We start from the raw sequence: 56,735 nt of genomic DNA on the forward strand, positions 1-56,735 counted from the left end.
CCTCCTCGTACGCGTTGTCCATGTCCTCGCGAACGGCGGTGTGAATGTCCTGGGGCACCGGCTCCATGGGGCGCGCCTACCCGTTGCGCGGCGGGCAACACACCGGGGTCGTCGCCCCACAGCTGCCTCTCCATCGGTACGGACACGGTGCCGCCGTCGGAGAGCTTCTCCCAGTACCCCCGCAGCGCTGCCGCCTCGGTGGTGTCGCCGCTCACGCTGATGGCGACGTTGTTGCCCGGTTTGTACTCAGAGCCGGGTGGTCGGCGCCCATGCCTGTCGCGCGTTGCCATGGAAGCTGACGTATGGGTTGAGACGGGATGTCACGTTATGCCCCACGGGCTCGTCCTCGCAGATGGACGGCACAACGCAACGGAACCCGCCCCTCCCCTACCGGCTGAGCCACCCGCGCAGGAGGCGGCTCACGGCCGGCATCGCCGCGTACGTCATGAGGATGTTGAAGACGCAGGCGATCACGGCGCTGCCGACGACCGGGTGCAGGTCTGTCAGGTGCGGCACCAGGAAGTAGCTGCCCAGCAGGGAGATCGGATAGATGGCCAGGGTGGCGCTGATCGCCATCTTCCACCGCGGGGGTACGGGCGGTGTCGTTCCCGGCTTGGCGAACCAGGTCTCCATGCCCGTCAGCTGCCGCCGCGCCACCTCGGTGTGATGGTGGCCTTCACAGTTGGCGAACCAGGCCGCCCTTTCCGGCGATTCCTGCCATTCCCGACATGCCTCGGCGTCCCGGAAACGGTGGACGAGGAACCATGGGGCCCCGTCCGCGGACGGCCGGAACAAGCCGTGGCCGAGGTGCCCGGGGAACTGGGCCGCGCTGGCGAGAATGCCCCGCGCCCATCGCTCGAACGCCGCCTCGTATCCGGGCTCGACCTGCCGGGCGATCAACAGGGTCACCTCGCCCCTGTCGGCGGGCACGGTCGTGTGCTCAAGGCTCACCGCAGTCACTTGCTCTCCTGATGCTCGCGCCGCGCCCGGACAGCACTGTACGTTGCCGCGCCCCGGGCGGGTGGCCGCCCCCGGTCGGGAGGCTGTCCGGAGCCCCTTGTGCCCCGCCGTGCGAGAAGCAAGGGATTCCCCTCTTCCTCGGCGGTTCGCGTGTCTGACATCTTGCGTTCGCCCCCTACACATTCGGCCCGGCCGCCCGACCAGCGCGCCGGGATTCGGAGGACGCGTTGATACGTCACATATCCCATTGGCGCCCCGCGACAGCGATCACGGCCGCCGCGGCCGCACTCGGCGTCACTCTCGCCCTCGGGACCCCTGCCATGGCCGTCGGCACGGCACCGCAGGCGCCCGCCCCCGGCTCCGCCCCCACCGCTGCCGCCCCCACCGCCGTCTGGGCCGCCGGTACCCGCGCCCATCTCGTCATCACCGCACCGGGCGACACATCCGCCGTACGGGCGGCCATCACCGGCAACGGCGGCACGGTCTTCGCCTCCTACGACGCGATCGGCGTGATCGTCGCGCACTCCGCCTCGTCCGGTTTCGCCACCGCCATGCGCGGCGTCCCCGGCGTCCAGCAGGTCGGGGCGACGCGTACGTCGGACGTGCCGGCCGACGCGTACAACCCGGCCCTGCCTGCTCACCCCTCCCAGTCCCCGACCACGCTGACGGAGAGCCTGACCCGCTGGGACATGACCCAGATCAAGGCCGACCAGGCCTGGGCCGTCACCACCGGCTCGGCGGCGGTCAAGGTCGGTGTGCTGGACACGGGCGTGGACGACCAGCACCAGGACATCGCCCCGAACTTCAACGCGGCGGACTCCGTCTCCTGCGCGTACGGCAAGGCGGACACCCGCGCGGGCTCCTGGCGGGACGTCGGCACGCACGGTACGCACGTCGCCGGCACGATCGCGGCCGCCAAGAACGGCAAGGGCGTCGTCGGTGTGGCGCCCGGGGTGAAGATCTCCTCGGTCCGCATCGCCGAGCCCGGCAGCAGCCTGTTCTTCGCGGAGAACACCATCTGCGGCTTCATGTGGGCCGGCGACCACGGCTTCAAGGTCACCAACAACAGCTACTACACCGACCCCTGGCAGTTCAACTGCCCGGACAACGCCGACCAGGCCGCCATCATCGAGGGCGTCAGGCGCGCCCAGGAGTACGCCGAGAACAAGGGCTCCCTCCAGATCGCGGCCGCCGGGAACTCCAACCTCGACCTCGCGAACAAGACGGTCGACACGGAGAGCCCCAACGACTCCACGCCGGTCACCCGCACCATCACCAACGCGTGCCTGGACATTCCCACCGAGCTGCCGGGCGTGGTGACGGTCGCCGCGATGGGCAAGGGCAACGTCAAGGCGTCGTACTCCAATTACGGCAACGGCGTCATCGACATCGCCGCCCCGGGCGGTGACGGAACGTCCGGCGTCTACTCCACGCTGCCGGGCGGCAAGTACGGCAACATGAACGGTACGTCGATGGCCTCGCCGCACGTCGCGGGCGTCGCCGCTCTGATGGCGAGCGCCGACCCGGCCGCCACCCCGGCCGACATCCGCTCCCGGCTCGGTGTCCAGGCCACGGACGTGGCCTGCCCCTCGGACAGCCGGTGCACCGGTACGACGCTCAAGAACGGCTTCTTCGGCGAGGGCCAGACCGACGCCCTGAAGGCGGTCAGCGGCGCGACACCGCCCCCGGGCTCGTACTTCGAGACGACGACGGACGTCGCGATCACCGACAACGCGACCGTCGACAGCCCCCTCACCGTCTCGGGAGTGAGCGGCAACGCCCCGGCCACCCTCAAGGTGGGCGTGGCCATCACGCACACCTACCGCGGTGACCTGGTCGTCTCCCTCGTGGCACCGGACGGCGCGGTGTACCTGCTGGAAGACTTCGCCAACAACGACGGAACGGACAATGTGGGCAAGACCTACACGGTCAACGCCTCCGCCGAGTCCGCGAACGGCACGTGGAAGCTCCGCGTCCGTGACGGCGCGTCCCAGGACACCGGCACGATCGACGCCTGGAACCTGACCTTCTGAGCACCGTCGGACCACGGCCGTGCCGTTGCGTGCCCCTCGTCAGCCGCGGGGCACGCAACGCTGCCGTGCGCGGGGGCTCACACCCGGCGCCACACCGCCATCGCGAACGAGAACAGCCCGTACAGGGCGAGTCCCACCGCCAGCGCCACGAGCAGCCACGGGCCGGCCGGGGTCTCGGCGAAGGAGCGGATCGTGTCGTCGAGGCCCTTGGCCTCGCTCGGCCGGTAGGTGATCGCCGCACGCAGCGCGAACCCGCCCGCCACCATGAACACCAGCCCACGGGCCACTCCCCCGGCCACCCCCGTCACGTCGACGGCGTCGCGGACCCGGGGGCTCATCTCGCCCAGCCGCAGGTGCTTGCGGTAGGTGCGCCGGACCGCCTGTACGGCACCGACGACGCCGGTGACCGCGATGGCGATGCCGGCCGCCGCGACGAGCCACTGCCCGGCCGGCAGTTCCAGCACGCGTGCCGTCATGTCGTGGGACTGCCGGTCGCTCTCCCCACCACCACCGCTGTGGTCGCCACTGGCGAAGACGAGCACCGACCAGGCCACCACGGCATAGAACAGGGTGCGTCCGGCCGACAACAGCCGATGTGTCGTCTTGTTTCCCCACAGTGCTTCGGTGAGCTGCCACAGTGCCATCCCCACCAGGCCGATACCCAGCAGCCACAGGAGTACCGACCCCAGCGGTTTCGCGGCGACCTCGGTGAGGGCGCCCCCTTTGTCGGCCTGTTCGGCGTTGTGACCGAAGGCGATCCGCAGGGCGAGGACACCGACGAGCAGGAAGATCACGCCCCGTGCGGCGAATCCCCACCGCCCCGCGACCTCGACCGCGGTTCTGCCGCTCTTGCCCCTTGCCTTGCTCCGTACGTTCACTCGGCACCTCCCCCTCCCCGTTGCCCCGCGAAGGGGACGGGAAACAATGGGGCGGCCCGGGGGTGGGTCCCCTGGGAAGTGAGCGCTCGGGGTTCTCCACGTTTTCGTTGTTCTTCGTTGTTCTTCGTTGTTCTTCGTTGTTCTTCGTTGTTTCCGTTATCGCCGGCCCGCGGGCCGGTCTCCCAGGTGTCGGGCGGATCGCCGCCCGGGGGAGAAAGGAGCCGAGAGGTGAGCCAGACAGACGAGGTACGGCTGGTCAGGGCGGCGCAGTCCGGGGACCAGCGGGCGCAGGACGTGCTGGTCTCGGCGTACCTGCCGCTCGTCTACAACATCGTCGGGCGGGCGCTGAGCGGGCACGCGGATGTGGACGACGTCGTCCAGGAGACGATGATCCGGGCGCTCGGTGGTCTTGGTTCGCTGCGGGACCCGCAGCGGTTCCGGTCGTGGCTCGTGGCGATCACCATGAACCGGATACGCGACCACCGGTTCGACCCGGCGCTCGCCTCCGCCCTGCCCGAGGGGTCGGAGCTCGCCGACCCGGGCGCGGACTTCGTGGACCTGACCATCATGCGGCTCGGCCTGTCCGGGCAGCGGCGGGAGGTCGCCGAGGCGACCCGGTGGCTGGACGACGGTGACCGGGAGCTGCTGCCGCTCTGGTGGCTGGAGGCCGCGGGCGAGCTCAGCCGCACCGAGGTCGCCGATGCCATGGAGCTGACGCCGCAGCACACCGCCGTACGCGTGCAGCGGATGAAGGCGCAGCTGGAGACGGCCCGGATCGTCGTGCGGGCGCTGGCGGCGGTCCCGCGCTGTGTGCTGCTGGACGACGCGCTGGCCGGGTGGGACGGGCTGCCGTCCGCGCTCTGGCGCAAGCGGATCGCCCGGCACGCGCGCGGGTGCACGGTCTGCTCCGGTCACGGTGCCGGGCTGGTCCCCGCCGAGGGGCTGCTGGTCGGCCTGGGCCTGGTGCCGGTGGCTGCCGCGCTCGCCGGGGGCGGTACGGGCGACGCGCTCGTCCACACGGGAGCCGGGGGCCCGGGCGGGTCCGGTGCGGGGGGCCGGCGGCAGGAGCGGCAGGCCCGGCGCCGGCGGCAGCGCCGGGGGGCCGTGGCCGCGGTGGCGCTGCTGGTGGCCGGCGGCGGGGTGGCCGGGCTGGAGCTCCTGGGGCTCGACGAGGGTGGGCGGGAGGTACGTACGCAGAACGCGACCGAGCCGTCCCGCACGCCGCTCGCGTCCTCGGCCGCCCCCGCCCGGTCGGGCGCGAGCCCGTCGGCCTCGGCGTCACCGTCCGCCTCCGCGAGCCCGTCGCCCTCGGCGTCGGCGTCCAGGAAGCCGGCGCCCAGGCCCACGCCCAGCCGGACGGCGCCCAAGCCGCCTCCGGAGCCGTCCCCGTCCCGCACCCGTTCCGCTCCGCGGCCCGAGCGGCCGGAGGCTCCATCCGGCTCGTTCGCCGAGCAGGTGACCCAACTGGTCAATTCGGAACGCGCGAAGAACGGTTGTGGTCCGGTGAGCCAGAACGGTCTCCTGGACACGGCGGCGCGGCGCCATTCCGACGACATGGCCGCGCGTGACTACTTCGACCACACGAACCCCGATGGCGAGGGTCCGGGCGAGCGGATCACGGCGGCGGGCTACTCATGGTCGACGTACGGCGAGAACATAGCCCGGGGCCAGCAGACCCCCGCCTCGGTCATGGACTCCTGGATGAACAGCCCGGGTCACCGTGCCAACATCCTCAACTGCTCGTTCAAGGAAATCGGCGTGGGCATCCACGAGGGCCAGGGCGGACCGTGGTGGACCCAGGTGTTCGGCGCCCGCGGCTGACTCACGGTCGCCGACGGGGTGACCATGTGGGCACCAGTGTCCACGCCGTCCGTGGGTGATTGCGCGCGCGCCGAGCGGGAAGCAGATGATCATGGAGGACATGGCTGAGTGGCATGAGTGGCAGGAAGCGGATCGGCGCCTCACCCGTCGCGTGGCCGGTTGGAGAGCGCCGTTGGCGCGCCGGGTGCTGCCGGCGGTGCGATCGGCGGCGGAGCACACCAAGCTGTGGTGGGCCGCGGCAGCCGTCATGGCCGCTGCCGGCGGCCTGCGGGGCCGGACGGCCGCGGCGGCGGGCCTCGTCGGGATGGGTGCGGCGGAGCTCGTCTCCAATGCCGTGTGCAAGCCGCTGTACGAACGACGCCGTCCGCCCGAGGACCTCATCCCCCACGGTGATGTGCACGAGCGGCCGGACAGCTCCTCCTTCCCTTCCGGGCACACCGCGGCCGCCGTCGGCTTCACCGTCGCGGCGGCGGGCGCGTGGCCGGGGGCGGCTGCGGCCTGTGCGGTCCCGGCCGTGATCGTGGGGGTGGAGCGGGTGCACTCCGGCGCCCACTACCCCAGCGACGTCGCCGCCGGTGCCGCCGTCGGCCTGGCGGCGGGGTTGCTGGTGCGTCGAACACCGCGCCTCCTGCTGCGCCACGCCGCGCGGACGGCTCAGCGCTGGTAGAGCCCCACCAGGGTGCCGTCGGCCAGCCGGCGCTCGTCCACGGCCGCGTGCACATCGGCCGCCGTCGCGCCGTCGGGCAGGGAGACCGGTCCGGGGAGCGCGTAGAGCCGGAAGAAGTACCGGTGCGCCCGGTCGCCGGCGGGCGGGTTGGGACCGCCCCAGCCGGAGCCCCCGTAACCGTTGCGCCGCTCCTGGCCACCGGGGGGTGTCTGCCCGGCCGCCACGCCGTCGCTCGTGGGGTCGATGCCGGTGACCAGCCAGTGTACGAAGGTCCCCGACGGGGCGTCCGGGTCCTCGCACAGGAGCACCAGCTCGGCGGCGGCGTCGGGCACGCCCGACCAGGTCAGTTCGGGGGAGACGTCCTCGCCCTCCTTCGCGTACCGCCGCGGGATGAAGGAGCCGTCGTTGAAGGCACTGCTCTTGAGCTCGATTCCAGCCATGCCGACGTCATACCCGGCACGCGTACCGCCGTACGGAACGGTTCGGCAGATGCACGCGTCTGGCGCAGCAACGGCGAGGCCCGCGTACGTCCGATCGCTGCTCAGGTGTCGAGGGCCGGCCGCACCTCGAATCCGCCGTCGCGGTGGCGCGACATCTTCGACGCGACCGCCTCCCGCCGCCGGCGCTTCCTCCGGCACCCGGGCATCACTGCAGACTGGCACCCTGGGAGCGGAGTTGCCGCTGGACCGCGCTCGCCGGGATGTCCTGGGGGCGCTTCCCCTGGGCTGCCGCGAGGGCCGCGCAGACACCCGCCGCCTGCCCGGTGGCCATCGAGATCGGCATGACGCGGTACGAGGAGTGGGCCACGTGGTCGCCGGAGATGCAGCGGCCGGCGACCAGGACCCGGTCCACGTCACGCGGGAAGAGGCAGCGCAGGGGGATGTCGTAGGACTGGCCGCGCGGGAGTCGTTTGAGCGTGGTGCCGCGACCGCTCGGGTTGTGGATGTCCACCGGGTAGGCGCCGCGGGCGACGACGTCGTCGAACTTGCGGGCCGTCAGCACATCCTCGCCGGTCAGCTGGTACTCGCCCGTGATCCGGCGCGTCTCCCGGACCCCCACCTGGACGCCGCTCTGGACGACGTACGAGTCGGCGAAGCCCGGCACGCGGTCCCGCAGGAAGCGGGCGATCTGCGCCATCTGGCGGTGGGCGGTGAACTCGGCGCGGGTGAGGTCCCAGACGCTGGTGCCGAGCACTTCGGTGACGCGGGTGGAGTTGACCGCGACCTCGCCGGTGTTGGGAGTGGCGAAGAAGAGCATGTCCTCACGCGGCAGGTCCAGTTCCCCGGCGTCGGTGGCGGCGCGGACCAGGTCCCACAGCCCGTGCACGCCCTTCCACTGGTCCGGGTTGGCGCGGGCGTACGCGGAGAATTCCTCGTGGTCGAAGCGGACCATGCGGAACATCAGCGTCATGGGCTGTGTCCAGCCGTCCTCCGGCCGGCCGATGTCGTACGCGGCCCCGGCCGCCGCGGCGATGTCGCCGTCGCCGGTGCAGTCGATGATCACGTCGGCGTCGATGACGACCGGCCCCGACTTGGTCTCGAACACCGCCCGTGCCCGGTCGGGCAGGTTGAGGACGTCGGAGGCGAAGGCGTGCAGCAGCGTACGGACCTCATGGGTCTCCAGCAGCTCGTACACCACCAGTTTGAACAGTTCCGCGTCGAACGGCACCGTGTAGCCGGTCTCGAGCGAGGGGCGGATCGCCGCTCCCGCGCGCACCAGCTGTTCGAGCAGCACCCACAGCACGCCGCCGACGACGGGCTCGCCCTCGCCGTGATCGGGCGGCAGGAGGCGTGCCGAGTCGCCGGTGACGGCCTGCTTGACCTCGTTGTGGAAGCTCATCAACGGCATGACCAGCGCCGCGGTGGCGTTGCCGCCGAGGAATCCGTACCGCTCGACGAGGACCACCTCGGCGCCCGCGTTCGCGGCGCCGAGGGCCGCTCCGATACCGGCCGGTCCGCCGCCGATCACCAGCACCTGGGTGGAACCCGCGTGAAGGGCCTGCCGCGGGGGGAGCTCCACGCTGCGGGGGACGCGGGGCGGCATCAGGTACGACACGGTTCCTCCCTGGGGATCGTGGCCGGCGGCGGCTCAGCCGGTCGCGGACGCGGCCGTCGGCACGGTGCTGTCGATGAGGGGGCGGGGCGCGGTGCGGTCCAGGTAGCCGAGGAGCCGGTCGGCGGTCTGGGCGGCCCGCAGCCGCATCGACGCCGTCCGGGCCGCCGTGTGCGCCGCGCGGGCGGGCCGCTCGTCCCACAGGCGGTCCACTTCGGCCAGGAGCAGTCCCGCGGTCTCCCTGACCACACCGCGCAAGGCGGGCGCGCCGATCTGCTGGGCGAAGTCGAAGACCTTTCCCGCGTAGGGCAGCGGCAGCAGGGGGATCCCCGCGAGCGCGGCGAAGATCAGGAAGTGCAGCCGCATGCCGATGGCCAGGTCCAGTTCCTTGACGATGTCGAGGACCTGCTGGGGGCGGTAGTTGCCGTGCAGCACCGTACAGCGGTCCGCGTCGGCCATCCGGGACACCACCGCGTGCGCGTGCCGCATGTCGTCGCGCTCCATCGGTACGAAGACGACATGGGCGTCCAGCCGGTGGACGAGGAAGTCACCCACATTGGCGAGGAGCTGGTGGTAACCCTCTTCGTCGAGGTGCTCGGCCGCGCGGCCGGGCTCCCGCACGCTCATCCCGACCAGCCGCACTCCGCGCGGTACGGCCTCGGCCCGCAGGAGCTCTGCACCGCCGTCCCCGGGCTCGAGCAGGAGAGCCGGGTCGGCGGTGACCGAGACGGGGCGGGTCAGCCCGGCCTCTTCCAGCACCAGCTTCGACTCCTCGTCGCGGACCGTCACCTCGGCCGCGTCGGAGAGCGTCGCCCGGATCCACGCGCAGTCCGCCTCGTCGGTGAGCGGCCCGGCGCCCACGGCGTAGGTGAAGACGGGAACGCCGAGGTCCTGGGCGGTGCGGACCAGCCGCAGGTAGCGGCGCGCCTCGGTGTTGTAGAGGATCCCGCCGCCGCCGAGCACGAGTACGCTCAGCCGGCGCAGGTGCTCGGAGATCCGCTCCCTGCACACGCCCTCCCAGCCGACCACCTCGACGTCCGGATGGGCGGTGCGGCTGTGGTCGGGGTTGCGGGAGAAGAGGACGACGTGTGCGTCCGGACGCTGGGCCCGGATGCGGCCGAGCATGGCGGTGAGGATCGCCTCGTCGCCCACATTCCGCCCGCCGTAGGAGCCCAGCACCCCTACGGTCACGCTGCTTCGGTCTGCCATGATCGGCCCCTCGCGAGTTCCGCCCTTTTGTGCACTCCTACACCAGTTCACCGCATGGGGAAATTTACGCCTCTCGAAAGCGCGGGGACGGCGACCGCGCGGCGACCGGGCGGCGGGTCCCTCACCGGTCGGGGTCGGAGGCGCTGATCTCGGACAGGGCCGAGTCGGTGTCGCGTTCGACGGCGAGGTCGCCCAGGGAGACGATGCCGACGGGCCGGCCTTCTTCGACGACGGGCAGTCGGCGTACGGCGTGCCGGCGCATCAGCCGCACGGCCTGCTGGACGTCGTCGTCCGGTGTGACGTGGACCAGGTCGTCGCTGCAGGCGTCGGCGACGCTGTGGTCCTCGACGTTGCCCCCTCGGCACAGTACGCGCACCACCAGATCGCGGTCGGTCACCAGGCCGCGCAGGTGGCCCGCCTCGGCCACCAGGACGGCGCCGATGTCCTCGTCGCGCATCAGACGGGCCACCTCCACCACGGAGGTCTGCGGCCCCACGGCCACAGGATCGGCCGTCATGACTTCCCGTACCTTCTGCGCCATCGATACCTCCACACGCCGTGCGGCCGGGCTCGACCGGCCCTGCCGAATCCTGATGGAGTACCACCACGGCGCCGGGCATCACGCCCGCCGGCCGTATTACGCCCCGATGGGCCCCTGATCGGTGGTGTGGGAGCGGGCGAACGCGAGGGAGGTGTGGAAGCACCACTCGACGTCTTCGTCGGGCAGGCCGGCCCAGAGGTGGTCGGCGCCGGGCACCGGCCGGAAGTCCACGTCTGCGCCGGAGTCGCGCAGGGCGGCGGCGAGCTGTTCGCCTTGGGCGAGGGGGATCACGGCGTCGTCGGTGCCGTGGAGGATGAGGAAGGGCGGCGCGTCGGCGGTGACGTGGGTGACCGGGCTGGCCGTGCGGGCGCGGTCGGGTGCGTCGGCGATCGCCGCTCCGATGAGCAGGGCTTCGGGGGTGCTCGGGTCGGCCGGGTCGTACGCGCCGGGCGGGTCCTGGCCGGGCAGGGTGGTGAGGTCGGCAGGCCCGTACCAGACGACGCAGCCGCTGACCGGGGCGGTGAGCGCGAGCAGGGCGGCGAGGTGGGCGCCCGCGGATTCGCCCCAGGTCACGATCCGGCGGGTGTCCAGGGCGAGTTCGGCGGCGCGGGCGTCGAGCCAGGCGAGGGCGGCGGTGACGTCGTCGAGCTGGGCGGGGTAGGAGGCCTCGCCGCTGAGCCGGTAGTCGAGGCTGGCGACGGCGAAGCCCGCCCGGGCCAGCCGGGCGAAGGGTGCGGGCTGCCAGTCGCGCATGCGCGGGCTCATCTCCCCGCGCGTTCCGGTACGCCAGGCGCCGCCGTGGAGGTAGACGATGACCGGCAGCGCGCCCTGCGGCTCGTCGGGCAGCCACAGGTCGAGCTCCAGGGGGCGGATGTCGGTGGGCGCGCAGTAGACCGCGCCGCGCAGCAGCCGGACGCCGGGGGCGGGGTGCGCGGCTGCCGGCAGCGGCAGCCGGGTGGGCGCGGGCGGGGCGAGGAGGGCTATCAGGTCGGGTGACAGGGGCACGGTTCCTCCAGGACGGGCGGGGGGGCTCCCGGTGCGCCGGCATCGCGACTGCCCGGCGCATGTACACGGCGGTGCCGTTGCCTCCGTACGTCTCACAGGTCCAGGACGAGACGCGGGCAGGCGGCGCGGGAGACGCAGATGAACATGGTGTCGTGCACGGCCTGCTCGGCGGGGGTGAGCAGGGAGTCGCGGTGGTCCACCGTCCCGTCGAGGACGGTGGTCTCGCAGGTTCCGCAGGTTCCCTCCTGGCAGGAGGACAGCACCTGGACACCGGCTTCCTCGACCGCCCGGAGGACGGTCGTGCCCGGCGGGACGGTCACGGTGACACCGCTCCGGGCGAGTTCGACGTCAAAGGCTTCGTCCGGGCCGTACGGGCCACGGTCCCCGGGCGCGAACCGCTCGATGCGCAGTGCGCCGGCCGGCCATGCGGAACAGCGCTGCTCCACGGCCTTCAGCAGACCTTCGGGGCCGCAGCAGTAGACCAGGGTGGCCGGCCGGGGGGTGCCCAGCAGCCCGTCCAGGTCGAGCGCCCCGTACGCGTCCTGGGGGCGTACGGACACCCTCTCTCCGTACGCCGCCTCCAGGCGCTCCCGGAAGGCCATGGTGCGGCGGCTGCGGCCGCCGTAGGCCAGGCGCCAGTCGGCGCCCCGCCGTTGGGCCTCCTCGACCATGGGCAGGATGGGGGTGATGCCGATGCCGCCCGCGATGAACAGGTAGCGCGGGGACGCCTCCAGGGCGAAGTGGTTGCGCGGTCCGCGCACCCGTACCCCGGCCCCCTCGTGCAGGTGCTCGTGGACCCGTGCCGAGCCGCCCCGGCCCTCCGGCTCGCGCAGGACCGCCACCTGCCAGCGGGAGCGGTCGGCCGGGTCCGAGCAGAGCGAGTACTGGCGTACCAGACCGGGGCCGAGGACCAGGTCGATGTGGGCACCGGGGCGCCACTCGGGCAGCGGGGAGCCGGCGGGGTGCGTGAGCGTGAGCAGGACGACGCCCTCGGCGATGACCTCCTTGCGCGTCAGGGTCAGGGTCAGGGTCAGGTCGGGTTCGGTGGTCACCGTTCCTCCTTGTCCGGACCCGCGCCCGGGCGGTGGCCGTCGGGGTGACCCAGCAGCCAGTCCCACAGCTCCACCGGGTCCTCGAACTCCCGCTCCGCGGTGCAGTGGCAGACGGCCAGCAGCCGGTCGGTGCCCAGTACCCAGTGGATACGGAAGACGCCTTCACCGGTCAGTACGGCGGGGTGCGGCGGGGTCATCGGGCCGTCGCCGTCTGCGCCATGCGGGCGAGGATGCGGCGGGCGGCGAGGCCGCCGGTGTCGATGTTGATGCTCAGCTCCTGGTAGCCGGCCTTCTCGGTGTCCAGGGACTTCTGGAGCACGTTGAGTGCCACGACGTCCTGCATGACGACCGTGTGGTTGTTGGTGTGCAGGAAGTCGGTGACCTCCTGGTCGTCCAGGGCGAAGTCGCGTGCCACGGCCCAGAAGTCGTACGTCGTCCTCTCCGTCGACGGGGTGATGCCGTAGACGACCTCGACGTGGAAGGCGTGCGGGTCGCTGCCGTCCGGACGCGGACCCGGCGCACCGACGGGGGCGACACGCGAGTGGAGCAGGTAGAGGCAGGGGGCGTGGTACTCGATGTCCTGCCACCGGGTGATCCGGCCCTCGATGCCGGTGGACTTGGCGTAGAACGGCGGGCACTCGGCGTCGTCCATATGACGGCTGACGTAGACGGTGCCGGCCTGGTCGTCGACCTCGGTGGTGATCGGGGTCTCGGCGACCTCCGGGGTGCCGATGTAGCCGCCGTGCAGGTAGGTCTCGTGGGACAGGTCCATCAGGTTGTCGACGAGCAGCCCGTAGTCGGCGTCGATCGGCTCCATGCCGGAGACGACGGTGTAGCCGGGCGAGTCCATCCACGGGGCGCGGGGCGGCCGCACGTCCCCAGGCTCACGGTCGCCGATCCACACCCACACGAAGGAGTCCTGCTCGACGACCGGATAGGTCGTCAGGCGGGCGGTGCGCGGGACGCGTTGCTGGCCGGGTACGAAGACGCAGCCGCCGTCCGTGCCGTAGGTGAACCCGTGGTAGCCGCACACCACCCGGTCGCCGTCCAGCCGGCTCGGCGCCTGGGAAAGCGGAAAGCGGCGGTGGACGCACCGGTCGGACATCGCCACCGGCCGGCCGTCCTCGGTCCGGTACAGCAGGATCGGCTCACCCAGCACGGTGCGCCCGAGCAGCTCGCGCCCGACCTCGCGGCCGTAGGCGGCGACGTACCACCGATCGCGTACGAAAGCGGTCATTTTCGTTTCCTTCCGGGAGTGGGGTTCAGTGCGCGGTGGCCGGGGCCGCCGCTGCGGGCTGTGTGTCCTCCGCCGTGGCGGGGCGCAGCAGCAGGAGGAGCGCGGCGGTGGCGACGTAGATCACGCCGACCGCCAGGTAGAGGTTCTGCGGCGTCCAGCCGCTGTCGAGGAGGCCGCCCGCGGCCGTCGGGGCCACGATCGCGCCGATGCGGCCGATCGCGAGGGCGCTGCCGAGCCCGGTCGCCCGGACCCCCGTGCCGTACGTGGCCGGGGTCAGGGCGTACAGCCCGGCCACGGAGCCGTTGGCGAACAGGCCGATCAGCGCGCCGAGGGTGAAGGCGACGCCCAGGGAGGAGGTGGCGGTGACGAAGACCGACAGCAGCACCGCGGTGGCGGTCAAATAGGCCATGAGGACGGAGCGGAGCGCGAAGCGGGCGGCGAGCGCCCCGAGGGCTGCCGAGCCGAAGATGCCGCCGACGTTGAGCAGCGTCCCGCCGGTCAGCCCCTGGCTGCCGGACAGCCCCGCCTCGACCAGCAGGGTCGGCGTCCAGCTGGTGATGAAGTAGAAGCCGGCCATGACGAGGAAGAAGGCCGACCACAGCAGCAGCGTCGAGCGGCGCAGCGCCGGCGAGAGCAACTCCCGGAAACCGGCGCCGATTCCGGCCGGTACGGCGGTGGGCTCGGGCAGGGTCTCCAGCGGCGGCCGGCCCATGCGCCGGGCGAGGGCGTTGATCCTCTCCAGGGCCCGCTTGGGTCTGCGGGAGGCCAGGAAGTCCACGGACTCGGGCAGGAGGAAGAAGGCCGGCGGGACGGCGACGGCGGTGGCCAGGCCGCCGGCCAGGAAGACCGAACGCCAGCCGAACTGGCCGGTCATGGAGACGGCGAGCAGTCCGCCGACGGTGGCGCCGACCGCGTAACCGGCGGAGTTCAGGCTGACGGCGAGGCCCCGCCAACGGCGGGAGGCGTACTCGCCGGCGATGACGTTGCTGCAGGCCAGGACGCCTCCGATGCCGACGCCGGTGAGCACGCGCAGCGCCCCGAGCTGGGCGGGCGACTGGCTGACCGAGGAGAGCAGCATCCCGAGGGCGGCCACGGCCAGGCAGCCGAGGATGACCGGGCGGCGGCCGATCCGGTCGCCCCAGGGGGCGACGAACATCGCGCCCAGGGCCATGCCGACGAGGCCCGCGCTGAGCAGCAGCCCCAGCTCGGAGGAGCTGAGCTGCCAGTCCGCCGACACGGCTTTGCCGGTGAAGGCCATGACGAGGACGTCGAAGCCGTCGAGCATGTTGAGCAGGACGCACACCGCGATCGCGCCCCACTGGAAGCGGCTCATCGGCCCTTCGTCGAGGGCGGCGCGCAGGGAGGGGCCGCTCACCGGTCCCGGTGCGGGGGAAGAGGATGGCACAACCATGGCAGCACTCCGTTGTCGACCGCGTGGTGATCGTCGACACCCTTGGCGCACCAGACAGGGGTGCGGCCCCGGTGGACCGGGGCCCGGCGTCGACCGGGTGCGGACCATCGTGCGGCCGGGCGGACCGCGTCACCAGGGGTCTTTCCGGATGCCGGGAAACGGGTACGGGACAGGGCGTGTCCGTGGGGCGTGGCGGGAGCCGTGGCTCAGGCGGCGGACGGCACGGGGTTCAGAGCGGCGGCGGAACCATGGCGCGGGAGATGGCCCGGGCGCTCGTACAGACCAGCCGGGCCAGCGCGTGCGGGGAGGCGCTGCCGTGACGTACCACCAGCGACACCGCGGCGATCACCGCACCGTCGCCGCCGTGCACCGGTGCGGCGACCGACAGGGCGTCCATCGTGACCTGGCGGTCGCTGACCGCGTACCCGTTGGTCCGCACCTCGGCCAGCATGCGCCGCAGCAGGCGCGGATCGCCGACCGTGCGCGGGGTGTAGCGCTCGAAGGGGCCGGCGAGCACCTGGTCCTGCACCTCGGCGGGAGCGTGCGCCAGCAGGGCGAGCCCGACGCCGGTGGCCGTCAGCGCGAAACGGCCACCGACGCGGGTGAGCACGGGCACCGCACCGGAGCCGGCGATGCGCTCGACGAAGACGACTTCGGTGCCCTCGCGCACCGCCAGCTGCACGTTCTCGCGGGTGATCTGCGAGAGGTCCTCCAGGAACGGCAACGCCCGCTCCCGCAGGCCCTGTCCGCGCGGCGCGAGGGAACCGACCTCCCACAGCCGCAGACCGACGCGGTAGCAGCCTCTGTCACCGCGCTCCAGGGCGCCCCAGGCGATCAGCTCGGCCAGCATCCGGTGCACGGTCGACACCGGCAGCCCGGACCGCCGCGACAGTTCGCTCAGCGTCATCTCCGGGCAGTCGGCGCTGAACGCACCGAGGATCTGCAGCGCGCGGCCCAGCACCGGCCCGGTGCCCGAGGCCGGGCCACGGCGGGCGGTCACCGGACCGGCCTTCGGTGCAGGGTGTTTCACCGGCGCTCCCGTTCTTTTCCGGCCTGCCGTGCTCCACGGTGCTCAACGTTGCCGGTCAGTGTGCAGGACGGCACCGGCCGCGTCGAGGCCCGCGCGCGTGGCACGGTCACGGCCGGCGCCGGCCGCCCTGTGGCGCTCAGCGTCCGGTGGGGCGGCTGCCCCGCACGCTCCACCGCCCGTCGACCCGGGTGAGGCGGATCGGATGGCCGAAGCATGTGCTGACCCGGTCGCTGGTCAGGACGTCGTCGGCCGGCCCGGAGGCCAGACGGCGTCCGTCGCGCAGCAGCATCACATGGGTGGTGCCGGGCGGCAGTTCCTCCAGGTGGTGGGTGACCAGGACCGACGACAGGTGCGGATGGGTACGCCGCAGGGTGTCGAGACGGTCGATGAGCTGCTCCCGGCCGGCGACGTCCAGGCCGGTCGCCGGCTCATCCAGCAGCAGCCGCGGGTTGGGCATGAGTGCCCGCGCGATCAGCGCACGGCTCCTCTCGCCCTGGGACAGGGTCGGCCACCGTGCCCGGTGGCGGTCGCCGAGGCCGAGCAGGCCGATGAGGCGGTCGGCCCGCGCGACCTGCTCCGCCGTCGGGGTGCCGGCGGGGCACCCGTTCGATGGTGTTGGTCAGCCCGGTCAGCACGACGTCCTGGACGCTCAGGGGCGAGCGCGGAGCGTGCCGCGGGTCCACATGGCCGACGTACGACCGCAGGTGGCGCAGGTCGGCCCGGCCGAGCCGGTGGCCGAGGACCTCGACGGTGCCGCGGGTGGGATGTACGAGCGCACCCAGCAGGCTGAGCAGGGTGCTCCTGTCCGGGGCCGGCCTGGTGCAGGCCCGTCAGGGCGCCGGCGTCTTCACATCGCCCAGGAGCCGGCGGAGGACTGGCCCACCCGGCTGCGCCGGGCGGCCCTCACCGACCTCTACGAAGTCCGCATGCTCCTCGAGGTGGAAGCCGCGCAGCTGGCCGCGCAACGCCGCACCGAGGAGGACCTGGCCGCTCTGGACACGGCGATGACCCGGCGCCGCAGCGCCGCGCACGGCAGCGACGCCGAGTTCGTGGACGCCGACATCGCCCTGCACACGGCCGTCGTCTCGGCAGCGCACAACCCCGCACTCACCAGCCTTTTCGAGGAGTTCGTGCCGCTGCTGCGCCAGGGGCTGATCGACCTGGTCGAGCTTCTCGACCTGCGATCCGGCGACCCCAACCACGGCGACGAGGGACACGCCGCCCTGGTGGACGCCATCGCGCGAGGAGACGCCCAAGCGGCCGGGAGCTGTCTGCGGGAAGAGCTGAAGCGGACGCTCGGCCAACTCCACGCCGTCTGACCCGCGTCATAAGAGGGACGAGGGCAGAGGGACGAGGGCCCGGTGGCGCACCGCGCATGCCCTTCGGGCCGGGGCGGCGCATCCTGGGAATATGGTCCGGGCCAATGAGGAGGTCCAGGCACTGCTCCAGGAGTACGCCGACCTCATCGCCATCACCGGAGGCGACGCCTTCAAGGCGCGCGCCTACGAGAAGGCCGCCCGCGCGGTGGGCGGGTACCACGCGGACGTGTCCACGCTGGACGCCAAGCAGCTGCGCGACATCCCCAACGTCGGCAGGTCCATCGCCGAAAAGATCGTCGAGTACCTCGCCTCCGGCCATGTCTCCGCCGTCGAGGAGCGCCGCGAGGCCATCCCCGCCGGGGTCCGCGAGCTGATCACCATCCCCATGCTCGGCCCGAAGAAGGCCATGGTGCTCCACGAAGAGCTGGGCATCTCCTCCGTGGACCAGTTGCTCGACGCCATCCAGCAGGAGCGCCTGCGCGACCTGAAGGGCTTCGGCGAGAAGACCGAGGAGAACATCCTCCACGGCATCCGGCTCATGCAGAAGGCCGGCGACCGCATCCTCCTGGACGCCGCCATGGACACCGCCGAGCAGCTCGTCGCCGAACTGTCCCGCATCACCGGCTGCGCGCGCTGCGGTTACGCCGGGTCGCTGCGCCGTATGCGCGAGACCATCGGCGACATCGACGTCCTGGTGGCGGCGGAGCGGTCGGCGCCGTTCATGGAGGCGCTCGGCAGCCTCCCGTACACCGCCGAGGTCATCGCGCACGGCGAGAAGAAGACGTCCATCCGCACCACCAAGGGCCTGCAGATCGACGTCCGGGTCCTCCCCCCGGACTCCTGGGGCGCCGGGCTCCAGTACTTCACGGGTTCCAAGGCCCACAACATCCGCACCCGCGAGATCGCCGTGCGCCACAAGCTCAAGCTGTCCGAGTACGGCCTCTTCCACGCCAGGAGCGGCAAGAAGATCACCTCGGAGACGGAGGAGGAGATCTACGCCCGCCTCGGTCTGCCGTGGATCCCGCCGACCCTGCGGGAGGACCGGGGCGAGATCGCCGCCGGACTCCGCGACGAACTGCCCGAACTGGTGCAGGAGAGCGACATCAGGGGCGACCTGCACACCCACACCGACCTCACCGACGGTCTCGCCCCGCTGGAGGAGATGGTCGCCGCGGCCGCCGAGCGCGGTTACGCCTACTACGCGGTGACCGACCACGCCCCCGACCTCGCCATGCAGCGCATGACCAAGGAGAAGATCCTCGCCCAGCGTGAGCGGGTGAGGGAACTGGACCGCGCGCACCACGGGATGCGGCTGCTGCACGGCACCGAACTCAACATCGGCCCGGACGGGACGGTCGACTGGCCCGACGACTTCCTGGAGACCTTCGACCTGTGTGTCGCCTCCGTCCACTCCCACTTCAACCAGAGCCGGCAGGCCCTGACTCGCCGCCTCGTCCGCGCCTGCGAGAACCCGCACGTCTCCGTCATCGGCCACCCCACCACCCGGCTGCTCGGCAAACGGCCCGGCATCGACGCCGACTTCGACGCCGTCTTCGAGGCCTGCGCCCGCACCGGCGCGGCCCTGGAGATCAACGCCCACCCCAACCGCCTGGACCTGTGCGACGACGACATCCTGCGGGCCAAGCGGTACGGCGTGAAGTTCGCCGTGAACTCCGACGCCCACGCGGTGACCCATCTGCCGTACATGCGCTACGGGGTGGGCACGGCGCAGCGCGGCTGGCTCACCAGGGACGACGTCATCAACACCTGGCCGCTGGCCAGGCTGCGCCGCTTCCTGCGCAAGGACCTCACCGTGTCGTCAGGCCACTGACCGCCCGGTCACCCGGGTCGCCCGGGTCACGGTCGGGGGCTGCCGCCCTCGGGCGGCACAAGCGCGCGGTCCCGCCAGGCGCGCTCCCACTGGCGGGTCAGCGCCGGGTAGACGATCAGGTAACGGAACGGTGCGATGAGGGCCATGTACAGCCGTCCGAACCGGCCGTTGGGCTTGACCAGGACCGCCATCCGCAGTTCGTGGTCGCCGTCGCCGTCGCGCACCCACCCCAGGTGCATGAGGGTGTGGCAGGTCTTGTTCGCCAGTTCGCGGACGGACTCGTCGGCGAGCTCGTACACGGGGGTGAAGGGGCTCTTGCCGGAGTCGGAGCCGTCCGCGGTCTCGTCCACGGTCTCGCGGAGGTCGCGCGGGAGGCGGTCGCGCAGCGACTGGACCCGGGCATCCAGGCCCGCCGTCTGCTTGTCCCATCCGAACAGGGCGCCGAGCTTCCAGCGCAGCGCGAACAGGAACCGGACGGGAGGGGTCTGCTTGGCGAATCCGCCGCCCGTCCGCATCGCGTCGAGCATCAGGGGGAAGTCGTCCGGCCCGGCGCCGGGGGTGCGGAAGGACCACACATCCTCGGTCCGGAAGTCCGGGGTGAGGGCGTGGATCCGCCATGGCTGACCGGTGTGCGCCGTGCGAGGAAGTTTCATGGCTGCTGCCGCCTTTTCCGCCTGGGGACGCCGCTTGCCATCCCGCGTTATACGCTTGCGTACAAGTCGAGGCTAGACCCACATATACGGTTGCGTATATCGGTCGATGAGTGAGGTGGGACACATCGTGGGCGCTGCTCGCACACCGCGCGACAGATGGGTGGAGGAAGGGCTGCGGGTGCTCGCCGACGGCGGTCCGGACGCCGTCAGGGTCGAGGCGCTGGCGAAGCGGCTCGGCGTCACCAAGGGCGGGTTCTACGGGTACTTCGCCGACCGGGACGCGCTACTGGAGGCGATGCTGGACGCCTGGGAGCGGGAGAGCACCGACGAGGTGATCGACCGGGTCGAGGGCGAGGGCGGCGACCCGAGGACCAAGGCCCGGCGTGCGGGCATGCTCACCTTCTCCAGCGGCCGGCTGCTCCCCATCGACCTCGCCGTCCGTGACTGGGCCCGGCGCGACGACGCGGTCGCCGAGCGCCTGCGGCGGGTGGACAACCGGCGTATGGCCCTGTTGCGCGAGATGATCGGCACCTTCTGCTCCGACCCCGACGAGGTCGAGGCCCGCAGCCTGATCGCGTTCTGTGTGGCCATCGGACACCGCTCCCTCGCCGCCGACCACGAGGGCCTCAGCCGGGCCGAGGTCCTCGCCCGCGCCGGCGACCTGATCCTCGACCGGTAGGCCAGGTCTCGTAGGCGGGGCGGTGCTCACCGGGGCTCCGTGGTCCTCAGACCTCGAGCGCCCGGGTGCCGGGGATCAGGAACCGGTCGGCGGTCTCGTACAGGGCCCGTACCGTGGCCTTCTCGCCGGCGACGGTCTGTTCCGGGCGGGCACACTCCAGGAAGGCCAGTCGGGTCCTCTCGTACTGCTCGACGTCGAGTGTGCGCCAGCCGTGGGACCGCGCGTCCGCCACGGCGTAGTCCGTCCAGAGCAGGAACGGCAGGCTCTGCTCGGGCGGCAGGTCGCTCTCGTCGCCCGCCCGGGGGCCGTCGTCCCGCAGGTCGAGATCGAGCCCCGGCAGCGTGACGACCGGGAGGGTGGCGTGGTGCGCGCCGGCCGCGAAGAGCTTGTGGAAGCCGAGCAGATATCCGCGGATCAGCGAGTACTCGTGGTCCACGTACGTGACGACGGGGAAGAGCCGGTCCTGTCCGCCGAGACGGACAGGAATCTTGACCAGCGTCTCGGTGAAGTCGACGGACCGGTCCGCGCAGACCGAGGAACGCACCCGGGACACGGTCACGAGGAACCGGGAAACGGCTGCCAGCTGGCGGGTGACCAGGTCCGGCACACCGTGCTGCGCGAGAGGGCGGAAGTCGACCGGCGCAGCGCTGTCGAGCAGAGCCGTCCGGGACGCGCACGCGAAGGAGTTGGGCAGGACGAGCGACATGCGGGGACCTTTCTCAGGCGGTGGGCCGGGCCGTCATGGCGGACAGTCCGAACGGCAGGCCCTGGTTCTCCAGGAACGCGCGGTCGCGCACGGCGTGGAACGTCTCGCGTGTGCCCTCGGCGTGGTGCGGCGAGCCCGTCCGCGCGAGGAACTCCCGCGAGGAGGGCAGCAGGGTGAGGCCGTGCGCGGCGGCGACGTCCCGTACGGCGCGCAGGCACGCTTCGGCGATGCGGCGCCGGGCGTCACCCGTGAGGGACGGGTGGTCGGGGGTGTGCTCGGTGAGCAGTCCGGGCGCGTCCGGCCGGAGGCCGGCGGCCTCGAGGAGACGGCGGGCGGCGCGGGCAGCTTTCGCCAGGTTCTCCTCGGGCGCGGCGGCGCCGGCCTTCGCCAGGTAGTACGTCACCGGCTGAGCGAGCCACGGCAGTACGTCGGCGGGGCGCGCGGTGGTGTCCTCGCGTGCCTCGAGCCGGTGCCGTACACCCAGCGGATCCCAGACGAACGGCTGGGTGGCCATGCTGGTGACGTATCCGGCGTGGCGTACGCGGAGGAACTTCTCCTCCAGCGTGAGCGCCGCCGTGCAGGTGATCGTGTACCGGTCCGCCAGTTCCTGCAGGACCGGCGCGAGCTGCTTGCGGGCCAGGGCGGCGTCCTCGGGCGCCGCCACGACCGGTATCAGGTCGAGGTCCGACAGGACGCGCCCGCCGGCGATCCGGGCCTCGCCACGGGAGAGGGAACCCGACAGCGCGACGGACGCGGCGGTCACGGTCCGGCAGACGGACGTCAGATGGGGCCGCAGGTTCTCCAGGTCCGTCGCCCTCATGACCGCCCGCTTCCGGTCGCGGTCGCGGTTCCTGCTCCCGTCCCGGTTCCCGTTCCCGTGACGGCGGTGTAGTCGGCGTCACCGCCGTGGGCCGACAGAGCGCGGGTGAAGGAGTCGTGGACCAGGTCGAGCAGGGGGTGTGGCGGGGGGAGGACGTCGTGGGCGTATCGCAGGTCCTTGACCATGTGGCGCAGGGCGAAGTCGGGGTCGTCGAACCGGGATTCGACCATCCGGTCGAGCTTGCTCGCGCAGACCGGGGCCATCCAGCCGTCGCTCGACAGGATGCGGGCGGCCACGTCGAAGTCGTCGTCGAGGACCGTGCGGAGGGTGGGCACGAACGCGGTGAGGGAGTGCAGCAGCGCCGCTCCCCAGGCGTTGTAGACCAGTTTGAAGCGTGTGGGGTGCCCGGCCGAGCCGAAGCTGTAGCGCTGCCGCGTGAAAGCGTTCAGCACTGTCTCCACGCGCGCGTCGTACGCGCTCTGGTGGACGAAGGCGGACAGGGTGCCGTCGGCCGCTCCGGAGCGGCTGCCGGTGACCGGGCATTCGACGGCCACGCCGCCGGATTCGCGTATGTGCCCGTGCCACGCGTCGATCCATGACGGGCTCAGGGTGGACATCTCGATGCAGGCGGAGTGTCCCCGGGCGACGGCTTCCGTCACGTGCGGCGAGGTCCAGAAGTCCCGGCTCGCGTCGTCGTCCTCGAAACAGCCGAGAATGGCGTCGGGGCGTTCCAGTTCCGCCGCCCGGACGAGCCGGACCTCCGGATACGGAGGTGAGGTGAGGTGCCGGCTCATCAGGGAGACGGACAGTTCCTCTCGCCGCAGAAGGTGCGGAAGGATTCCGCGGGTCATCAGGCCGTATCCCACGACGAGAACGTCAAGCATGGTGCGTCACCGCTTTCCCGTGTTGCCGGCCGGACCGGAGGATGTCCGCTCCGCGGACCAGTGCCGAGAGCGCTGTGCGCAGCAGGTCTTCCGGCAGCGCGAAATTCAGTCGGAGGTGTCCCGGGGCCGCGAACTCCGACCCGTCGGACATGGCGAGACCGACCCGGTCCCTGAAGAAGGCGGCCGGTTCGTCCGGTCCGAGCCCGCGCCAGTCGAGCCACGCCAGGTAGGTGGCCTCGGCGGGAAAGTGGCGGACGTCGGGCAGGTGACGGGCCACGGTGTCGGCGACGAGCGCGTTGTTGCGGACGAGCCGGGCGCGGACGGAGGCGAGCCAGGCGTGGGATTCCGGATGGTCGTACGCGGCACAGAGCGCCGCCACGCCGAGCCGGGAGACGGACCTGACGAAGAAGTCGGCCACCTGCTGCCAGTGTTCGGCGTCCTCGGGCGCCGAGAAGATGAGCTGGGCGCACTTCAGTCCGGAGATGTTCCACCCCTTGGACGCGGAGGTCGCCGTGATGGTGTGGGAGGCCGCGGCCGCGCTGATCGTCGCGTAGGGGATGTGGGGGACCGGGGCCAGGGTCAGCGGCGCATGGACCTCGTCGCTGAACACGCGGGCACCGTGACGGTCGACCAGCCGCGCCAGCCGGCCGAGTTCCTCGGCCGTGAAAACCCGCCCGGTGGGATTGTTCGGATTGCAGAGCACCACCAGGCGCGCACCCCGCTCGAGAGCCCGCTCGATTCCCTCCAGATCCATATGGTGGCCCGTATCGCCGGTCCTCGACGGAACCTGCACCACACGGTGCCCGAATAAGGAAGGAACGGTGAGCAGTGGCGCATATGCGGGTGTCGGGACAATTACCTCGGAACCGGCCGGGAGGAAGTGATGGAGAACCGCGCCGTATCCGGTGACGACATCACTGACGAATCCAATGGAATTTTCAGGTACGGACCAGTCGTATCCGTTCTTCATCCAGCGTACGACGGATTCGCGCGCCAGGCCGATACTGACGGGGTCGTTGTAGCCGAGCGTTTCGGCTCCCATTTCCCGTTTCAATGCATCATGAATCGGCCTGGCCACGCCGTAGGACATCTCGGCCACCCACGCGCCTATCGCGCCCGGATATTTCGCTGCCAGAAGTGACGTCGGACCGACACGTGACCGGATACCGGGCGGCGGAATCGCTTCTTCGATGGACAGTGGGTGGTCTGAATTCATGTCACCTTACGCCTGTGGATCCGTACCGATGATGGAATCGCGCTTGTCGAACCAGGTGAGGGAATCCCTGATGCCCTCTTCGAGGGAGTGGCGCGGGCGCCAGTCGAGCAGTTCGGCGGCCCGTTCGCCGCGGGAGAAGGCGCCGGCGCTGTCGCCGGGACGGCGCCCGGTCTCCACCGACGGCAGCGGCGCCCCCGTCACGGTCGCGAAGGCGTCGAGGAGCTCCCGTACGGTGGTGCCGGTGCCCGTGCCCAGATTGATGACCCGGTAGGTCGTACGGGGCTCGGACGGGAACAGCGAGTCGAAGCGGCGCAGCGCCTGGACGTGCGCCCGCGCGAGGTCCCACACGTGGATGTAGTCGCGGATGCCGGACCCGTCCCGGGTGGGCCAGTCGACGCCGGTGATCTGGAACGTCTCGCCCAGCCGGTGCGCCTCGATCATCTTGCCGAGCGCGTGCGTGGGCCGGCGTACCTGGAGTCCCGTGCGCATCTTCGGATCGGCGCCGATGGGGTTGAAGTACCGCAGGGAGACGATGTTCATCTCCCCGGTCGAGCTGATGTCCTCGAGCGCCGTCTCGAACAGGGCCTTCGTGCGGGCGTAGGGGCTCAGCGGGGCGAGCGCCGAGTCCTCGTCGACCGCGAAGTCCGTGCCCGTGGCGTAGATGGAGGCGGAGGAGCTGAAGATGAGCCGGTGGCAGCCGTTGCGGGCGAGGTGTCCGAGGAACGTGATCCCCTTGGCCACGTTCTCCGTGTAGTAGCGCAGCGGCTGGGCGACGGATTCGGGTACGACGATGAGTGCGGCGCAGTCGACGACGGCCTCGATGTCCGGATGGGCGGCGAAGATCTCATCGATGAGATTTCCGTCCGCGATGTCCCCCTCGAAGAATACCCGGCCGGCCGTGAATTCCTTCCGCCCGGTCACCAGATTGTCGAGAATGACGGGCTCGATGCCTTCGTCGAGGCAGGCGGAGGCGACGGTGCTGCCGATGAAGCCGGCACCACCGGCGATAAGGACCTTCATGAGCGCTCCCTATTGTCCGCGCGGGGTTGTCCGGGTGTGGACCGATTCTTCCCCGTCCAGGATTTTTGCAACAGTGTAGCGGACGCACTTTCCGCTTCATGGACGGTCGGGACAGGGACGCTTTTGGGCTCGTACAGACACCACACCATGGTTGGTTGCCAGATGTGCTTGACGTCGAGTTCGCTGTTCTCCTGGACGATGTCGAGCGATCCTATGCAGCCGTCCACGAGCCCTTCCACGGCCCATTGGACGGCGATCGGTTTGGCATTGACGTAGCGGGGCACGGCATGCGGTACGAATTTACGTGCGAAGGCCGCCGTGGCCGGGTGTATGGCGATGGAATCCACGGTGTCCAGGGAGGTGGCGCGGGCCCGGTTCACCGCGACGCACATGGGTTTGGTCGGGCTCTCCCAGGTGGCCACCAGACGTATCCGGTCGTAGTTCCGGAAGTGCATGTCCACCCAGCTGTCCACCAGGGTGTGTTCGTCACGCTCCACGAACCCGGCCGCGACGAGCACCAGCACGCCCTCGGACAGGCCCAGGTCCATGGCCGCGTTGAAGGAGTCTGCGAGCAGGACCCGGCCGAAATGGCGGGCCGCCTCCGCGTGCGCGTCCGTACCGGCGGGGCCGAGCGTGGCCACGGTCCCCGTCCGGATGTCCGGCGGATTTCCCCCGAGCGGACTCGGCATGTTCTTTCCCCCCGTATGTGCTGCTGGTTCTCCACCCGCCGGCCCTCCGGCCGGCGGGCATGGCCCCCGGTGAACGCTCCGGCTCATGTCACCGGGCTGTCCGGCCGCAGGATCCGCAGGGCCAGGCCCCGCGTCTCCTCGGCCGCCGCGAGGCCGATCCGGCCGGTCTCCACCTCGTGGCGGGCCGCGGAGCCGATGCCCGGCCAGTCGTCGGGCAGGAGGTGCCCGGCCGACACGATGTGGGCGACGGCACAGGAGGGGGCGCGGGTGCCGGCTCGGGCGCGGGAGTCGGCGTCGTACGCCGCCACGAGGTGGGCGAACCAGTCGAGGTACGTACCCATCAGGCTGCGGGCGACCTGGTTGACCGCGGGGTCCTCCACCGCGTCCGGGCCCGGGTCGCCCGCGTCCTGGGCGAGCGCGGTGCGGATCACCTCGAAGAGGTGGGCCTCGATCCGTTCCATGACCGCTTCGGGACGGCGCGCGAGGGCGTCCTCGCTCCACCAGTCGGGGAGTTGGGCACCCTCGTCGTAGGAACGCAGGGCGGCGAGCAGTTCAGCGGCGAGGGTCGCGGCGGTGGAGCGCTCCGCGTCGAACAGGAGAAGACGGGTGGCCGAGGTCAGTTCGGCGACGTGCCGGGCCGGCGAGGCCGACATGCAGTAGGCCAGGACCGCGTGGACGGCCCCCGGCACGTCTCCCGCCGCCTCCAGCGCCCGCCTGGTGTACGTCTCGGCGGTGAGGTCCCTGGGCAGCGGGCGTGCCAGGAGGTACCGCACGTCGAACCCGGCGTCCTCCAGGCGCAGGTCGGAGAGGGTCGCCTCGGGACGGTGCCCCGGGTAGTCGAGGACGAGGAGGACGGGCCGCGTGTCCGGCGTGGCCGTCGCCGTAGTGCCCTTGGTCGTCCGAGGGCTCGGAAGGTGCGCCATGAGCTGTTCCTGAAGTGTGGGTGGGGGGTTGGGTGGGGCCGGGCGGTGAGGAGGGGGTACGCGGCCGCTACCGGCCGGGGCCGGGCCGGGAGGTCCGCAGCAGGGTGGCGACATCGATGCCGGCCGGGTTCTCGGAGACCAGGGCCACCATCCGGGTGAACGTCTCCATGAAGGCCTCGGCGCGCTCGCTGGGCCACACCTCGCGCTCGTACTGGAAGAGCACGGTGGCGCCCACGGCGTCCTGGCCCGGGTCGTGCAGGTCGTGCACGTCCACCCGTACGGTCACGCCCGCCCGCAGGGCCAGCCGCGCATCGGCGACCGCGGGCTCGACGTCCACGCCGTGCAGCGGAAGGGGCGAGCCGTCCTCGGCGTCGACCGCCAGGTACAGCCAGGGGCGCCAGCGCTGCTCGAGGTCCCTGTTGAACTGGAGGTGCTCCAGCAGCAGCGGCAGCGGCACGGAGTGCGTGAGGCCCGAGGCGACGGACTGCTTCGCCGAGCGGACCACGTCGCCGACGGTCAGCTGTGTGTTGATGCGGAAGCGGTGGATGACCGAGGTCGCGAACCAGTCGACGTCGTCCTCCCAGCCCGCGGGCCTGCCGGACGTCGGGCTCACCATGCCCGGCACGGTGTGGCCCGCGTCGTCGAGGACGGCCAGCGCCAGGGCCGCGACGAACCCGCAGAACAGCGTCGCCGACTCGGCCGCGCATGTCTCGCGCAGCCGCCGCACGGTGGCGGCGGACAGCCGGCCGTGCACCTGGGCCGCGGTCGTCGGCCACACGTCAGGATCCCGCATGCCCGTGAGCCGGACCTCAGGCAGCGCCTCCAGCGGGTCGAGCCGGCTCCGCCAGTGGGCCAGCCGCTCCTCCAGTGCGGCGTGGTGCCGGCGCTTCTCCTCCTCCGCCCAGCAGCGCGGCGGGAGTTGCGGCAGTGCGGCATCGTGCGGTGCGCCTGTGACGCGGGCGTTGTACAGAGCCGCCAGATCCCGGAGCAGGATCGCGAAGGAGTCCCCGTCGCACACCAGGTGCTCGGCGGTGACCACGACCGTGGCCGCGTCCTCGCCGGTGACGAGCACCAGGACCCGCACCTTCGCCTCGGTGGCCAGGTCGAACAGGGCCGTCCGCTCGGCCGTCACCTCGTCCTCCACCTCCGCCTCGGAGGGCAGTCGCCGTACCCGGAACAGGCGGGAGAGGTCCAGCTGGTGGGCATCGAGCCGGTACGCCCGGTGCCGGCCGTGCCGGAGGTCGAGCTCGAAGACCGTACGCAGCGCCTCGTGCCGTCCGACGAGCGCGTGGCACGCGGCTTCGAGGCCGGCCGGGTCCAGAGGCCCGTGGATCCGGAACGACGTGGAGACATGGTGCGGGATGCGCGCCCCGACGGAATCGGCGTCCCGCTGCAGCCTGCGGAGCTGACCGTACGACAGCGGTACGGGCCGGCGGCCCGGAGCGTGCTCCGGGGACGACTCGACGTATCCGCCGGTGGCGCGCGTGTCATGGACGTCCAGTGGGTCACCGGTGGCCGGTGTCGATGCCGCGGCGGCGTCGCGCAGGCGCGCGTCGATCCGCGCGGCCAGGTCGGCGAAGTCGGCGGCACCGAAGACGTCCTGGATGTCGACGGCACCGTCCCCGGGCAGCGCCTTCACCAGGCGCATCACCAGACGCCCGGCCCGCACGGAGTCCCCGCCCAGGGCGAAGAAGTTGTCCGACGCGTGGACCGGATGGTGCCCCAGTACGTCCGCGGCCTGGGCGCGGACCAGGTCCTGGACGGCGGTCGCGTCAAGGGTGCCGGGACGCGGTCGTTCTGCGTTCACGTGCGTGTCCTTAGGGTTGGTCCGGCCAGTCGGCGCGGCGCAGCTTCCGGGAAACGGTCGCCGCGCACAGGGGGATCACAAGAACCAGGCAGAGGAGCCCGATCGCGGTGTGGTGCGAGAGGTGCCCCAGCAGCAGCCCGGCCGCGGCACTTCCGAGCGGACCCCCTACGGCGAGGACGGTGAAGCTGCCGGAGATGACCCGCCCACGGACGGCGTCGTCCACCTGCTGGAAGACGATGACGTCGATCAGTACGTACAGGGCCGGCTTCCCCAGCGAGATGAGGAAGAGCAGGCAGAACACGCTTATCGGGGAGGCGGGGAGCAGCAGGGCGGCCGTCACCAGCAGGGAGGTCCACACGACACCGAGCAGGAGCACACCCGGGCGGAACCGGCGGTGCAGCCGGGTCACCAGAGCCGCGCCGGTGAGGTAGCCGATGGCCTCACCCGACAATGCCAGGCCGATGGTGCGTGCGTCGACGCCCTGCCGCTGGAAGTGGTTGATGAGTATCAGGTTGAGTGCGGCGAAGATGAAGTTCTCGATCGTCATCAGCCCCGTGACGGCGCGCAGGACCGCGTCCCTCCAGACGATCCGGGGGCCGACCGTCGCGCCCTTGAACAGGACGGACGGCTTGAGCGGGCCTGGCTGCTGCCCGGTCGCCGGCAGCCGGGTCAGGAAGGCGGAGCCCATCGACGCCACGTAGCAGGCCAGCACGGCGACGAAGGGCTGGACCGGTCCCGCCGCGAACAGGAGCCCGGCCAGCGGCGGCCCGGCGAGCATGGCGATGTTCACCCGTACTTCGTCCTGGCTCAGGGCCTGGCGCAGTTGCTCGGGCGGCACGATGGAGCGCAGCGCCAGGCGCCGTACGGGCATGCCGATCGCACCGGAGACGCCGAGCACGGCCGCCGCCGCGAACAGCCCGGCGACGCTCGCTGCGCCCGTGGCCACGGCGACGAGGACGGCCGCGGTCGCCAGTGTTCTCAGCGCCTCGGAGGACAGCAGGAGGTTGCGCCGGCTGAACCGGTCCGCGAGCGCACCGGCCGGTATGCCGAGCAGGACGGCCGTGGCGGACTGGGTCGCCGCGAGCAGTCCCGCCTGCAGGGGCGACCCGGTCAGGGACAGTGCCAGGAGGGGATACACCAGGAGGGACATCGACGTGCCGATGGCACCGACGGTGGTGCCCAGCCAGTAGCTCTGGAACCTCCAGTTGCGGCGGAGGGGAACGAGAGCGGGTGGTGGGGTCGCGAGGTCGGTCATGGTCGATGGCCTGCCCTCGGGAGCCGGGGAACGAGCAAGACGAACAGCCCCTTCCGGGCGGGTGGTTGACAGGACGCGTCCCCAACGCCGCGCGCGCCCGGGGCGGCGGGCACGGTGGGCGCGGTGTGTGTGTCGGTGGAATGCGTTCAACGAGGCATTCGCCGACCCATTCGCCGAAGCTTTCGCCGGCCGGGCAGGCAGGCAGGCGCTCCGGACTCGGATGGTTCCGGTCTCAGATCACGGTGAGCAGGTGCGTCGCGAGATGCGCCGGTGGCGTGTACTGATGGGTCGTGCCATGTCGAAATGCCTCCTTCAGGGATCTCCACGTCCCCTAAGCGGTCGGAAAGAAAGGCGGCAGGTCAGTTCCTGACTGTCAGGCGGAGCCTGAGTCACAGTGGCGGGACCGTGCCGGATTCGCACCGGCTTCCTGGGCCCTGCCGCCCCGGTGAAGTTGTGTGTTCGCTCGACGCAGTCCAAAGACCGTGAACCCGAAGGGAGTTGGCGGCGATGGAGCGTCACCCTACACGGGTGGAGGCCGCGTCAATCGGCTTGCCGTACCCCTGGGGCGGCAAGCCTGCGCGAGCGATGCCAATGCGGCGTCTTCATCGTCGTTTCCCCCGAAACGGTGGTGTGTACGTGCGGAGCGGTCCTGGTCGACCGATGGTCGGTCGGTCCGGTCGGGACGTGCGACCGCTGTCGGCGCCTCCAGCACGAGCCCGGCGCTGATCGAAAACGTTGCACACTCCCGCCGGATTGTAAAGCGCATGTGACGTCGCTCGCTCAAAGCCCTTGCCACACACGCGTGTTCGAACCATCTGCTAGGGTCCGGCGGGTGTGCCGGGGGCGAGCCGGCCACCATGAACTGTGCGATGCGTACTGCGCGGAGAGCCGGCTGTCATCAGCCGCACCCGCAGGCACACCCGTCGCAGCGCGTTCCTCCGTACCGCCGTCGCTCACGCCCATGGCGAGCCCGACCGGCGTGCGTATCCGTAGCCGCGGACCAGCCGTAGTCGTAGCCGTGTCCCTGTCTCCACCCGCATCCCTGATCCGCCCCGTCATCCAAGGGAGTCCCCCACCATGTCGTCCTTCGTCGAACGCGATGCCGTGGAAGTGGTCGTGGCAGCACAGTGGTTCCGCGTCCTCGGTTCGACGCCCCCGTCACTCGACACCAACTTCTTCGACTCCGGTGGCAATTCGCTGGCCGCTGCACGCCTGACCACGGCACTGTGCAAGGCGTTCCGTACGGACTTCCCGGTGCAGGTCGTGTTCGACGCCCAGACGTTCCGGGGCATCAGCGACTGGATCCGGCGCGGCGTACCGGCGTCGGGCAAGCGGCTCGTGACGCTCAACGAGAAGGGCGCCGGAGCGCCTCTGCTGCTCCTGCCCTCGGGCGGGGGCGGGGTCATCGGTCTGCAGCGCTTCGGCGGGGCGCCGTTCGACCGCCCCGTGTTCGGGCTCCAGGCGCGGGGGCTCGACCCGCGCGACGGCCTGCCCTTCACGGTCCTGGACGAGATGACGGCCGACTTCGTGCGCGTCGTGGAGGAGTCCGCGCTGCCCCGCACCCTGCACCTGGCCGGCTACTGCTCCGGTGGCACCTTCGCCTACGAGCTGGCGCGCGAGCTGCGCGCCCGGGGCTGGAACGTGCTGTCCGTCTCCCTGTTCAACACCTCGCTCTACCGTCGGCCTCTCGTCCTCGAAGAGCTGATCCAGCAGCGCCTGGCGGGCATCGCCGCGGCCACCGGCCTGGAGGTGCCCGCGGGCGAGCTGGACGCCGCCCAGGTCTTCCACGCGCTGAAGGACAGGAGCGAGGACATCCTCGAAGCGGACCTCGCCTCCTTCGAAGCGCGTCTGCGTGTGTACGGATCCCTCTGGACGGCCGTCACCGGCTACCGGCCCCGGCTCCAGGACATCCCGGTGCGTCTGTTCGCCACGCCGGACCGCTACCACCCCGACGACGTGGCGCTGATGGGCGAGGACGACCGCGACTGGTCGGAACTGGGCTTCCGTGACTTCCGCGCGTACGACGTCGAGGTGAGCCACCGCGACATGCTGCGCCACGACCCCACCCTGCACGCCATCGAGCGGTCGCTCGCGGAGCTCGACGCGGCGGCGGACCCGCGGGGCCCCGGCCGCCCCTCCCCCGTGGGCGAGTCCGTACCGTCCGCGGCGACGGCCCTGGCGGACCTGCTCCCCGACCCGGCGGAGGAGGTGGGTCCGGACACGCTCCTGGCCCTGGGCCACGGGGAGGAGCTGACGGACACGGACACCGACACCGTGCCCGTCCACGTACGCGTCACCGAGTGGATGCGGACCCACCCCGAGCGCGTGGCCGTGAGCAGCGGTGGCGCGTCGGTCACCTACGGGCAGCTCGACTCCTGGGCGACCCACGTCGCCACCGGACTGGCCGCGGCCGGCGTCACGCGCGGACACCGTGTCGGCGTCCTGGCCGAGCCCTCCCTGGCGATGGTCGCCGCCGTGCTCGGCACACTGCGCTGCGGCGCCGCCTACGTGCCCGTGGACACCGCCCACCCCGACGCGCGCATCGGCTCCGTCCTGACGGACGGCGGTGTCACCGCCCTGGCCGTGACACCGCTGACGGCGTCCCGCGCCGTCGCGCCCGGTCTGCCGCGGGTGCTGGTGCGGGGCAGCTGGACGGAGGAGGACCAGCTCAACCGGCCCGACGAGCCGCGGGCGACGCCCGCGTCGTACGAGGACGCGGGACCCGAGGACACCGCCTACCTCATCTACACCTCCGGCAGCACGGGCGAGCCGAAGGGCGTCCTGGTCGGTCACCGTGAGCTCGCCGCCTCGACCTCGGCCCGCCGCACGGTGTACCCGGGCGAGCCGGTGTTCCTCCTCGTGTCACCGCTCGCCTTCGACTCCTCCGTCGCGGGGATCTGGGGCACCCTCACGGCCGGCGGCCACCTGGTGGTCGCCACCTCGGAAGAGGTACGCGACCCCGGCCTGCTGGTCCGGCTCGTCGCCCGGCACGGCGTCACCCACCTGCTGTGCGTACCGTCCCTGTATGCCGTCCTGCTCGACGCGGCCGAGCACCTGGGCCTGGACGCTCTGCGCTCCCTCGGCACGGTCACCGTCGCGGGTGAGCCGCTCCCCCAGTCACTGTTGCACCGTCATTTCGAGCTGCTGTCCGGCACGAAGGTGGCGCTGGTCAACGAGTACGGTCCCACCGAGGCGACCGTCTGGGCCAGCTATGCGCGCTTCGACGCTCCGGGGCCCGTGACCATCGGCCGACCGGTCCCGGGCACCCGGCTGTACGTACTCGACGAGGAACGCCGCCCGGTGCGGGTGGGCGTCACCGGCGAGCTGTACATCGGCGGCGCCGGCGTCACCCACGGCTATCACGGCAGGCCGGAGGCGACCCGGCAGGTCTTCCTCACCGACCCGTTCGCCGACGTCGACGGCGCGCGCATGTACCGGACCGGGGACCTCGTCCGCTGGAACCGCGACGGCACACTCGACTTCGTCGGCCGCCGCGACCACCAGGTCAAGATCCGTGGCCACCGGGTCGAACTCGGCGCCGTGGAGGCCCGGTTGGAGGCCCAGCCGGGCATCCGCGAGGCGGTCGTCGTCCCCAACGACACGGGAACGGGCCTGATCGCCTTCGCCCTCGCCTCCACCACACCGCCTGCGACGGCACCCGCCGAACACCTCGCCGACGAACGAACCCTGCGGACGCGGATGGCCGAACTGCTCCCCGCCGTCATGGTCCCCGAAAGCATCCTGGTCCTGCCGCACTTACCCCGCACGGTCAACGGCAAGGTGGACCGTGCGGCCCTGCTGCGGCTCGGACACGGCGCGTGAGGTGATAGCTCAGCCCTGGGGGCGCGGGTCGAGCCAGAGGGACTCGCCCAGGGCGCAGAGGTCGCCGGAGGCCGTGGCGAGGGCGACGCCCATGTGATGCTTGCGGCCCGATTCGGAGAGCAGCCAGGCGTACGAGACGCACGGCTCGCCCGCGACCACCGGGCGCAGGAGTGTCCCCGTGAGGGAGGCGGTGACCGCGCCCGGTCGCTGGGTGCCGAGCAGGCGGCCCGCCCAGTTGCCGGGGCAGTCCAGGACGCCCCAGACCAGCTCCGGCGGGAGGAGGCCGTCCGGGCCGGCGAGGGCGGGCCCCGGGGTCCAGCCGCAGGCCACGACGGAGCGGCCCGGCACCGGGGCGCAATGCTGGCGCAGGCCGCGTCCGGGCGTACGGAGACCGCAGCCGAAGCAGTCGATCACACCGTCGGGCGGGTCCGCCCGGAACGCCTCGGCCGCCGCCGACGCCTCGTCCCAGGACGGCGCTTCGGGCACGTCGAGCAGCAGCCCGCGAGCGGGCGCCGCCGTCACCAGCGGCCGGCCAGTGTGCCCCAACTCGCAGCCGCCGTCCGCCGTTCCGGCGATCCGCACGGGCGTCCCGACCGGCACGGGACCGCGGAAGTCCACCCGTACGGTCCCGGCCTCCACACGCTGGGCGAGCAGGCCCGCGACGTAGCCCCCGAAGGCCACACCGGGATAGCCGACATACAGCTGCGGCACCACGATCGCGTCACGCGTCGAGTCGGTCGTCGAGTCGGTCGTCGTCATGGTCCACACCTCACCACACCGCCTCGTGCACACCGTGCCGGACGAGCGGGTGACAGTGGTCACAGGCCGCGGTCAGCCGGCCTGTTGCGGACCGGTGAGGACGGCGCGGCGGGCGTGGGCGCGGCCGGTCCTCGCGTACCACTGGGTGGCCAGGGTGACGGCGAGGGCGAGCTCGACCAGGTCGCCGCCGTAGTACATCAGTTGGGCGCCGGTGTGCAGGTCCGCCGTGTCGTACGCGGTGCCGGGAGGCGGAGTGGCGTAGAGGGTCTTGGCGAGTACGGCGTGGGCGGCACCGGCGGCGAGCAGCGTGACACCGCGAAAGGCCGGGCCCCACCGGCGGCGGACCGGATCGACCTGGCAGATGGTGAAGGTGAACAGCACTCCGGCGGCCAGTACGTGCGCCTGCACGGCCAGGTGCCACACGGGGTGATGCTGGGTGGTGGCGAACAGTTCGGTGCGGTGGAGCAGCCACAGGCCGCCGATGTCCAGCAGCGCCGCCACCGGCGGGAACGCGAGCCATCCGGCGGGCCGTGAACGCGCCACTGCCGGCAGACGCCGCCGTACGGGGCCGGCCGGCGTGCTGCGCAGAGCGAGCGTGAGGGGGCGGGCGAGGACCAGCAGCAGGGGTGCCGCCATGCCGACGAGCAGGTGCTGGGCCATGTGCGCGGTGAACGGACCGCCCGGCAGCCCGCCCACCACCGCCCACGCCGGCGCGGCGCTCCCGCCGGTGAAAAACACATCCCGCCACCACGGCCACGCGTCCCCCCGGCGGCGCAGGCGAGCCGCGGCCACCAGGTAGGCGCCGGCCACCAGCAGGGCGGCAGCGGCGGCCACCGGCCCGGCCAGGGCGGCGGGCGCGTCGGCCGGGCCGGGGTGGACGTGTGCCGGTGTCACGGTGCCGGCGCGCGGGTACGCCGGGCCGCGCGGACGCCCAGGGCGAGGCCGGCCAGCAGCAGGAGCAGGCCGCACACGTTCCACGCCCAGTCGTAGGGCGTGACGTCCACGCCGTAGCGGATCTGGTGCAGGCGCAGCAGCTCGTGGTCCACGATCCCGTCGAACAGCTGGAAGGCACCCAGGCCGAGGAAGAACCCCGCCCAGGCGTGGGCGGGAGCCAGGGCGCGGCGGCGGCGCAGGTCCGCGTACAGGAAGAAGCCGGCGACCAGGGCCAGCAACTCCCCCGTGTGCAGCAGACCGTCGGACATGAGGCCCACGCCGGTGGTGGAGCGGTCGTAGAAGTGGTGCCAGCCGAGGACCTGGTGGAAGACGATCTCGTCGACGGCCGCCATGACGGCCGCTCCGATGGCCGCGCTCACGACCAAGGACCTGCGAGGCCGGGAAACCCCGTCGTCGGGAGCCGGAGAGGGCGCCGACCGGCTCATGGGTGTTCCGCGTCATCGCCCTGCAGCAGGACCAGATCGCCGGCCTGCTGGGCCACCACGCCCCGGAGGCCGTCGCGGTCAACTCCGCCCAGCCGGCCGGAGAGACTGAGGCTGCGTGGGAGGCGGTGCGGCACGGGGACGCCGAGTACCTGTTCCTCTCCCCCGAGCAGCTGACGAAGGACGAGGTGGTCGAGCGCCTCGCACGGGCCGCGCCCTCGCTGTTCGTCGTCGACGAAGCGCAGTGCGTGGCTTCCTGGGGCCACGACTTCCGTCCCGACTACCTGCGTCTGGCGCAGGCGATCCAGCGGGTGGGCCGGCCCACGGTCCTCGCGCTCACGGCCACTGCTGCTCCCCCGGTGCGCGAGGAGATCGTGCACCGGCTGGACATGGAGGCCCCCGCACTGGTCGTGGCCGGTTTCGACCGCCCGAACATCACCTTGGAGGTACGCCGGTTCCCGGACGACGCCGACAAGCGCCGGGCGGTGGTGGAGCGTGCCGCGGCGGAGCCCAAGCCCGGAATCGTGTACACCGCGACACGCAAGGATGCCGGGAAGTACGCGGCCGAGCTCGCCGGGCTGGGCCTGTCGGCCGCGGCCTACCACGCCGGCCTGGCAGCCGGTGAGCGTTCCCGGGTGCACGATGCCTTCCTGGCCGGCGAGACCGACGTGGTGGTGGCCACCTCCGCCTTCGGCATGGGCATCGACAAGGAGGACGTCCGGTTCGTACTCCACGCCTCGGTTCCCGGTTCCCTCGACGCCTACTACCAGGAGATCGGCCGTGCCGGCCGCGACGGAGACCCGGCGGTCGCGGTCCTCCACTACCGGCCGGAGGACAGCGGCCTCCAGCGTCTCTTCGCCACTCGGACACCCGACGAGGAGACCCTCGGCGAGGTCGCGGAGCAGATCCACGAACGCAACGGTTCCGTCGCCCTGGACGAGGTCGGTGAGCGGACGGACCTGTCACACCGCCGCGTCACGGCCGCGGCCAACCTCCTGGAGCAGGCGGGAGCTGTGCGCACCGACGCCGACGGGGAGGTGCGTCACGTACCTGGCATGACGTCCGAGGAGGCCACCGCGCGGGCGGTGGGGGCGGCGGAGGCACGGAGGAGGCTGGAGCGGTCGAGGCTCGCGATGGTGCTGGCGTACGCCGAGACGACGGCCTGCCGCCGTCGCTTCCTGCTCGGCTACTTCGGTGAGCCGCACGAAGCCCCGTGCGGCAATTGCGATGTGTGCTGCCCACCCACCTCGACCGACGGCACAGTCGCCGAGGGCGTGGGGGACCCGGACGACGCCCGGCCCCGGCACCCCGCGGCCGCCTCGTACCCGGCGGGTACGCGGGTCCGGCACAGCGAGTGGGGCGACGGCACGGTCATGAGCGAGGAGGGCGACCGGATCACCGTTCTGTTCGACTCCATGGGGTACCGGACACTGTCCCTGGCGGCGATCGCCGAGAAGGGTCTGCTCACAGCGCGCACGGAGTCCGCCGACTGACCTCGCGGCCCCGGAAGTGGTTCCTCCCACTCAGGGCCGCTTCGGATGCCGCCTGAGCCCTCACCGCCGTTACGCCTCGCTCGCTCGTACGTCCAGCGCGGCGGGGCACCCCGGCGACGCCGTCGGGCACGCCCGGGTTCGGTGCTGGTCGCAGTGGCCCAGCCCGCACCGCGACGCCGCCCCGCCCGGGACGCGGGCGGGTACGAGCGTGGCGGCGAAGTGCTCCGCGCGCGACAACTGGACACGGAGCTTCCGCTGACCGCCCACTCGCGCATACCGCGCGGACCCCACACAGGAGGCCCCCGGCCGGCAGCCCGGGCGCGGCGGCGCGCCGGCCAGGAGCCGGATCGGCCCGACCAGCCCGCCGCCCGTTCCCTCCACGGCGCTCCGCGCCAGGCGCAGGTCCCGGTCGTCGGCGTGCTCAGCCCGCGAACCGGGCCATCCACTCCTCGACGTCGTCCGCCGACCGCAGCAGGCCCGCCGACAGATTCTCGTGACCGTCGTCGGTGACGACCAGGTCGTCCTCGATCCGGACGCCGATGCCGCGCCACTCCTCCGGCACGGTGAGGTCGTCCGGCTGGAAGTACAGGCCGGGCTCGACGGTGAGGACCATGCCCGGCTCCAGCACGCCGTCGACGTACCCCCCGTTCCGGGCCTGCGCACAGTCGTGGACGTCCAGGCCGAGCATGTGGCCGGTGCCCGCCATCGTGAAGCGGCGCTGGAGGCCGAGCTCGTACGCGCGCTCGGCCGGGCCCTCGATGAAGCCCCACTCGACCAGCCGGGCCGCCAGGCGGCGCTGGGACGCCTCGTGGAAGTCGCGGTACGCGGCTCCCGGCTTGACGGCTGCCATGCCGGCTTCCTGGGCCTCGTACACCGCGTCGTAGACCTTGCGTTGCACGGGCGTGAAGGTGCCGCTGATCGGCAGCGTGCGTGTGACGTCGGCGGTGTAGAGGGTGCGCGTCTGCTACAAGCGGCGGGTCCGCCTCACCACGTAGGGCGCGGTCTGAGGCCCGGCGGTCCATCACCGACTCGTTGACCCGGCCTGCCACGAGCGCCGCCTCAACGTGTCGCCGTGGGTCATGGGCGCGCTCGCCCGGGTCCACCTGGTTCGGGTCGACGCCGCGATGGACCGGCACCGGCTGTCGGCCGACTGTGACGGGACGCAAACAGGCGCCGGGTGCGCTCAACACATCCGCCGACGGCCCCGAAGGCCAACCGTCAACCGTTGTACGCCGACCCGAGCTTCCTTCGGCCGACACCTATCGGTGTTGACAATCATTTTCATTACCGCGATGCTGTGCGGGCCCCCACCCACCGCCCCGTCCTGCGGCTGCGGTGGGGGACCACGTCATCTCATCGAGGGAGCAGCATGTCGACATTCCGTAACCGCAGAGAGTTCCTGGCTCTGGCCGGTGCTGCCGGTACGGCCGGGGCCCTGGCCCTCACCGGTTGCGGAGCCGGCACCGGCAGCGGCAGCGCGGCTGACGGGAAGGGCGAGCCCAGGCGCGGCGGTCAGTTCCGGGCCCTGTTCACCGGCGGAGGCGAGCAGGAGACGATCGACCCGCACGCGGAGGCGCTGGCCATCGACATGGCGCGCACCAAGGCCATGTTCGACCGGCTCGTGGACCTGGACGCCACCATGGCGCCGGTGCCGCGGCTCGCCGAGAAGTGGGAGTCCAACCCCGAGGCGACCGTATGGCGGTTCACGCTGCGCGAGGCGCTCTTCCACGACGGGAAGAAGCTCACGCCCGAGGACGTGCTGTTCAGCTTCGGCCGCATCCTCGACCCCAAGGCGACCAACCACTTCGCGCAGGGCCTGCTGTCGGTCATCGACCTGAAGAAGAGCCGCGGTGTCGGCAAGAACACCGTGGAGATCGTGCTGAACAGGCCCAGCGCCGAACTGCCCGCGCTGCTCGGCACGCTGGGCACCGCCATCGTCAGCGCGCGCTACCTCGACCCGGCGAAGCCCGTGGGCACCGGAGCGTTCCGGCTGAAGACGTTCCAGGCGGGGCGATCCTTCGTCGCCGAGCGGTTCGACGACCACTGGGACGGCGGGGCGTACGTCGACGAGCTGCGCATCCTCTCCGCCGACGCCGACGCCCGCGGCAACGCCCTGCGCGGCGGCGAGGCGGAGTACGGCTACGAGATGACGCCCACCTTCGCCCGTACCGCGCAGGCCGACAAGTCGGTCCGGATCATCGCCGCGAAGGGCAGCACCGCCCACGCGATCGTCATGAAGTGCGACCAGGAGCCCTTCGACAATCCCGATGTCACCCTGGCCTTCAAGCTGCTCGCCGACCGGGAGAAGCTGGTCGAGGTCGTCCTGGCGGGCCGGGGCGTGGTCGGCAACGACATGTTCGGCAAGGGCTACCAGTACTACCCGGTGGACATCCCGCAGCGAACGCGCGATGTCGCCGAGGCCCGCGCGCTGTTGAAGAAGGCGGGCGTGCTGAACAAGCCCCTGTCCATCTACACGTCGTCCGTGGCCAACGGCTTCGTCGAGGCGGCGACCCTGTTCGCCGAGCAGGCCGCCGACGCCGGGCTGCGGGTGAAGGTCACCACCGGCTCCTCGGAGACGTACTTCAAGGACCAGCTGACCAAGGGCGTGATGGGCAGCCACCGTTCGGGCGCCATGACGATCCCCACGTACATCAACGACCGTCTCCTCACGAAGTCGGCCTTCAACGCGTCCGGTTGGCGCCGCAAGGACTTCGACGCGGCGTTCGCCAAGGCGCAGTCCACGACCGACGAGGCCGAGCGGACCCGGTTGTACGGGGACCTCCAGCGCACCGTCCACGAAGAGGGCGGCCTGCTGATGTGGGGCCACCCCGACTGGCTGAACGCGGTGTCGTCCCGGGTGCGCGGCGTCGAGGAGGCCCCGCCGAACACGCTGGACTCGGCCCGTTTCGACAAGGTGTGGCTGGCCTGAGCATGCGTGGGTACGCCCTGCAACGGCTCGCCGTCGGAGCCGTACAACTGGTCCTGCTCGCGGTGCTGGTGTTCCTGCTGACCTCGCTGCTGCCCGGCGACGCGGCCGACGTCCGCAACAACGAGGACGCCACGCCCGAGCAGGTGGCGGCGCTGCGCGAGCAGCTCCAGCTGGACCGGCCGGCCCTGGAACGCTTCACGGACTGGGCGCAGGGCGTGCTCACCGGTGACCTCGGCACGTCGCTGGTCAGCGGCGGCCCGGTGCTGGACATCCTGACCGAGTCGGCCGGCATCACGCTGGTGCTGGCCGCGGTGACCTTCGCGGTCGTCGTGCCGCTCGCGGTGCTGCTCGGCATCGCCTCCGGCTTGCGGGAAGGCGGCCGCCTCGACCGGGCGGTCACGTCCGTGACCCTCGCGCTGAACGCCGTACCCGACTTCGTGCTCGCGCTGCTGCTGGTGGCCGGTCTGTCGCTGCGGCTGGGCTGGCTGCCGGCGACCTGGGTCGGTGTGGGCGCGGCCGACCTGGTCGTCGAGCCGGCGCTGCTGGTGCTGCCGGTCACGGTGGTGGCGGCCCGTCTGATCTGCCTGCTCTCCCGGCAGGTACGGGCGGGCATGGTGACGGTCCTCAAGGCCGATTACGTCGTCCAGGCACGGCGCCTGGGCGTGCCGCGCCGGACGCTGCTGGTGCGGCACGTGCTGCCCAACGCGGCGGTCCCCGGCATCCAGGAACTGGCCCGGGTGGGCGACAACCTGGTCGGTGGCGTGCTGATCGTGGAGGCGGTCTTCGCGATTCCCGGGGTGGCCACCGCGCTCGTCGGAGCCGTGGAGGCCCGGGACGTACCCACGGTGCAGGGGCTGGCCCTGGTGGTGGCCGTGGCGGCGCTGCTGTTCAGTCTCGCGGCCGACCTGGTCTGCCATCGACTCGTACCACGGACGGAGGTCCTTCGGTGAAGGCAATGACCATGCCGGTGGCGTCCGTCGGTGGACTGCTGCTGGTGGTGCCGGCCGCCATCGCTCTCATCGGGCCGTTGCTCGCCCAGCCGGCGGCTCCCGGTGCGTTCATGCCGTACGCGGGCAGTGGCGGCGAACACCCGCTCGGCACCGACGGGCTGGGCCGGGACGTGCTGGCCCTGCTGCTGCACGGCGGACGGAGCGCGCTCGGCATGGCGCTCGGCGCGGTCGCGGTCGCCTATCTGGTGGGCGGGCTCGTGGGGCTGCTGGCCGCCTCCGCCCGCCACCGGTGGGCCGACGAGCTGCTGATCCGCCCCCTGGACGTGCTGCTCCCCGTGCCCACGCTGCTGGTGATCAGCGTGGTGGCGGTCGGCTGGCGCGGCTCCCCCGTCGCCATCGCCCTCGCGGTGGCGGCCGTCAACGTGCCGCCCGTGGCCCGGCTGGTACGGGCGGCCGCCCTGGACGCGGCCAGCAGCCCCGTCGCCGAGGCACTGCGGGTGCAGGGCGAGTCCCGCGCCCGCATCCAGCTGGACTACGTGGCCCGCTCCGTGCTGTCCCCGGTCGCCGCCGACATCGGCACCCGGATCACCCTCGCCGTCTTCCTGGTCGGTTCGGCCAACTTCCTCGGACTGGGGCTGGACCCGACCGCGCCCGACTGGGCGGTGAGCATCGCCCGCAGCCGCGAGGCACTGCTGCTCCAGCCGTGGGCCGTGCTGGCGCCCGCCTTGATGCTCGTCATGTTCACCGTGGGGCTCAACCTGCTCGCCGACCGCCTGCTGGCCCGCTCCCGCCGTACGCAGGAGGCTGTTCGATGACCGCGGAGACACCCTTCGTCACCGCGCGCGGGCTCACCGCGCGGGCCGGGAAGACCGTGCTCCTCGACGCGGTGGACTTCGACCTCCACGAGGGACGGGTCACCGCGCTCGTCGGTCCTTCGGGCAGCGGCAAGACCACGGCAGCCCTGGCGCTGCTGGGCGAGGCGGGCCCCGGCGTACATCTCATGGGCCGGGTGACGGCCGGCTCCGTGAGGGTCGTGGACGAGGACGGGATCACGGACGAGGCGACCGGGCTGCGCGGGCGGGTGGTCGCGTACATGCCCCAGCACCCGGGCAGCGCCCTCAACCCGGCGCGCCGCACCGGCGCCGTCCTGGCCGAACTGGCCCGGCTGCACCACTCGGCGGGTCCCGCGCCGGTCACCGAGGCGCTCCAGGCCGCCCAACTGCCCACCGGACGGGACACGGAACGGCGCTTCCCGCACCAGTTCTCCGGCGGGCAGCGCCAGCGCGTGGCGCTCGCCCAGACCCTGGTGTGCCGGCCCCGGGTGCTGGTCCTGGACGAGCCGAGCACCGGGCTGGACACGGTGACCCGCATGCGGCTCGCCGGCGAGCTGGCCGAGCTCGCCCGCGGCGGCCTGGCGATCCTGCTGCTCAGCCACGACCACGACCTCGTCCGGGCGCTCGCCGACCACGTGGTCGTCCTGCACCGGGGCCGCGTGACGGCGTCGGGCGGCGCGGCCGACGCGCTGCCCGCCCGGCGCCCCGTGACCGCCGCACGGCACACGCCCCGCGACGCCGACAGGCCTGCCGTGCTCGACGTACGGAACCTCTCCGCCCACCTTCACAGCCGGGGCGGGGGCCCGGTCCTGCACGGCGTCGGCCTCCGGCTGCCCGCCGGGGCCTGCGTCGGCGTGGCCGGCCTGTCCGGCAGCGGCAAGACCACCCTGGCCCGCTGCGTCGCCGGGCTCCACGAGCGCCACCGCGGCGAGGTACTCCTGGACGGCCGACCGCTTCCGGTCCTGCGCCGCCGCACCACGGAGCAGAAGCGGCGGGTGCAGTACGTCTGGCAGGAGGTACGCAGCTCCTTCGACGAGCGGCGCCCGGTCGTTGAGCAGGTCGCCCGTACCGCCGTACGGCTGCGGGGCCGGGACACCGGTGAGGCGCGGCGCGAGGCCGTGGAGCTGCTGGGCCGGCTCGGGCTGGCCGCCGACACCGTAGAGCGGCGTCCCGGTGGCCTGTCCGGCGGCGAACTGCAACGGGCGGCGCTCGCCCGCGCCGTACTGGCCGCGCCCGACGTCCTGATCTGCGACGAGATCACCACCGCCCTCGACGCCGCCGCGACCCGAGCGGTTCTCGGCGAACTCGCCCGGCTCCGGGAGGAGCACGGCACCGCGCTGCTCTGGGTCAGTCACGACCTGGAACTCCTCGCCGCCGTCGCCCACCACATCGTCGTCATCGACGGCGGACACGTCGTCGAATCCGGCACACCCGACCAGGTGTTGCACGCCCCCCGGGCCACCCTGACCCGGCAGTTGGTCAGCGCCATGGACCTCGGTACGGCCCCGGCGGCCACCGACCTGACCGCCCCGTCCGTGTCCGGCGCCTGAGCCCCACGACGTTCACCCACCACATCCCCGATCACGGAGGACACATGACCGACCGGACCGCAGCAGGCGCCACGGCCGCACGGGCCGACGCCCGGGCACTGCTCGACGCGCTGCCCGACACCCTGCCCCGGGACGAGATCCTCGCCATCAACAGCTCGAAGTCCGACATCCACACCCACCGCACCTACTCGTACAACGGCTGGACGTTCGAGCTGCCTCCGGGCGTCTTCAAGCCCGGCGACACCAGCCGCATCATCCACGACCGGCTGCTGGACGGCACCATCCCGCTCAAGGGCCGGTCGTACGCGGCCATCGGCGCCGGACTCGGCGTCGAGGCCGTGATCGCCGGTGTCATGGGCGCCCGTGAGGTCTACGCGGCCGACGTCCACCCGGACAGCGTCGCCGCGGCCGCCGCCCACTACGAGCGCATCGTCGGCGACCGCCCCGAGACCGTCTTCCGCCCGCTGGTGTCCAACCTCTTCGAGGAGTTCCCCTCCTCCGCACGCCTCGACGTCATCACCTTCAACCCGCCCGCCGTCAGCACCAGGACCAGCGACGACCCGACGGTCGTCCGCAACGTCTGCGTGGGCATCGACATCGTGACGCGCTTCTTCGACCAGATCACGGACCGCGACCTGCTCGCCCCCGACGGCGAGATCCACCTGATCGTGTCGAACACCTCGGAGCTCAAGAACATCGTCGCGTACGCCATCGAGGCCGGCTTCCGGCCGGAGATCACGCACCGCCAGACCTGGGAGGGCGACAACTGCCAGGCGTACCTCTTCAAGCTGCGTCGCGACCACACCGCCTGACCGGGAAGAGAGAGACATGCACGAGCACATAGCCGAAGCGGTCAAGGAACCCGATGTGGTCACCGTGCCGCCCGGGGCGATCTGTCTGCGCTTCGAAACGATGAAGCTGTACTCGGCGCTCGGCGCCGTACGCCACCTCCTGGAGACCGGCCAGGTCGAGCCGGGTGACACGCTCATCGACAGCTCCAGCGGCATCTACGCCCACGCGCTGGCCCTCGCCTGCCACCGGTACGGCCTGAAGTGCCACATCGTCGGCTCGACGACGGTGGACCGTACGCTCCGCGTCCAGCTGGAGATCCTCGGCGCCACCCTGGAGCAGGTCCGCCCCTCCAAGAACCTGCGCCTGGACCAGAACCTCCGGGTCGAGCGCATCGGCGAACTGCTCCAGGAGCACCCCGACTACCACTGGATGCGGCAGTACCACGACTCCATCCACTACCTCGGCTACCGCGACGTCGCCGACCTGGTCGCCAAGGAAGTGCCCGAGGGGCCGCTGGCCCTGGTCGGCGGAGTCGGCACCGGGGCGTCCACCGGGGCCATCTCGACGTATCTGCGCGAGGCGGGGCGTGACGTCGCGCTCATCGGAGTCCAGCCCTTCGGCAGCGTCACCTTCGGCGCCGAGCACGTCTCCGACCCCGACATGATCATCGCGGGGATCGGCAGCTCCATCCCCTTCCAGAACGTCCGCCAGGACCTGTACGACCGCATCCACTGGGTCAACTTCGACTACGCCATGTCCGGCGCCGTCGAACTCCTGCGGGCCAGCGGCATCTTCGCCGGCCTCTCCGCCGGCGCGGCCTACCTGGCCACCCTCTGGGAGCGGGAACGCGACGACTCCAGGACGTACGTCTTCCTCGCCGCCGACACCGGGCACCGGTACGTGGACAGCGCCTACGCCAACCACCCGCAGGCCATCGGCCTCGGCGCGATGCGTCCCCACGAGGTCACGGCCCAGGAGGAGCTGCGGCACCCGTGGTCGGCGATGGACTGGCCGCCCCGCGACAGCGCACTCCTGCGCGGCGAAGCGCTTCTGGTGCCCGGCGCCGCCTGACGTCCTTCCGGGCGGCGCCCGGACCCCCGTACTCCATCCCTCTTCCGAAAGGAGCCGTGCCATGTCCCTCAGCGAGCAGCGGACACGTGGCTTCGTCCTGCTGCCCCGGCTCTTCGGCCCCGCCGAGACCGCGGCCCTGGGCGAAGCCGCGGAGTCCGTGCTCGAACGGGTCACCGGCCGCGCCCTGAAGGGGGACACACAGGTCACCGTGTGGCCGGACGGGCACCGGCTGGAGACGGTGGACGGGGCGACCGTCCACTGGGAGCCGGACGCCCGTCCGCCCGCTGTCCGCAGCCTGTCCCCGGTCACGCAGCTGGACCCCGCGCTCGACGCGCTGTGGACCGACGAGCGGCTCACCGCACCCATGCGCCGCCTGCTGGACACCGACCACCTGGGGCCGTTCACCTCGAAGCTCAACTTCAAGCGGGCGGGCGTCGGTTCGGAGTTCCGCTGGCATCAGGACTACCCGTACTGGTACTGCTGCGCGGGCCCCGACGCCCGGGACATCGCCACCGCGATGGTCTTCCTCGACGAGGTGACCGCCGACAACGGCGCTCTGGAGATCGTCCCGGGCAGTCATCTGGCCGGACCAGCACCGCGCGATCGTGCCGAACCCACCGGGCTGCTCGTCGACGCCTCGCGGACCGATACCGGCAGCGCGGTGACCGTCGAGGCCCCGGTCGGCTCGGTCCTGATGTTTCCCGGCCTCATCGTGCACCGCTCCGGCCCCAACACCACCACGCGCGACCGCCGTTCCCTGCTCCTGTGCTTCCAGCCCGCCGGGCGTCCGACGCTCGACCGGCTGCCGTACCGGCGTGAGCGGCTCGCCGACCTGCCCTGACCACCCCCCGTACGCAGACAGAGAAGAAAGAACCCGACATGCCTTCCTCACAGCCGCACTCCGTGCCCGACCTCCAGCAGGCGGTTCTCGACGGCGCCTACGGGCCGCCTCCCCAGGAGCTGGCCGTCACCAGCGCGTTCTGGCTCCACCACACCACCCGACTGGCCGGAAGCCAGGTCACCTACCGCAACCACTACCTGCTGCTGCGGTCCGGTGACGCGTTCGGCGCCTCGTCCTTCGAGACCGGCGAGCTCACCCCCGACTTCTGCGCCGACGCCTCGGGACACACCCTCGACCACCTGATCCGGCACGACTCGGCCCCCGTACGCATCGCCGCCCTCGACGCCTACCTCGCCCGCGTCCAGCCGCACCGCAGCGCCCCCACCGCGGAGACCGTCATACTGCCGACCGGCACGCCCGAGACCCGGGCAGAGGCCAGGGACGCGGCCGTCGCCGGACTGCTCGACATCCCCGCCGGTGCCAAGGTCGCCCTGATAGGCGTCGTCAACCCGCTGGTCGCGGCGATACGCGACCAGGGGGGTGTCCCCCTTCCCTGCGACTTCAACCTGCGCACCACCAACTGGGGCGACCCGGTCACCGATGACATGGCCCAGGTACTGGCCGACGCCGACGCGGTGGTAGCCACGGGCATGACTCTCAGCAACGGCAGCTTCGACGTCATCCTGGACCACTGCCGCAAGCACGCGATGCCGCTCGTCGTGTACGCCCAGACCGGCAGCGCGGTGGCGCGCGCCTTCCTGGGCGCGGGCCTCACCGCGCTCTCCGCCGAGCCCTTCCCCTTCTCCCAGTTCAGCGCCGACGAGACCGCGCTGTACCGGTACCGGGCGGCGAACGCATGAGCAGCGAGACCAAGAACTCGGCAGCCCCCGTCGGAGCCGGCGCGACAAGCGACGCGGCTGCCGACGCCGTACCGAGCGACTGGCGGATGACGCGCGTTCTGTGGCCGTTCATGCTCGCCTCCGCCGTGGGGCTGGTGCCCTTCACCATCTACAGCACCTTCCTCGTCCCCATCGCCGACGCGTCGGACGGCGGCGTCGCGGCCCTGGGCCAGCTGCGCGGCCTCGGCGGCCTCGCCGCCCTGGCCGTGGGAACCGCTCTGGCTCCGCTGATCGACCGCGTACGCAAGGAGTGGGCAGCGGCCGGTGGGCTGGCCGTGCTGGCCCTCTCGGCGGCCCTCGGCGCCACCGGCGAGTTCCTGCTGCTGGCCGCTTTCTGCCTGCTCGTCGGCGCCGGTACGGCCGTGCTCAACCCGGCGCTCACGGCCGCGGCGGCCGACCGCTTCGACAACGACGCCGCCGCGGGCCGGGCGGCGACCCTCATCACCGCGACCCAGTCGCTCACGGCGCTCCTGGCCGCGCCCCTGGTGGCGCTGCCGGCCGTACTGTGGGGCTGGCAGGGGGACTTGTGGGCGATCGCCGCCGTCTCCTCCGTACTCGCCCTGTACTTCCTCCTCCGAGGCCGCCGTCCTCGGCGTACCGGGAAGCCCGAAGGGCCCGCGGAGCCGCAGCCTGGCTACCTCGCCTCGTTCAAGCTACTGGGCGCCCTCCCCGGTGTGGTCCCGCTGCTGTGCGTCGCCATGCTGCGGACGGCGGCGTTCATGGGCTACCTCGCGTACCTCGCGGCCTTCTACGACGAGCGCTTCGGCCTCGACCCGGGCGTCTTCGCCGTCGTCTGGACCCTGAGCGGCACCTCGTTCTTCCTGGGCAACCTCCTCGCCGGCCGCCTCCTGAGCGCCGAGCGCCCGAAGTTCCCCAGCGAACGGCTCATGGCACTCGCCCTGCTGGTGGCACTGGCGGCACTGGTGGGCGTCTTCTTCACCCACTCCCTGCTCCTGGCCCTTCCCCTGACCGCACTCATCGGTGCCGGTCACGCGACCGTGGCCGCCTGCGTCACCACACTGCTGGTACGACGCTGCGGCTCGCTTCGGGGTACGGCGCTGAGCATCAACGCCGCCGGGATGAGCTTCGGCGTCTTCCTCGGCGCCGGCCTCGGCGGCGTGGGTCTGGCGCTGGGCGGATATCCGGGCACGGCCGCGGCCCTCGGAGCGCTGACGCTCGCAGCACTCGTCTGCGCCCGCCTGGTCAGCCGCTCGTCGGTGAGCGGGAAGGACTGAACGCCTCGCGGTGACGTGACGCCCTGGCCTACGCGGACCCCTACGGGCCTTTCGCCTCCCGTGGGGGTCTGCGGGCTCTCCGCGGCGCGGAGCCCGTGCCGGCGGGGCGAAGGCGCCGATCGACCCTGATCACAGCAGTAGGGAGTCCGTTGTGGCGGCAACAGCCCCCACAGGCAGGCGCATGACACGCCAGCGTGCGGCCGTCCTGGAGGCGTTCGCCGAACGCTCCGACTTCGTTTCGGCCCAGGAACTGCATGCGATACTGAGCTCGGCCGGCATCCGCGTGGGGCTCTCCACCGTCTACCGGGCCCTGCAGGACCTGGAGCGCGCCGGCGGCGCCGACGTCGTACGCGACGACATGGGGGAACGCCTCTACCGTCACCGGCCGGTGGCAGAGCACCGCCACTACCTCGTCTGCCGCCGCTGCCGCCGCGGTCAGCCGCTCGACTCCGACGTCGTCGAGCACTGGGTCGCCCACGTGGCCCGGAGCACCGGCTACTCCGACGTGGAACACACCCTCGAGCTCGTCGGAATCTGCGGCCTCTGCCGTACCAACGGCGGATAAGGAGGCGCCCTCTTGTACGCGCCTCCTTATCCGGCCGTGCGCCCACACCCCTGAGCCCGACGGCCACCCGCACATACGGGTCCTCGGCACGCTGACGCACGCCCGTGAGGCCGGGGCGGCGTCCATGGGTCCCGGGCCCACCAGCCCGTCGTGGAATACCTGGCCGGCCGCGCTCCCGCCGGCACCACCTGGCTCCACCTGCGTATTCAGGGAGGCGAGGAGCAGCTCGTCTCCTGCCTCCCGCCCGTCAGGCACGGTCGCCGTTGAGGACGCAGTCGCCGCAGAACCCGTTGCCCGGGACGCGGTAGTAGAGACAACAGCTGCGGCGGCGGTAGGTGAGGGGTTCGGCGGTGAACACCCCCGCACCGGCCAGCGGTTCCCGGCTCAGCAGGGCTGCGGCGAGCCGCAACGCCGAGTGCGGTGCGTGCGGGACACGAAGGGTCAGCACCCGGACGGCCCCGATGAGCGCGGAGGCGGCGTTGCCGCGCATGACGTGGGCGGACAGACCGAAGTGCCGTGCAAGGGCGGTGCCCAGGGGCAGGAGGTTCTGTACGAGTACCGTGGCGTGGACGGCGTCATGCAGCTCGCCGTCGGCGACCGCGCCCGGCTCGGGCATCCAGAGGTCGATCGGCCCGGACTCGGCCGCGCGCCACCACAACCGCTCAGGGGCGAGGTCGGGAGCCCGCCCGCTCAACGCGGCGCCTGCCAGGGCGATCGACCACAGGCGGGCCGCCGTCCCGATGTGGAGGGTCGATGCGGCCACCCGCTTCTGGTCCGTACCGAGCCGCTCACCCACGTCCGCAACGTACGCCGCCAGCAGCTCGGGGTTCTCGTAGAGGCCGGTCAGGGGCCGGAACCGCGCGGAGTCGGGCCTCGGCCCGCAGGAGACCGCGAAGTAGGGGCCGATGGCGGAGACCCGCCTGAGGGTGTCGGTGGTCGTCACGTGCGTACCGCCCCGCTGAGGGCCTGGACGATGTCCGGTGTACGTCGGTGTCGGGGCTGCGCGGCATGAATCCACGGCTCGGACAGGCTGTCATGGGCACCTGGGCACACGGGTGCCACCATCCTCTCTCGGGGAACTCCGCCCCGGTACGTCGAGGTGCGACGGCGTGAGTCTCCTGACTCGGGATCGACGCTCTCCCGGCCTTCCCGCCCTCAACGGGGCCGTGGCCATAGCGGGTTCGCTCCCCCAGCACAGTGGCGGTACCGTGCCGGAATCTCACCGGCTTCCTCGTTCCGCCGTCGCTTGTCGAACGCAGCATCCCATCACGTCGAGCGCCGGCACCAGGCTCACCCGTGTGCGACCGGCCACACACCGGTAGCACACCGGAGGGCCCCGCCGGTCACCCCGGCTCGATCAGTGATCGCCTCACCCTGGTGAGATTTGCCGCGCCCGGGTACACACTCGCCCCCGACCACGCCATTGCAGGTCAGCGCACCCTTCCTCGCGGTTTCAGCGCCACCGGGGGCAGTTCGGGAGCAGGCAGCCGGCCCCCTGCGTAGCCTTCCACTTCGCCGAAGCGGGTGGTGGTCATCCAGTCGGCGCGGGCTTGGGCGATCTCCTCGTGGGTCCGGCCCACGAAGTTCCACCACATACTGCAACCTCAGCGCATCAATGCAGGTCAGGCATGTCGTGGACCGTCGGCGGTCAGCAAACCGTCAGCATCGGTCCTCGAGGAGTCTCCGGCACATGGTGAGCAAGACCCTGGCCCGCGGTATGGGCACGTTCTTCAAGGACTGCGAGCATCCGCGGTCCAGGTGGTCGAAGTGCCCGCACCTGTACAAGGTCCGGTACCGGGACGGGGCCGGGAAGCAGGTGGAGGAGTCGGGGTTCGTCACCCAGGACGAGGCGATCCAGCGGTTGACGGATGTCTACAACGCGAAGAAGGCGGCTCCGCATGGTCGGGCGAAGGCCGAGCGGGTGGCGAAGTACGGGGCGATGCGCTTCGGGGAGTACGCGGCCGAGTGGAAGGCCGGCCAGCGCGACCTCGCTCCGGCGTCCGTGCGGCACCTGGACTCTCTGCTGGAGCATCACCTGCTCCCGGCTCTCGAAAGCCGCCGGATGAGCACCTTCGACCACAAGGTCGTGGACGGGTTCATCCGCACAATGGAGCGCAACGGCGCCGGTCTGGCCACGCAGTCGAACGCCTTCGACAAGCTGAAGGCGATCCTCCTGGACGCCCACCGGCTGGGCATCTACGACGACAACCCCCTGGAGGGCGTCAAGCCACCCCAGTACGACCCGACACGCGCGGTCATCCCCTCCGTCGCCCAGCTACGGCAGATACGCACGGCCGGCGACGACACGTTCCTGTTGTTCGCCGACCTGATGAGCGGCTGCGGCATGCGCAACGGAGAAGCCGCCGCCGTCAACCTCAACAACATCGTCGCCGACGACGTCTACCGCATCACCGAACAGGTCAACCAGACCACCGGCCAGTACGGGAGGTTGAAGCACCGCAAGGTCGGCGACTACAAGACGTCCCACTGCTCCCACGAGTGAAAGAGACCATCGAGTGGTACGCAGACAAGCACGGCACCACGGACGGCTACCTCCTACGACATCCCAAGGACTCCACCAGAGCCTTCCCCTACTACTACTTGGGAAATCAGTGGCAGAAGATCATCAAGAAGGCCGACCCAGCCGACATCCCTCAAGGAATGGTGCTCTACAGCTTCCGCCACTTCTTCGCGTCGAACTGCCTCACCCACGGCATCCCGATCACTGACGTCGCCGAGTGGATGGGCCACAGGAGTCTCGACATTCACCTTCAGGATTTACCGGCACCTCATGCCAGGCTCCATCGGAAAAGCCGCCAAGATGCTGGACCTCGGTCTCGTCGCTTGATCACCAGCGACCCGGACACGACGACCGAGCCGCGCCAGACTTCGCTGGTGGCTCATACTTGACGCGGCACTCTTTCGACCTCCCTAGCAAGTGCTTACCGTCGATTGCATGGCCAATGGGGTGTTCCATACGAAGTACGGCATTGAGATCAACTTGACCTACGAGGATCTCGGTCACCCCAACCGGCTGGGGTTGCTGGAAGAGATCATTCAGCCCGTCGGGCAGCGTGACCGCACTTTGCTGCAGTGCCTCACCGACCAGCGGGGCGGCCAGTGTCAGTGCGCCTTGGCGGACAAGACCCCGTGGATGTTCATACGTCGGCAGCGGCGTGGCGGCCAAGTTGTCCTGGTCGCAGCGCACCTGCCGATGACGCACGGTCGTGCCCCGCATCGTGGTGTAGGGGATCAAGGGTTACGCGTTCCGGTTTGAATCCCTGACGATCGCCGCGGAAGCGGCGGCCCACGATGCGCCCTGCTGAGGCGAGTCAGACCGTTCGCGCGGTGGAACCCCGCCTCCGGCCTGCGAATCCCAGTGCCTTGATCCCTCACACCACCCGGCGGGACGCCATCGCGCTTTTCGTAGCCGAGCGCATTCGCGGATTCATAGACTGCGACGATGCTGACCGAAGTGCTTTCCGACCACCCCGGCCGTCAACTCCGGCAGACCGAGGGGGCGATCGAACGCCACCATCACGACGTTGCCGAGCACTCAGCGGCTGTCGCGGACCTTCGAGCACGGCACGCCGCGTCACGGCGGTGGTGGCAGCTCGGCAAGCGGCTGACGCAGTACTTTGAGGTGCGCGAGCTGGAGGCCAAAGCACCAGTCATCGATCCGGCACTCCTCCACCGCCGGGCGCAGCAGGAAGCAGGAGTGCTCGCCGAGGACACGGTGACCCACGCGCTCCAAGAACTGTCGGACGAATGGCTCTTGTTCCGCGGGTACACCAACCGCAGAGGCGAGATCGACCACCTCCTCGTCGGACCGGGCGGTGTCTGGGCGATTGAGGTCAAAGGACGCAACGTATGCGTGCACATACAGGGCGACTACTGGAGTTATGAAAAGTATGACCGGTACGGAAATCTCGTCGGCCAGGGAGCGTTGACGGACCGCCGAGGCCGCAGCTGGGGCCGTCAGGTCAGCGAGCCCGCCTCCGCCCTGCAGACCTTCCTCGCCACGCGCGGCGTGTACACCACGGTCCACACAGCTGTCGCGGTCATCAACGACCGGGCGAGCTTGGGCGTCTGCGACAACTGCCCCATCGATGTGGTGAGCATCGGCACGCACTACCTGCTGGACTCCATCCAGGCCCAGTGGCCGGTCTTCGACGCCGGCACCTGCCACAAGATCGCTGCGCTGATACGCCGCGACCACAAATTCCACGCGCAGCGCCGTGGATCACGACGCCGATGAAACACGCCGTGAATTGGTCGATGTCGGCGCGGGTTCCGGGGGGCCACCGAGTTCTTCCCGCGCCTTGCCGCCTCCCCTCCGCCACCGCCGCCCCCGCGCCTGTCCGCCTGTGCCGCCCAACGGGCGGCGGCCCGCATGGTGTTCAAGCTCGTACAGCCGGCACCGGCTGAAGGCACACTGCGGCATCCGTTTCCGCCCACTCCACGTCCCCCACACGGCCGAGTCCTGACCGCCGCTGCGGTCATGTCCCTTCGCGGGGTGTAAGCGATCAGTCGTCTGACGTGGCCGGCAGGACGACCGGAGTGTCGGGATAGAGGGCGTCCATGCCTCTCATTGGAGAGGTAGCGGCGGGGGAAGACGATCCATTCGTCGTGGCGTTCGGCGAGGACCGCGGTCGCGAGTCGCAGGACGGCTTCCGGGTTCGGGAAGACCTGAACCACGTCGGTGCGGCGTTTGATCTCCCGGTTCAGCCGCTCGAGCGGGTTCGTCGACTGGATCTTCTTCCAGTGCTGGTGCGGGAAGTCCGCGAACGCGGTCAGATCCTCCTTCGCGTCCAGCAGCATCCCTCTGACCTTGGGGAACTGGCGGCCGAGCATGTCGGCGACTATGTCGAGCTGGTCGCGGACCGCTTCGGCGGTGGGCTGGGCGAACACGGTGCGGATCGTGGCGGCGACCATCTCCGCCGAGCCTTTCGGAATGACGGCGAAGACGTTGCGGACGAAGTGGACCCGACAGCGCTGCCAGGCGGCGCCGAGCATGACCTTGCGGATGGCTTTGACCAGGCCGCTGTGGCTGTCGGAGATGACCAGGCGGACACCGCTCAGGCCGCGTTCTCGCAGGTGACGCAGGAACAGGGCCCAGAAGGCTTCGCTCTCGTGGTCGCCGACCATGACGCCGACGACTTCGCGCCGCCGTCCTGGGTGACGCCGGTGGCGATGACGATCGCCTGGGAGACGATCCGGTGGTCGACACGTGCTTTCACGTAGGTGGCGTCGAGGAACAGGTAGGGGAAGCGGATGTGGTCCAGCGGCCGGGACCGGAACGCTTCCAGTTGTTCGTCCAGGTCGGCGCAGATCCGTGAGACCTCGCTCTTCGATATACCGGTGTCCGAGCCGAGGGCCTTGACCAGGTCGTCGACGGAGCGGGTGGAGACGCCGCTGACGTAGGCTTCCATGATTACCGCGTAGAGGGCCTGGTCGATGCGTCGTCGCCGCTCGAGCAGGCTGGGGAAGAAGCTCCCGGCCCGCAGTTTCGGGATCGCGAGTTCCAGGTCGCCGGCCTGGGTGGTCACGGTCTTCTCGCGGTGGCCGTTGCGCCAGGTCGTGCGGGTCTCAGAGTGCTCGCCCCACTCGGCGCCGATCTTCGCGGTGGCCTCGGCCTCGATCAGTTCCTGCAACAGCCGTTCGGCCACCTCGCGGACAAGTTCAAGACCATCTGCCGAACGTAGTGACTCAAGCAGGCGAAGTAGGTCATGCTGGGACAAGGCCACCGTGCATCCTCCTCGGTCGAACTGCCCGTTCACCAAGAACAGTTGCACGGTGGCCTGCCAGTTGAGCAGGGAGTATTGACCGGCAAGCGGTGCACTCCAGGGAGCGGCACCCGCGCACACAACCGCGGAGATCACCTACACCACACAGCGGGACGCCATCGCCACCGATCGGGTGATTACGACTGAGCGCTTCAGTGTCGAGTGGGCGGCTGCAGCGTCCGGTGCCAGCAGCTTGGTGAGCCGGGACAAGGGTCCACTCGAGCTTGCCGGCCTGAACGCCAACCCGGCGGCAAGGCCGGTGAGCGACGATCAAGCTGTTGTCAGCCGCTGGCTCTAAGGTCGGCTCTATGACATCAGACCTGGTCCAGGACTCATGGACTCGCATCGACGCGTGGCTGCGCGAGCACGCGCCCCGCACTTTTGCCACGCTTCGGTCGCCCGCAGGAGACGAGGAGATCGCAGCAGCGCAACAGGAACTGGGGGTCACCTTTCCTCCGGACCTGGTTGCTTCACTCCTCCGGCACAACGGGGCGCTGGAGGGACCTGAGGCTTTCCGGTTCAGCACGGGCGATCGGCTGCTCGGAGTGAGCGGAATCCTCGGGGACACCGGGTTCATGCGCGGCATCGACCAGGGCCTCGACGGGGAGACCGAGGGCTACTGGCTTCACGACTACGTGAAGTTCGGTTCTTACGACGTGACGTCGGACGGTCTTCTGATGGATTGCCGTACTGGGCGGGACTCCTTCGGCGCGATCGGGCGGTTCTTCGACGAGACCGGCACCAGTTTCGGAGAGGCCGACTCGCTGGGTGAGCATCTGGCCGAATTGGCCGGCAAGCTTGAGCGCGGCCAGGACGCTGGTGTCGTCACGTTCAACGGCCGGCTGTTCTGGGAGGGGCCTCTGCCTGCCAGGCCGCAGTGCAGTGCCGACGAGCCCCTTCCCGGACCGGATGAGCAGCTGCCGGAGCTGGACCTGTCCTACAGTCCCCCCGACCTCCTCCACGTGAGCCACCTGGACGGGCATGAGGAACTCGGTGCGCTGATCGCAGTCCTGCCGTATGAGCGGGTGGTCGACGCCGCGCGGAAGCAGCTGCGCAGACTGGCGGTCGAAACGGGCCTGAACAACTACCCGGAGGTCAAGGAAGCCCTGGACACTTGGGAGCGCGGTGTGGCGCCGCCACAGCCGGACCAGACCGGCCCGCTCGCCTTGCGACTCCGCTCGGTGCTCGCGCAGGCCGACACCGGACGAGACCGCACGCGCAGGTGGGCCGCGGAGCAGATAGCCCTCGGGATCTGGGGGTCCCCGTACAGGTCCGTGTGCGAGAGCGCGAACATGCGAAGTCACTTCACTCTCGACTGGCGTGCGGACCTGCATGCGGACCTGGGCCATCCGCCACTGCCACCGATACCTGACGACCGATTCTGGGGGGCGCTGCGCAACCCCGCCATCGACTCCAGTTGGTACGCGGCTCAGTACACCCAAGATCAGGACTGACCCCAGGGGTTTCGGTTCCGCGTGAGCGCTTCATGTGGCGGTTATCGCCAGACGAAGCGCTCAATCACAGTGAGCTTCTTCAGCGCTGCCGCTCCAGCGTGAGGATGGCCTTGACGATTGACGTCATGCGGTTGGGCTGCACCGGGACCTGCGGAAGATCCGCCAGGACTTCAGGCTCGCGACGCCGCGTTCAACGGGCGCTCGTGCTGCGGCCAGCGCCCGGTTGAGGGTCTTCTCGGTAGAAGTGAGTTCCTGGAGTGGCTTGCGTTTGATGCCGGTCGTCAGCCACGGTCCTGCGCCTTGGTAGGCGAGATCAGCCAGGATGGGAACGCCCTGGCGCTCGCAGATCCGGATGGTCCGGTGGGTGCGGGCGGCGGTCAGGTCGTGTGTGCGGCGCGGCAGGGCGGGCGAGAGCCACAGCGGCCGGCCGCAGAGGTCGGTGACGACCCGCACGTTCACGCCGTGGCGCCGGTGTTTGTGGGAGTAGTCGGCCCGGCCGTCGCCGACCCGGTCGCACTCGGCGAGGGTGCTGTCAAGCAGGATGGAGTCGGGATCGTGCTCGCGCAGCGTCTTGAGCAGACCCGGTGCTCGTTCGGCGAGCAGATCGACGACCGCGCGGGTGTAGGAGTGGGCGGTGGACTCGCTGATCCCGAACCCGGCGGCGATCTTCGCCAGAGTGGTG

Annotated in this window: 49 protein-coding genes, 7 pseudogenes and 2 riboswitches (2 of these 58 cut by a window edge); of the genes and pseudogenes, 23 read left to right on the plus strand and 33 right to left on the minus strand. The window is 71.3% G+C overall.

Going from position 1 to position 56,735, the window contains the following annotated elements:
* The 3 genes and pseudogenes from BKD26_RS39305 to BKD26_RS24945 all read right to left on the minus strand — a co-directional run.
* A protein-coding gene (locus BKD26_RS39305; RefSeq protein ID WP_107417982.1) for a phage holin family protein crosses the window boundary here: on the minus strand, positions 1-67 show its 5' portion. 293 nt of this gene lie to the left of the window's left edge; the window shows 67 of its 360 coding nt (coding positions 1-67); it begins with the start codon at positions 65-67; its stop codon lies off the left edge, out of view.
* Between the two features lie 31 nt (positions 68-98).
* Positions 99-324: pseudogene (locus BKD26_RS41535) on the minus strand (VOC family protein); the annotation flags it as partial.
* Positions 325-387: 63 nt separating this feature from the next.
* Positions 388-960, minus strand: coding sequence for an antibiotic biosynthesis monooxygenase (locus BKD26_RS24945; protein WP_084902251.1), 573 nt, complete (start codon positions 958-960; stop codon positions 388-390).
* A gap of 320 nt (positions 961-1,280) precedes the next feature.
* Here BKD26_RS24945 and BKD26_RS24950 point away from each other — a divergent pair, with 320 nt between their 5' ends.
* A complete protein-coding gene (locus BKD26_RS24950) occupies positions 1,281-2,993 on the plus strand; it encodes a S8 family serine peptidase (protein WP_084902254.1) in 1,713 nt (570 codons plus the stop codon).
* Positions 2,994-3,070: 77 nt separating this feature from the next.
* On the opposite strand, the gene BKD26_RS24955 is transcribed toward BKD26_RS24950, so the two are convergent.
* Positions 3,071-3,871, minus strand: a complete 801-nt coding sequence (locus BKD26_RS24955) for a DUF1206 domain-containing protein (RefSeq protein WP_107417983.1) — start codon at positions 3,869-3,871, stop codon at positions 3,071-3,073.
* 228 nt (positions 3,872-4,099) lie between these two features.
* Between BKD26_RS24955 and BKD26_RS24960 the strand changes: the two genes are divergently transcribed.
* Positions 4,100-5,692 (plus strand): sigma-70 family RNA polymerase sigma factor, encoded by a 1,593-nt coding sequence (locus BKD26_RS24960; protein ID WP_084902259.1) that lies wholly within the window; start codon positions 4,100-4,102, stop codon positions 5,690-5,692.
* A gap of 100 nt (positions 5,693-5,792) precedes the next feature.
* A complete protein-coding gene (locus BKD26_RS24965; RefSeq protein ID WP_107417994.1) occupies positions 5,793-6,359 on the plus strand; it encodes a phosphatase PAP2 family protein in 567 nt (188 codons plus the stop codon).
* Here the strand turns inward: BKD26_RS24965 and BKD26_RS24970 are convergent.
* From BKD26_RS24970 to BKD26_RS39310, 11 genes and pseudogenes are all read right to left on the minus strand, one after another.
* On the minus strand, positions 6,347-6,799 hold the full coding sequence (locus BKD26_RS24970; protein ID WP_084902261.1) for a YbhB/YbcL family Raf kinase inhibitor-like protein: 453 nt from the start codon (positions 6,797-6,799) through the stop codon (positions 6,347-6,349). The genes BKD26_RS24965 and BKD26_RS24970 overlap by 13 nt on opposite strands.
* Before the next feature lie 205 nt (positions 6,800-7,004).
* The gene (locus BKD26_RS24975) at positions 7,005-8,402 is read right to left on the minus strand and encodes an FAD-dependent oxidoreductase (protein ID WP_084902481.1); all 1,398 of its coding nucleotides are present in this window, start codon (positions 8,400-8,402) and stop codon (positions 7,005-7,007) included.
* A 45-nt stretch (positions 8,403-8,447) separates the two neighbouring features.
* On the minus strand, positions 8,448-9,620 hold the full coding sequence (locus BKD26_RS24980; protein ID WP_084902264.1) for a polysaccharide pyruvyl transferase family protein: 1,173 nt from the start codon (positions 9,618-9,620) through the stop codon (positions 8,448-8,450).
* Between the two features lie 121 nt (positions 9,621-9,741).
* Positions 9,742-10,161: a CBS domain-containing protein gene (locus BKD26_RS24985; RefSeq protein ID WP_084902266.1), complete on the minus strand. Its 420-nt coding sequence runs from the start codon at positions 10,159-10,161 to the stop codon at positions 9,742-9,744.
* 96 nt (positions 10,162-10,257) lie between these two features.
* The gene (locus BKD26_RS24990; RefSeq protein WP_107417984.1) at positions 10,258-11,166 is read right to left on the minus strand and encodes an alpha/beta hydrolase; all 909 of its coding nucleotides are present in this window, start codon (positions 11,164-11,166) and stop codon (positions 10,258-10,260) included.
* A 92-nt stretch (positions 11,167-11,258) separates the two neighbouring features.
* Positions 11,259-12,218 (minus strand): PDR/VanB family oxidoreductase, encoded by a 960-nt coding sequence (locus BKD26_RS24995; protein ID WP_206603711.1) that lies wholly within the window; start codon positions 12,216-12,218, stop codon positions 11,259-11,261.
* Complete coding sequence (locus BKD26_RS25000; RefSeq protein ID WP_084902267.1) at positions 12,215-12,415, minus strand: hypothetical protein; 201 nt, start codon at positions 12,413-12,415, stop codon at positions 12,215-12,217. The genes BKD26_RS24995 and BKD26_RS25000 overlap by 4 nt, the downstream gene beginning before the upstream one ends.
* On the minus strand, positions 12,412-13,455 hold the full coding sequence (locus tag BKD26_RS25005; RefSeq protein ID WP_084902269.1) for an aromatic ring-hydroxylating dioxygenase subunit alpha: 1,044 nt from the start codon (positions 13,453-13,455) through the stop codon (positions 12,412-12,414). The genes BKD26_RS25000 and BKD26_RS25005 overlap by 4 nt, the downstream gene beginning before the upstream one ends.
* Before the next feature lie 25 nt (positions 13,456-13,480).
* Entirely contained in the window at positions 13,481-14,830 is a 1,350-nt protein-coding gene (locus BKD26_RS25010) for an MFS transporter (RefSeq protein WP_206603712.1), read from the minus strand.
* 265 nt (positions 14,831-15,095) lie between these two features.
* Complete coding sequence (locus BKD26_RS25015; protein ID WP_084902489.1) at positions 15,096-15,827, minus strand: IclR family transcriptional regulator; 732 nt, start codon at positions 15,825-15,827, stop codon at positions 15,096-15,098.
* A 205-nt stretch (positions 15,828-16,032) separates the two neighbouring features.
* Positions 16,033-16,699 (minus strand): annotated as a pseudogene (locus tag BKD26_RS39310) (ATP-binding cassette domain-containing protein); the annotation flags it as partial.
* Here BKD26_RS39310 and BKD26_RS25025 point away from each other — a divergent pair.
* Positions 16,698-17,215 (plus strand): annotated as a pseudogene (locus tag BKD26_RS25025) (FCD domain-containing protein); the annotation flags it as partial. The pseudogenes BKD26_RS39310 and BKD26_RS25025 sit on opposite strands and share 2 nt — an antisense overlap.
* A gap of 91 nt (positions 17,216-17,306) precedes the next feature.
* Positions 17,307-19,046 (plus strand): DNA polymerase/3'-5' exonuclease PolX, encoded by a 1,740-nt coding sequence (polX, locus tag BKD26_RS25030; protein WP_084902273.1) that lies wholly within the window; start codon positions 17,307-17,309, stop codon positions 19,044-19,046.
* Positions 19,047-19,072: 26 nt separating this feature from the next.
* On the opposite strand, the gene BKD26_RS25035 is transcribed toward polX, so the two are convergent.
* Positions 19,073-19,699 carry a DUF2867 domain-containing protein gene (locus tag BKD26_RS25035; RefSeq protein WP_084902275.1) on the minus strand — a complete coding sequence of 209 codons (627 nt, stop codon included), beginning with the start codon at positions 19,697-19,699 and terminating at the stop codon, positions 19,073-19,075.
* Positions 19,700-19,805: 106 nt separating this feature from the next.
* Between BKD26_RS25035 and BKD26_RS25040 the strand changes: the two genes are divergently transcribed.
* Positions 19,806-20,378, plus strand: coding sequence for a TetR/AcrR family transcriptional regulator (locus tag BKD26_RS25040; RefSeq protein ID WP_179166683.1), 573 nt, complete (start codon positions 19,806-19,808; stop codon positions 20,376-20,378).
* Between the two features lie 46 nt (positions 20,379-20,424).
* On the opposite strand, the gene BKD26_RS25045 is transcribed toward BKD26_RS25040, so the two are convergent.
* From BKD26_RS25045 to BKD26_RS25085, 9 genes are all read right to left on the minus strand, one after another.
* On the minus strand, positions 20,425-21,084 hold the full coding sequence (locus BKD26_RS25045) for a hypothetical protein (protein WP_084902278.1): 660 nt from the start codon (positions 21,082-21,084) through the stop codon (positions 20,425-20,427).
* A 13-nt stretch (positions 21,085-21,097) separates the two neighbouring features.
* On the minus strand, positions 21,098-21,904 hold the full coding sequence (locus BKD26_RS25050; RefSeq protein WP_084902279.1) for a hypothetical protein: 807 nt from the start codon (positions 21,902-21,904) through the stop codon (positions 21,098-21,100).
* The gene (locus BKD26_RS25055) at positions 21,901-22,788 is read right to left on the minus strand and encodes an NAD(P)-binding domain-containing protein (RefSeq protein WP_084902281.1); all 888 of its coding nucleotides are present in this window, start codon (positions 22,786-22,788) and stop codon (positions 21,901-21,903) included. The genes BKD26_RS25050 and BKD26_RS25055 overlap by 4 nt, the downstream gene beginning before the upstream one ends.
* Positions 22,781-24,004 (minus strand): aminotransferase class I/II-fold pyridoxal phosphate-dependent enzyme, encoded by a 1,224-nt coding sequence (locus tag BKD26_RS25060; protein ID WP_084902282.1) that lies wholly within the window; start codon positions 24,002-24,004, stop codon positions 22,781-22,783. The genes BKD26_RS25055 and BKD26_RS25060 overlap by 8 nt, the downstream gene beginning before the upstream one ends.
* A gap of 6 nt (positions 24,005-24,010) precedes the next feature.
* Positions 24,011-25,024: a UDP-glucose 4-epimerase GalE gene (gene galE / locus BKD26_RS25065; protein ID WP_084902284.1), complete on the minus strand. Its 1,014-nt coding sequence runs from the start codon at positions 25,022-25,024 to the stop codon at positions 24,011-24,013.
* A complete protein-coding gene (locus tag BKD26_RS25070; protein ID WP_206603713.1) occupies positions 25,021-25,713 on the minus strand; it encodes a hypothetical protein in 693 nt (230 codons plus the stop codon). The genes galE and BKD26_RS25070 overlap by 4 nt, the downstream gene beginning before the upstream one ends.
* An 83-nt stretch (positions 25,714-25,796) precedes the next feature.
* The gene (locus BKD26_RS25075; RefSeq protein WP_084902285.1) at positions 25,797-26,636 is read right to left on the minus strand and encodes a hypothetical protein; all 840 of its coding nucleotides are present in this window, start codon (positions 26,634-26,636) and stop codon (positions 25,797-25,799) included.
* A gap of 67 nt (positions 26,637-26,703) precedes the next feature.
* Complete coding sequence (locus BKD26_RS25080) at positions 26,704-28,443, minus strand: condensation domain-containing protein (RefSeq protein WP_084902287.1); 1,740 nt, start codon at positions 28,441-28,443, stop codon at positions 26,704-26,706.
* A 10-nt stretch (positions 28,444-28,453) separates the two neighbouring features.
* Complete coding sequence (locus BKD26_RS25085; RefSeq protein ID WP_084902290.1) at positions 28,454-29,698, minus strand: MFS transporter; 1,245 nt, start codon at positions 29,696-29,698, stop codon at positions 28,454-28,456.
* Positions 29,699-30,033: 335 nt separating this feature from the next.
* Positions 30,034-30,155: riboswitch (cobalamin riboswitch) on the minus strand.
* 620 nt (positions 30,156-30,775) lie between these two features.
* On the opposite strand from BKD26_RS25085, the gene BKD26_RS25090 reads away from it, so the two are divergent.
* Complete coding sequence (locus BKD26_RS25090; RefSeq protein WP_084902294.1) at positions 30,776-33,520, plus strand: amino acid adenylation domain-containing protein; 2,745 nt, start codon at positions 30,776-30,778, stop codon at positions 33,518-33,520.
* Between the two features lie 9 nt (positions 33,521-33,529).
* Here BKD26_RS25090 and BKD26_RS25095 read toward each other — a convergent pair whose 3' ends face one another.
* The 3 genes from BKD26_RS25095 to BKD26_RS25105 form a co-directional block, all read right to left on the minus strand.
* Entirely contained in the window at positions 33,530-34,279 is a 750-nt protein-coding gene (locus BKD26_RS25095) for a hotdog fold domain-containing protein (RefSeq protein WP_084902297.1), read from the minus strand.
* Between the two features lie 72 nt (positions 34,280-34,351).
* On the minus strand, positions 34,352-35,173 hold the full coding sequence (locus tag BKD26_RS25100) for a cytochrome c oxidase assembly protein (RefSeq protein ID WP_084902299.1): 822 nt from the start codon (positions 35,171-35,173) through the stop codon (positions 34,352-34,354).
* Positions 35,170-35,658, minus strand: a complete 489-nt coding sequence (locus tag BKD26_RS25105) for a DUF2243 domain-containing protein (RefSeq protein ID WP_084902302.1) — start codon at positions 35,656-35,658, stop codon at positions 35,170-35,172. The genes BKD26_RS25100 and BKD26_RS25105 overlap by 4 nt, the downstream gene beginning before the upstream one ends.
* 2 nt (positions 35,659-35,660) lie before the next feature.
* Here BKD26_RS25105 and BKD26_RS25110 point away from each other — a divergent pair, with 2 nt between their 5' ends.
* The gene (locus BKD26_RS25110) at positions 35,661-37,148 is read left to right on the plus strand and encodes a RecQ family ATP-dependent DNA helicase (RefSeq protein ID WP_084902305.1); all 1,488 of its coding nucleotides are present in this window, start codon (positions 35,661-35,663) and stop codon (positions 37,146-37,148) included.
* 421 nt (positions 37,149-37,569) lie between these two features.
* Here BKD26_RS25110 and BKD26_RS25115 read toward each other — a convergent pair.
* A pseudogene (locus BKD26_RS25115) lies at positions 37,570-38,112 on the minus strand (M24 family metallopeptidase); the annotation flags it as partial.
* A gap of 405 nt (positions 38,113-38,517) precedes the next feature.
* Here BKD26_RS25115 and BKD26_RS25120 point away from each other — a divergent pair.
* The 10 genes from BKD26_RS25120 (at position 38,518) to BKD26_RS25165 (ending at position 48,813) form a co-directional block, all read left to right on the plus strand.
* Entirely contained in the window at positions 38,518-40,077 is a 1,560-nt protein-coding gene (locus tag BKD26_RS25120) for an ABC transporter substrate-binding protein (RefSeq protein ID WP_084902308.1), read from the plus strand.
* Between the two features lie 2 nt (positions 40,078-40,079).
* A complete protein-coding gene (locus BKD26_RS25125) occupies positions 40,080-41,027 on the plus strand; it encodes an ABC transporter permease (protein ID WP_084902311.1) in 948 nt (315 codons plus the stop codon).
* Between the two features lie 5 nt (positions 41,028-41,032).
* Positions 41,033-41,842 carry an ABC transporter permease gene (locus BKD26_RS25130; RefSeq protein ID WP_084902313.1) on the plus strand — a complete coding sequence of 270 codons (810 nt, stop codon included), beginning with the start codon at positions 41,033-41,035 and terminating at the stop codon, positions 41,840-41,842.
* Positions 41,839-43,410: an ATP-binding cassette domain-containing protein gene (locus BKD26_RS25135; protein ID WP_084902316.1), complete on the plus strand. Its 1,572-nt coding sequence runs from the start codon at positions 41,839-41,841 to the stop codon at positions 43,408-43,410. The genes BKD26_RS25130 and BKD26_RS25135 overlap by 4 nt, the downstream gene beginning before the upstream one ends.
* 44 nt (positions 43,411-43,454) lie before the next feature.
* The gene (locus BKD26_RS25140) at positions 43,455-44,222 is read left to right on the plus strand and encodes a methyltransferase (RefSeq protein WP_084902318.1); all 768 of its coding nucleotides are present in this window, start codon (positions 43,455-43,457) and stop codon (positions 44,220-44,222) included.
* A 16-nt stretch (positions 44,223-44,238) separates the two neighbouring features.
* Positions 44,239-45,273, plus strand: a complete 1,035-nt coding sequence (locus tag BKD26_RS25145) for a pyridoxal-phosphate dependent enzyme (RefSeq protein WP_084902321.1) — start codon at positions 44,239-44,241, stop codon at positions 45,271-45,273.
* Between the two features lie 61 nt (positions 45,274-45,334).
* Positions 45,335-46,114 carry a phytanoyl-CoA dioxygenase family protein gene (locus tag BKD26_RS25150; protein WP_084902323.1) on the plus strand — a complete coding sequence of 260 codons (780 nt, stop codon included), beginning with the start codon at positions 45,335-45,337 and terminating at the stop codon, positions 46,112-46,114.
* A 38-nt stretch (positions 46,115-46,152) separates the two neighbouring features.
* Positions 46,153-46,974, plus strand: coding sequence for a DUF364 domain-containing protein (locus BKD26_RS25155; protein ID WP_084902326.1), 822 nt, complete (start codon positions 46,153-46,155; stop codon positions 46,972-46,974).
* Positions 46,971-48,248 carry an MFS transporter gene (locus tag BKD26_RS25160; protein WP_206603714.1) on the plus strand — a complete coding sequence of 426 codons (1,278 nt, stop codon included), beginning with the start codon at positions 46,971-46,973 and terminating at the stop codon, positions 48,246-48,248. Before BKD26_RS25155 ends, BKD26_RS25160 begins: the two co-directional genes overlap by 4 nt.
* Before the next feature lie 181 nt (positions 48,249-48,429).
* Entirely contained in the window at positions 48,430-48,813 is a 384-nt protein-coding gene (locus BKD26_RS25165; protein ID WP_084902329.1) for a transcriptional repressor, read from the plus strand.
* Positions 48,814-49,060: 247 nt separating this feature from the next.
* Here the strand turns inward: BKD26_RS25165 and BKD26_RS25170 are convergent, their stop codons facing one another.
* A complete protein-coding gene (locus BKD26_RS25170) occupies positions 49,061-49,756 on the minus strand; it encodes a (2Fe-2S)-binding protein (RefSeq protein WP_084902331.1) in 696 nt (231 codons plus the stop codon).
* Positions 49,757-49,903: 147 nt separating this feature from the next.
* Positions 49,904-50,087, minus strand: a riboswitch (cobalamin riboswitch).
* A 156-nt stretch (positions 50,088-50,243) separates the two neighbouring features.
* A pseudogene (locus BKD26_RS25175) lies at positions 50,244-50,408 on the minus strand (pirin family protein); the annotation flags it as partial.
* Positions 50,409-50,503: 95 nt separating this feature from the next.
* Between BKD26_RS25175 and BKD26_RS25180 the strand changes: the two are divergent.
* The 4 genes from BKD26_RS25180 to BKD26_RS25190 all read left to right on the plus strand — a co-directional run bounded on the left by BKD26_RS25180 (position 50,504) and on the right by BKD26_RS25190 (position 53,071).
* A complete protein-coding gene (locus BKD26_RS25180; protein WP_241518818.1) occupies positions 50,504-51,316 on the plus strand; it encodes a hypothetical protein in 813 nt (270 codons plus the stop codon).
* Complete coding sequence (locus BKD26_RS41540) at positions 51,313-51,723, plus strand: hypothetical protein (RefSeq protein ID WP_241518819.1); 411 nt, start codon at positions 51,313-51,315, stop codon at positions 51,721-51,723. The genes BKD26_RS25180 and BKD26_RS41540 overlap by 4 nt, the downstream gene beginning before the upstream one ends.
* Before the next feature lie 46 nt (positions 51,724-51,769).
* Positions 51,770-52,090: a hypothetical protein gene (locus BKD26_RS25185; RefSeq protein WP_143662709.1), complete on the plus strand. Its 321-nt coding sequence runs from the start codon at positions 51,770-51,772 to the stop codon at positions 52,088-52,090.
* A 186-nt stretch (positions 52,091-52,276) separates the two neighbouring features.
* Positions 52,277-53,071: a nuclease-related domain-containing protein gene (locus tag BKD26_RS25190; protein WP_084902337.1), complete on the plus strand. Its 795-nt coding sequence runs from the start codon at positions 52,277-52,279 to the stop codon at positions 53,069-53,071.
* A gap of 268 nt (positions 53,072-53,339) precedes the next feature.
* On the opposite strand, the pseudogene BKD26_RS25195 reads toward BKD26_RS25190, so the two are convergent.
* A pseudogene (locus BKD26_RS25195) lies at positions 53,340-54,560 on the minus strand (IS256 family transposase).
* 347 nt (positions 54,561-54,907) lie between these two features.
* Here BKD26_RS25195 and BKD26_RS25200 point away from each other — a divergent pair.
* Entirely contained in the window at positions 54,908-56,053 is a 1,146-nt protein-coding gene (locus BKD26_RS25200; protein ID WP_084902339.1) for an SMI1/KNR4 family protein, read from the plus strand.
* A 79-nt stretch (positions 56,054-56,132) separates the two neighbouring features.
* Here BKD26_RS25200 and BKD26_RS25205 read toward each other — a convergent pair.
* Positions 56,133-56,735, minus strand: a pseudogene (locus BKD26_RS25205) (transposase family protein); it runs 146 nt beyond the window's last position.

It is taken from the genome of Streptomyces sp. CB03238, from assembly GCF_002099185.1.
In the GTDB taxonomy this organism is placed as follows: Bacteria; Actinomycetota; Actinomycetes; order Streptomycetales; family Streptomycetaceae; genus Streptomyces.

Bases quoted from the DNA above. Each gene is read 5' to 3' on its own strand.
- BKD26_RS24980 (WP_084902264.1), bottom strand. From the start codon at position 9,620: ATGGCAGACCGAAGCAGCGTGACCGTAGGGGTGCTGGGCTCCTACGGC.
- BKD26_RS25045 (WP_084902278.1), bottom strand. From the start codon at position 21,084: ATGTCGCTCGTCCTGCCCAACTCCTTCGCGTGCGCGTCCCGGACGGCT.
- BKD26_RS25035 (WP_084902275.1), bottom strand. From the start codon at position 19,699: ATGAAACTTCCTCGCACGGCGCACACCGGTCAGCCATGGCGGATCCAC.
- BKD26_RS25150 (WP_084902323.1), top strand. From the start codon at position 45,335: ATGTCCCTCAGCGAGCAGCGGACACGTGGCTTCGTCCTGCTGCCCCGG.
- BKD26_RS25055 (WP_084902281.1), bottom strand. From the start codon at position 22,788: ATGCTTGACGTTCTCGTCGTGGGATACGGCCTGATGACCCGCGGAATC.
- BKD26_RS24970 (WP_084902261.1), bottom strand. From the start codon at position 6,799: ATGGCTGGAATCGAGCTCAAGAGCAGTGCCTTCAACGACGGCTCCTTC.
- BKD26_RS25140 (WP_084902318.1), top strand. From the start codon at position 43,455: ATGACCGACCGGACCGCAGCAGGCGCCACGGCCGCACGGGCCGACGCC.
- BKD26_RS25145 (WP_084902321.1), top strand. From the start codon at position 44,239: ATGCACGAGCACATAGCCGAAGCGGTCAAGGAACCCGATGTGGTCACC.
- BKD26_RS25105 (WP_084902302.1), bottom strand. From the start codon at position 35,658: ATGAGCCGGTCGGCGCCCTCTCCGGCTCCCGACGACGGGGTTTCCCGG.
- BKD26_RS25000 (WP_084902267.1), bottom strand. From the start codon at position 12,415: ATGACCCCGCCGCACCCCGCCGTACTGACCGGTGAAGGCGTCTTCCGT.
- BKD26_RS24985 (WP_084902266.1), bottom strand. From the start codon at position 10,161: ATGGCGCAGAAGGTACGGGAAGTCATGACGGCCGATCCTGTGGCCGTG.
- BKD26_RS25095 (WP_084902297.1), bottom strand. From the start codon at position 34,279: ATGACGACGACCGACTCGACGACCGACTCGACGCGTGACGCGATCGTG.
- BKD26_RS25070 (WP_206603713.1), bottom strand. From the start codon at position 25,713: ATGCCGAGTCCGCTCGGGGGAAATCCGCCGGACATCCGGACGGGGACC.
- BKD26_RS25060 (WP_084902282.1), bottom strand. From the start codon at position 24,004: ATGAATTCAGACCACCCACTGTCCATCGAAGAAGCGATTCCGCCGCCC.
- BKD26_RS25090 (WP_084902294.1), top strand. From the start codon at position 30,776: ATGTCGTCCTTCGTCGAACGCGATGCCGTGGAAGTGGTCGTGGCAGCA.
- BKD26_RS25160 (WP_206603714.1), top strand. From the start codon at position 46,971: ATGAGCAGCGAGACCAAGAACTCGGCAGCCCCCGTCGGAGCCGGCGCG.
- BKD26_RS25005 (WP_084902269.1), bottom strand. From the start codon at position 13,455: ATGACCGCTTTCGTACGCGATCGGTGGTACGTCGCCGCCTACGGCCGC.
- BKD26_RS25085 (WP_084902290.1), bottom strand. From the start codon at position 29,698: ATGACCGACCTCGCGACCCCACCACCCGCTCTCGTTCCCCTCCGCCGC.
- galE (WP_084902284.1), bottom strand. From the start codon at position 25,024: ATGAAGGTCCTTATCGCCGGTGGTGCCGGCTTCATCGGCAGCACCGTC.
- BKD26_RS24965 (WP_107417994.1), top strand. From the start codon at position 5,793: ATGGCTGAGTGGCATGAGTGGCAGGAAGCGGATCGGCGCCTCACCCGT.
- BKD26_RS25165 (WP_084902329.1), top strand. From the start codon at position 48,430: ATGACACGCCAGCGTGCGGCCGTCCTGGAGGCGTTCGCCGAACGCTCC.
- BKD26_RS25130 (WP_084902313.1), top strand. From the start codon at position 41,033: ATGACCATGCCGGTGGCGTCCGTCGGTGGACTGCTGCTGGTGGTGCCG.
- BKD26_RS24950 (WP_084902254.1), top strand. From the start codon at position 1,281: ATGGCCGTCGGCACGGCACCGCAGGCGCCCGCCCCCGGCTCCGCCCCC.
- BKD26_RS25135 (WP_084902316.1), top strand. From the start codon at position 41,839: ATGACCGCGGAGACACCCTTCGTCACCGCGCGCGGGCTCACCGCGCGG.
- BKD26_RS25180 (WP_241518818.1), top strand. From the start codon at position 50,504: ATGGTGAGCAAGACCCTGGCCCGCGGTATGGGCACGTTCTTCAAGGAC.
- polX (WP_084902273.1), top strand. From the start codon at position 17,307: ATGGTCCGGGCCAATGAGGAGGTCCAGGCACTGCTCCAGGAGTACGCC.
- BKD26_RS25190 (WP_084902337.1), top strand. From the start codon at position 52,277: ATGCTGACCGAAGTGCTTTCCGACCACCCCGGCCGTCAACTCCGGCAG.
- BKD26_RS25155 (WP_084902326.1), top strand. From the start codon at position 46,153: ATGCCTTCCTCACAGCCGCACTCCGTGCCCGACCTCCAGCAGGCGGTT.
- BKD26_RS24975 (WP_084902481.1), bottom strand. From the start codon at position 8,402: ATGCCGCCCCGCGTCCCCCGCAGCGTGGAGCTCCCCCCGCGGCAGGCC.
- BKD26_RS25040 (WP_179166683.1), top strand. From the start codon at position 19,806: ATGAGTGAGGTGGGACACATCGTGGGCGCTGCTCGCACACCGCGCGAC.
- BKD26_RS25185 (WP_143662709.1), top strand. From the start codon at position 51,770: ATGGCCAATGGGGTGTTCCATACGAAGTACGGCATTGAGATCAACTTG.
- BKD26_RS25075 (WP_084902285.1), bottom strand. From the start codon at position 26,636: ATGGCGCACCTTCCGAGCCCTCGGACGACCAAGGGCACTACGGCGACG.
- BKD26_RS25120 (WP_084902308.1), top strand. From the start codon at position 38,518: ATGTCGACATTCCGTAACCGCAGAGAGTTCCTGGCTCTGGCCGGTGCT.
- BKD26_RS25125 (WP_084902311.1), top strand. From the start codon at position 40,080: ATGCGTGGGTACGCCCTGCAACGGCTCGCCGTCGGAGCCGTACAACTG.
- BKD26_RS25200 (WP_084902339.1), top strand. From the start codon at position 54,908: ATGACATCAGACCTGGTCCAGGACTCATGGACTCGCATCGACGCGTGG.
- BKD26_RS25050 (WP_084902279.1), bottom strand. From the start codon at position 21,904: ATGAGGGCGACGGACCTGGAGAACCTGCGGCCCCATCTGACGTCCGTC.